The organism is Nostoc sp. 'Peltigera membranacea cyanobiont' 213, assembly GCF_002245975.1.
Lineage (GTDB): Bacteria > Cyanobacteriota > Cyanobacteriia > Cyanobacteriales > Nostocaceae > Nostoc.
Genome location: NZ_NOLI01000033.1, coordinates 1 through 57,671, shown reverse-complemented (window position 1 = coordinate 57,671; position 57,671 = coordinate 1). Strand labels below are relative to the sequence as shown.

The following is a 57,671-nucleotide window of genomic DNA, read 5'->3' as shown; positions in this document are numbered from 1 at the left end:
AGATGGACAGAGAATTCGGGTTAATGGAACGGAAGGCTATGTAGAAATCCTATATTAAAGCGAAAATTACAAAATTGGATTTTAAATATTGAGGATTAATCTTTCTGTTAACGTAGTAGCGTAACAATTCATTCAACCCGACACCGTTTATCGGCGCGGCTTAATTCAACGTGAGTTCGACTGCGAAAGAAAGCCAGAAATCTCACTTCTGAAATTGATTTCAGAAGTGAGATAGGAAAAAATAACTAAGAATTATTGAGAATGGGTAAAAAAGTTAAAAAGATACCCAGACTAAGTTTTTACCTGCCATTAATTTTTGTTAATTACAAATATAGGATTACTATTTGATTTTTGAACGAAATTAGGTCTTGTAGAGGAGCCAGTGCGTTGCGGTGAATCCAGCGCTGTAGGCGACTGGTGAACCCGAAGGGAGGTTCCCTCCGTTGTAGCAACTGGCGTTGTGTTAGAACGGAGTTCGTAACGCACTATTATCATGAGTTTGATGCGTTACGCTGTCGCTAACACATCCTACAGACATCTCCGAAAACAGTCAAAGCCTTTGTGTGGCTAGGCTATACCCCATAAATGCAATCATCTTAAATTAGCTAGTCTGTACGATAAAATAAGACTTTGAGATATTCACTGTTGATAATTAGGCAAAAATATTTAGTTATATGCGGTAATTTCAACCTGATGATATGGCCGATATTTCTGATGGTAATATTAGCGCTCGAATTCGTAACCTTACTAATCCACAAATAGTCAAAATTACTTGCTCATATTTGTGGGGATTTAACCTAAATCTTTCTTGAACAACTCGAAATATTTTGACTGTTCGAATTCGATGTTCAACAAAGATCCGTTTAGATGAAAATATTTTATTTTGTTCTTTCTGTTCAGTTGTTAGTTCTCGATTTCTTGGTTTCTTAATTGGAGTTGTAATTAAATCTTCTCCAATATATGCCTTATCTCCTTTAAATCTTTGTTTGGCATCAAATTCTGACCGATATTCTCTAAACACTGTTATATCGCTTTTTGGCCCAGGTTCACCTGCCACAACATCAACGATATCGCTAGCATCAGGTGAAATAATCATTTGAGTTTTAAATGTATGATTACTCTTCTTGCCTGAAAAATATTTCTTTTGCTCATTATTGTCTCCAGGTCTTTCTCTGACTTGTTCATAGCTATCTACTATTAATTCATATTCTGTGAGTATTTCTTTTACTACTTCATAGTCAGAAGCGTTTTTTTTTACTTGTTCAATCAAGCTGGATGGCATTAATTCTCGTAAGTAAGGCAACCAATAATTAAATGTATCGTTCGCTGTAGACTCACTGACTCCAAACTGGATGCCCAGAAGTTGAAAGGTTGTCAGATGCCGAAGATAAACCAAGGTTAAAATTATTTGTTCTCTGAGAGATAATTTTTGTTTTCGACCTCCACCACCAGCAATGATTCTCACTTTCTGGGATTCTAATAAAGCTCGCTTTTCATAATGCAATTGCTCCGCATTTTGAATTAACTGTTGTAACTGTTCATACTCTAGACCAATTAAGCGCTGTGTTTCTTTAGGATTCTCTTCAATATGCTTCAGTATGTTATTCATATTTCTGTGTCAAAAAAGCTCTTTAATGTTCTTTTAGCACAGAATGTTACTATTCTGGAGATGTCTTACGTATATTTTCAGAAATCAAACCGGATTCCTATATTTAATTGTTGTCAGTTTCGTCCAATAATTACATTTGTAAAAATAATTCAAAATTCATAATTTATATTTTTAAACTAAGAATTTTGAATTATTTGAAAGAGTTAGTCTCAAAAAACTAATTTTTGTGGCTTAAAACTCGATACACTATCCCAATAATTAACCTGGTTAATATTCACCTTAAGCAAAGCAATATCAGGTTCATCCAGTCCTTTAGGAAACCAGGTTTGGAGTTCCGGCTTCCATAACTCTTGCATTTTGTTCTGGTCTTCCACAAGTTGTGCTGTACCTGAAATGGAAACGTATCGCTGCTGTTCGGGTGATGAGAAATTAACATTTACTTGCTCATGCTGTTCAATCTCAGTCACCTTATGGGAACCAGAATAAGTAAAGAACCAGAGCGTGGCTTCAGAGTTAATCTCACCACTTTTCGACATGGGGGAACTATGCAAACTTCCATCATCATCGACTGTGGTAAACATACCATAATCAATATCTTTGATTAGTTCATGCAGTTTTTGAATCTCTTGAGTGCGGTCTGTAGAAGTTGCCATTTTTTGTACTATTTTCTCTATTTGCTACTGGGCTATAATTTTTTATTACAACCATTTGTCAGTATTAACGTTTTTAGTCACAATTACGTGACCCTAGAGGTAGAATTCTCATAAAATTTGCTCTTCTAGTTATATCTATAGAGATATTTTTTGAGTACACAAGACAGAAGCAGCAAAGTTTGAATAGTGAAAATTGCTAAGATATTACGGCAGCGATCGCAGATGAAGTTATTATATTTGCTTGCGATCGCCTTAAAATTAAGGTTATAGAGTATTCTTACCTTTAAGATGATGTAAAATTTATCCCCTCGGAATGAGCCTCTTCAACCTCTAGTAGGAGTGTCATGTTCCATTAAGCGCCTACTATGAAAAACTAGGAAATAAAATTGCAGTATATCTGCCTTTCAAATTATGGACTGGAAGTACAGGTGGAAAAATGGCTATCGACCAAGCCGAGATCAAGCGGCAAAAAACCCTCATTTGTTAGATGAGAGTCAATTCCACAATGAGCAAGACCGAAAGCTAGCTGAAGAATCTGCAAGGAAGCATTTGGGCATACCTGCACCAACTTTAGATGAAGAGAAGTCAATTTTACCTCAAGCAGCTTCGCGTAATGAAGACTTTTAGAAAATAACACCATTTCCAAAGATATTTGCAATAAATTGCCATTGCCAGTAGAGGCGTACAAATGTACGCCTCTACTACAGCAGGAATTTTGTAAAATAATATCAAGCTTGGGCATTTTTTGCCTAGGTACGCTCCACATCATTAAGATTAGAAGTTAGACAAAATGCAGATTTATCAAATTTTCAATCGATTAAACAATAGGAAATTCGCTAAATTGCTCAGTCAAACAGTAGCTTTAGGCTTAGGTGCTATTGTTCTGCTCTCAAGTACTAATGCGAATGCTGCCGAGCAAGTTGTTTTAAAATATGGTACTTTTCAGGGGCAAATATCTGTTCAAGAATTGAGTCAGTTTACAGAAACTGGCAAGACTACCCCGACATTACAAGCTTATTTAGAGGCAGCCAAACAAGATCCAGAAATAGCTCGTAAGGCACTAAAAGCCCCAATAAAAGCCGATCCTGCCTTTTTAAATAACTTACTGTCTAGCTGGGCAGGGCCAATTTTAGTTAACCAAATTGGTGAGGTAGTTCACCCTCCCGCAGGAGAACTAGATCAGCAGGCACTGCGAAGTGCTTTAAGCGCATCTATTCAACAAAATGGTGAAGTTACATTGCTTGGAGCTATTCAGAATTATCCTAATACTTCTGTTGAACTTGAAGGCGATCGCCTCATCTCTGTTTATGAACGCCTAAGCGGTCTTGCAAAACTCTTATGAGGGCTAGTGACTACTGAAAATTTAATACCGATGAGTCTATCTTAGGGTTCTATGCTGTGACTGATAAATTCCCTAACGTAATTGTAGAGTTAGGGAAAAGTTTGTATGACAACTGACATTTCTAGAAATAATAACAAGGATGTTAATGGAGCGCTGATAACTGGTGTTCTCCTGAGTATTGTGGGGGTGATTGCGATCGCAGCGCCTAATTTCACCACCCTATTCGCTGAAACTTGGATTGCAGGGATTTTGATTTTCGCCGGATTTACAAAACTAGTGTATGCCACTCAAACCCGCGATCGCGGAGGTTTCATTTGGAAACTTTTATTAAGCGGACTCTATATTGCAACGGGCATAATGCTATTCGTTTATCCTTATACGGGTGTTCTTACACTGACCCTGTTACTTGGTACTTTTTTGGTAACTGAAGGCACATTCGAGTTAATTCTGGCATTCCAGTTACGCCCGCAACAAAACTGGACATGGATACTAAGTAATGGAATTATTACGCTGGTATTAGGTGCAATGATTTGGTTTCAGTGGCCCTTCAATGCGCCCTGGCTTCTTGGGACACTAGTTGGTATCAGCATTATTTTCAGTGGCATTTCCCGTGTGATGCTATCGTTGAATGGGCGTTCTAACTCAAATCCTCCTGACCAAGCTGCAAATCCTACTTAGTAGATGGGAGTGGGGAGAAAAAACCAATGCCCAATTCCCAATTCCCAATCAAACTTGAGTAGTCAAAGTTTACAATATATTGCAGCAGCGATGCCTACGCCTGGCTATGCCTACGCCAAAAAAATTGTTAAATTAACTAAGGAAATCAAAATCAAGGCCAGCTAGCTGCAATCAACAATGGTATCTATTGCTACTTCCTTCTCGGATATTCAAAACCATTGGGCACGCTTATTTATTACAGCCTTAGCCCAACGTGGTATTGTTAGTGGGTTGCCTAACGGCACTTATCGTCCTGATAACTCTGTTACCCGCGCTGAATTTGCCGCCATCGTCGCCAACGCATTTGGGACAGTTACCAAGAAGCGGCAGTATATCCCCTTTGTTGATGTTCCAACTAGTTATTGGGCAGCAGCCGCCATTCAAACAGCTTACGAAAAAGCATTTGTAAGCGGGTTTCCTGATAAAAGTTTCCGTTCCGCTAACCGAATTACTAGAGTGGAAGTTTTAGTTTCCTTAGTAGCAGGCTTAGAAATTGCCACCAAAATAAAACCTGACCTCCTCTCAGCACTCCCACAAATTTATCAAGATTATATTCAAATTCCTGAGTATGGGAAAAATCAGGTAGCTATTGCCACTAGTGCTGGATTGGTGGTTAGTTTCCCAAATATCAAATTACTCAATCCCAATCTTGCAGCCACCCGTGCAGATGTGGCAGTGATTATTTATCAAGCTTTGGTGTATTTAGGTCAGGCAGAAAAAATAGCTTCTATTTATCTAGTACAGCCGCCAATACCAACGCCGACACCGACACCAATACCAACGCCGACACCAATACCAACGCCAACGCCAATACCGACACCAACACCAGCCGGTAGCGTTAGGTTAAATCATAGTCGGGAATTTCGGGGGGCGTGGGTTGTATCTGTGTGGAATGGTGATTGGCCTTCCAAAGCAGGACTTCCTGTTGCTCAACAAAAAGCTGAACTCACCGAGATTATTACTAAATTACAAGCACTAAACTTTAATGCCCTGATTTTCCAAGTGCGACCAGAGGGAGACGCTTTATATGAATCGCAATTAGAGCCTTGGAGTGCTTGGATTACAGGAACTCAGGGGAAAGCACCAGAACCATTTTACGATCCTTTAGCGTTTGCGATCGCAGAATGTCACAAGCGCAATATTGAACTTCATGCTTGGTTCAACCCCTACCGCGCCAGTACTTCCACCGACCCAGCGAAAACAGTCCGTCCCCACATAGCAGCTACTAATCCAGAAAGCGTTTATTTGTGGAAAACTCAACGCTGGATGGACCCAGGACTAAAAATAGTTCAAGACAGAGCTTACAACGTAATTATCGATGTAGTGAAGCGCTACGATGTTGATGGCATTCACTTAGATGATTATTTCTATCCATATCCCATCGAGGGGCAGTCTTTCCCCGATGAAAAAACATACTCTGCATATAAAGCAAGCGGTGGTACACTCACCCTTAGCGATTGGCGACGGGACAATGTTAACAGAATGGTACAGCGCCTCTACCAGGGGATTAAAACAACCAAACCCGACGTAAAATTTGGTATTAGTCCCTTTGGGATTTATCGCTCCGGACAACCCACTGGGATTACTGGGTTAGATGCTTACAACGTGCTATATGCAGACTCGAAGAAATGGTTAGAACAAGGCTGGATTGATTATATTGCGCCTCAACTTTACTGGCGCACAGACCAACCACAACAAAGTTATTCGGCGTTGCTACAGTGGTGGACACAGGTAAACACAAAGCAAAGACACGTTTACGCTGGTAACAATTTGACAGAACCAAGCAATAAGAGTCGAGAGAGTGATGAGATTGAAAAGCAGGTGAAAATTAGTCGTAGCCAAGCGGGACGTTTGTCACTGGGGAATATCTTCTTTAATCTCGCTGTTTTGACGGAAAATAGTCAGGGCATAGCTGATAAATTCCAAAGTCTGCTTTATAACAAACCTGCGCTACCGCCAACTTTGCCTTGGCAAGATACAACACCACCCCCTCCACCCATTGGATTACAAGTCAATAACCGCAAACTGAGTTGGCAGCCTGGAGATAATCAGCCAGTTCGTTCTTGGACACTTTATCGGCAAACTGGCGATACTTGGACAATTCAGCGAATTTTGTCTGCTGGCACAACTTTCGCTACCGTCCAACAAGCGGGAACTTATGCCGTGTGTGCGGTGGATAGATTGGCAAATGAGAGTGTGGGAACAGTTATTACAGTTAGTTGAACAAAACCCGGATTTCTCACAAGTCATAAAAAATCATATTTACATGACCTGATGTAAGACTTTTTTTGATACATCATCAGATCGCTATACTAAACTACTGCAAGCACAACCAATTGACTTATGCTGTCTCGGTGTCCCCATGTCTTGAAAATCCCAAATAACGACATCTGTATGTAAATATATGGCTTGCGATCGTGAAATAGATTTTTGGGAATAATACACTTAGTCCTTCTCTAAAATGATGTTCTTCATGATGAATATGCCGGAAAATGTATTAGACCAATTCGATCACCTTTACGAACTACAGCCAGGAGTAGCAACAAAGATAAAAAATTTTATTTTAAAAACGTTTAATTATCAGCCCAAAATAGGCATTCTTGGTAAGACAGGTGTAGGAAAATCAAGCCTTTGCAACGCTCTTTTTGGGAAAGACGTTGCACCTGTCAGTCACGTTGAGAGTTGTACACCAGAGGCTCTAGAATATTCATTAGGTGGAGGTTCAGGAAATATCAAACTAGTTGATTTACCAGGTGTAGGTGGGAATCCAGAAGAAGATATTAAATATAAGGATTTATATTCTAAACAGTTACCAGAATTAGACGTAGTTTTGTGGGTTCTAAAAGCAGATGACAAAGCTTTAACTACTGATCTATATTTTTATGAGAATGTCGTTAAGCCTCACTTGGTACAAGGTAAGCCTTTTATCATTGCGATGAACCAGGTTGAGAAGGTTGAACCGATGGGGGAATGGGATTCAAACAACCGTATTCCTGGGTGTGAACAGCAAAAAAATATTGATGCGAAGATAAAAGATGTTGCTAAAAAGTTTGGTCTTGATACCAAAAACGTTATCCCAGTCTCCTGTGGTAAAAAATATAACGTGGTAACACTTGTGGAAACAATTACCTATGCAATCCCTAAAGATAAAAAGTTAACGTTTGTAAATTCTGTACTAAATGAAAACCGTTCAGAGAAAGCTAAGGAGGAAGCGAAAAGTGGTTTTTTTAAAGAATTCGATGAATTTACGAATACTGTACTAAATGAAAATCGTTCAGAGAAAGCTAAGGAGGAAGCGAAAAGTGGTTTTTTTAAAGAATTCGATGAATTTACAAATAAGGAGGAAGCCAAAAGAGGTATTTTTGAGGGATTCGGACGAGATATCGGAAAATCTCTAGCAGGAGAATCAGGTGAAAAGATTGGAGAAACCATTGGTAATTTTGTAGATAAGAATATTGTTGTTAAACTTCTTAACGAGATTGCTAAATTTTGGTTTCCTTGGTGGCCATTCTCATAAAGTGAGGATGGCTTAAAACCATCCTCAGCCCGTCGTATTCAATCTATCGACCCCAATACCCATAATTGTTTTTGTACCTAGCCAGAAGCAGAGTTCAGCCGTTAATTCTATAATCGGAAGCCTGACTAGAAAGACTCTAAAGAGATTGAGCTACAGTCAACTAGCTGTATGATTAACTTATATATTGACTCAGGCAGATCGTCGGCTTTGTGCGGTGAAATTATGGGTATGCCAGCATCACCAAACTTTGTCCATGATAACTGGATGGAAAATTAGGATTCACCTTTAGGTAGATTTAGACAGAATCATCAGAACTGTATATTTGGATGGGGTAACACATAATTTGCCACAAAACCTCATGCTAAATCAGTAATTTCAATATCAACAGATGAAATTTTGATGTAATTCTAGTTAATTTGTTCCTTATCCTCATAAGCCATGACATCCCCTGAGCCTCAAACTGATTATGGAGACAAAACTCCACAAACCTCATTTGAGCCACCTTCTGGAAAACGGCGGTGGCTTTGGTTATTTTTACCTGCACTACTGTTGTTAGGGGGCGGAACAGCCCTAGTTTGGCGTTTGCTCACTCCCCAAAATTCAGCGCCTGCAACTGCTAAGACTCAATCTCAAGGGGTAAGAGTCAAAATATCCACAGTACAAAGCGGCATAATTGAGGAAAGTTCAGATTTTATTGCTAGCCTGAAGTCCCAGCGCTCAATTATCCTCCAGCCGAGGATTCAGGGTCAAGTTACCCAAATATTTGTCAAATCGGGAGATTTAGTCCCCGAAGGAGCGCCAATTATCCAAGTAGATCGTACACCACAAGCTGCGATCGCTACTAATAATGCCGCACCTCAAGCATTTTTATTGCAACTGGAAAATGCCCGCGCTGCACTCAAATCTCTGGAATCCCAACGTTCATCCTTCGTTGCGAATGTGCAATTGTATCAGCAGACCTACGAAAAGTATTCCATCCTAGCTGAACAAGGAGCCGTCTCTCGACAATCTCGCAATCAGCTTGCCGATCGCCTCGCCAATGCTAAGACTAGTCTTGATGCAATTGATTCTAGGATTCAAGCACAACGAGCCAACATATTGCAGGCTGAAAAAACCTTACAGCAAGTTAATGTAAATGCTCAAACACAACAAATCCAGTCTGACAAAATTACTGCTCCTTTTAATGGCACAGTTGGTAACATGGCTGTGAAAGTAGGCGATTTAGTTAATACTTCCACACAATTACTTAATCTCACCCAAAATCGACCTTTAGAAGTCAATATCTCTGTGCCACTACAGCAAGGGCCGCAATTGCGTAAGGGAATGCCAGTGGAAGTGATGAATACACAAGGTCAAAAATTGGGTAGAAGTAGGGTATTTTTCATTGCACCTAGTGCTAATAATGAAACACAAGGGATACTTGTTAAAGCACTTTTTGACAACCCGAACGGTCAGCTACATGCAGATCAATTGGTAAGAGCTAGATTATTTTGGAATCAGCGCCCCGGAATTTTAATCCCCACAACAGCAATGACTCGTGTTGGTGGGGACACTTTTGTTTATGTAGTTGAAACCGAAACATCTCCCCAAGGTGGATCTCAAGAAGTAGCTCGGCAAAAGCGCGTGAAGCTAGGCGAAATCAAAAATAATAATTACCAAGTGATTGAAGGATTACAGCCAGAAGATAAAGTTATTATCTCAGGGTTGCTCAATCTTAGAGATGGTGTGGCGATCGTTCCAGAATCTTAATTCAGGATGAGGGGACAAGGAGAATAACCCTATACATAATGTCCAATGCCCAACATTACAGCGATCGCTAAATTTAACCTTGGTATAGTATTTTAACACTTGGCAGCACAACCAACAAGTAGTGTACCGCAAGCATGTGGGACTCTAGCAGCAACAACAGCAGCGTACGATTTATGGAGTTCGCCGTATATAATCGAACGTTATCACTATACCTTGAAATTAGCTTTTATTAAGAAAGATGTGACTAATGGATAGCTTCAAAAGGGGGTTAGGGGGGATCTAAAAGTGCCTAAAATCACAGTGAAATACTTGTTCATTCAACCTCTAAGCTTATTTGATGTTATCTATAAAAAAATAGATAACTATAGTCGCATCAAATAATCAAAGCCGAAAAACTACATAGTCTGCACTAATGTTAGAGCTACTTATCCCGATTGATTACTTTACTTTCGCCCAATAAATTAAATTTGAGGTAAAAATGAGACACGAAAAACTTTCTCCCGGACTACTTTTGGCATTTCAAGACTATCAAAAGGAAGGAGATAAAGCTTTAATTACACACAAGCGATCGCTTGGCATCATTGCCCACAAAAGCCCAGTCAAGCCTACCAAGAGCGTTGTTTTTATCTACTGCGATCCTGATGCAGACTTAAGTCATTTATCACAATATAATATTGAAGTCAATCAAAACTCTGGAAGTGTGCGGACGGCTTTTTTACCGATAGAGAGTCTAGATGTCTTATCTGAACAAGATATCATCCAACGCATCAAGCCATCACGCAAACTTCATTTGCGAATGGACACTGCAATGGAAGCAGTCAAACTGCCGGAGTTCCAGAAAAAAAGCAAACTGACTGGTAAAGGGGTAATCATCGGCATTATAGACAGTGGTATCGATCCGAAACACCCCGCTTTTGCTGGACGAATTTTACACATTTGGGATCAAACACTGCCAGGTCCAGGAGTAACAGAGGGCGGCTATGGTGCGGAATTTACGGGAGCGCAACTGACAATCTCTCAGGATACAGCCGGTCATGGTACTCACGTTGCTGGAATTGCTGCTGGTGCTGATACTAACTATAGCGGTGTAGCACCAGAAGCAGAATTAGTTATCGTCAGATCGGATTTACAGGATGCCCACATTGCTGATGGTGTGCGTTACATTTTCCGAGTTGCTAGAGAGTTGGGACGCGCAGCCGTGGTAAATCTCAGTGTGGGTGGACACGCTGATGCCCATGATGGTAGTGATTCCCTATCTAAAGTCATTGATGCCGAAACTGGCCCAGGAAGAATTGTTTGCTGTGCTGCCGGTAACGAAGGAAACGCTAACATTCATGGACAAGCGACAATACCCAGTGGACGCACTCGTGGTATGCGCTTTAATGTTCCTTTGAATCAAATAGGCATAGTTTGGTTAAACGCTTGGTATTCCAAAGATAGTGAGTTGGAAGTGTCTGTGCGGAGTCCTAACGGTTTTGTCACCCCTTACCAAAAAATAATTACTGAAGGTAATGCTGCACAAGATTACCAGTTACCAGATGCACGGGTGCAATTAGCAACACCAGGGCCAGATCAAGCCAACGGCGATCGTAATTTCTTTGTACAAATCCGGGGTATTGACCCCTCGCCAGTCATGGGAGGTGTTTGGCAACTGCGAGTCCGCAACACTTCTTCAACTGACACACGTTTAGATGTGTGGACACTAGATGACACTTCCTCAGTGTTTTTTACAGGTAAAAGTGTGAAAGATGTATTAAAAATTGGTTCGCCAGGAGCCGCCAGCAGTGCAATTACAGTTGCAGCCTATACGACTAAAAGTAAGTACACAGATATTGATAACCAAGTGCGAGAAATGGGGTTAGAATTGCATACTATTACGGAATTTAGTAGTGAAGGGCCTCTACGGAATGATGGACAGAAGCCCGATGTAGCAGCACCAGGAGCAATGATTGTTTCCACCCTTTCCGCCGATGCGAGTTTTGACCGCTCATCGATGATTAATTCCAAGTTTGTGGTGATGGCTGGTACGAGTATGGCGACACCGTTCGTCACTGGGTTAGTGGCGCTGCTGTTGCAGCGCGATCCTAAACTCGATCCGGTTGCTGTGAAAGACTTGCTACGTAAAAATAGTGCAATTCCCAGAAAACCCGCAGGCACATTTGATGACAAATGGGGTTATGGAGTGATTAACGCTTTAAATCTGTAATTAGATTGAGAAAGATAGATATTATTTCTGCACAAGGATAGGGGATAAAAACCTATAACTTTGATAGATTTGGGTAGGCAGTAATTGCCTACCCTTTTTGCCAAGGAATTGCTGATGAATTATCAAAAACTAGATGCCGCCCTTGCTACAGCGCTGAGTGATGTTCAAAATTCAGAAGAATCGAGTTTGGGGGTTTTCATCCATACTGAACCAATTTTAAACTCGGCTGCAACTGCTGTTTTAGAAAGTTTAGGTGTCAGTGGTGTTACCAGTGGCAAAGATATTTTCACGGCAACACTGTCACTAAATGCTATTTCCCAGTTGTCAGAGCAATCTTGGGTGAAGTATTTGAAGCGATCGCAGCAATTAGGTTTGGTTAATAGGAAAATAAGTATAGGGAAGTTGGGTGTTTAATGGGCATTGCCTACCCCTAGACTGCGCGGATAATTTTTTGCAGTTACTGTGGATCGGGTTGTTGTTTTTCTGCAAACTTACACTTCACCTCAATTTGCAGATTACTTTCAGCTGAACCTTCGGTAATGTAAGGAATGCCGGCTTTGCCACCCAACTTAATGCCAAATGTAAGTTTTACCTCCTCAATCTCAGCAGTATCAAAGTCTTTAAAAGCACTAAGAGCATAGATAGTATAAGAGCGAATCATTTGCCGAGCTTGTTGCATCCGAGCGATCGCATCTGTTCGCACATCCTTGTATTCTATGCCATCATCATCCTCCTCAATTTCCTGAGTTATTTCGGTAGCTGTGAGGTTAATCTCAATCTGCTCAATCTCCCCATCTGCTTGGAAAAATAGTTGCTGTACTTCTGACATGGGCTACCTCAATTAAGTTTTGTAACGTATCTGAATAAATTTCAGCTTGCTTGCAGAAAAATAACAAATGGTATTGTTTCTAGTAACACAGCCATCATTGTGTCTGTCAAGATTATCCCGCATTTACCAACATAAGGTGTGTTAAATGGCACGATATGCGCTTGTTATTGGCATCGCCGAGTATGTCAGCCCATCATTATCGCGTTTGTCAAAGACTACAAATGATGCTGAAGCGATCGCGCAACTCCTAGAGCAATATGGTGATTTCCAGTCTGTACAAAGACTACCACAGCGTTGGAATAAAGATAAAAACGCCTATGAAATGGCGGCGTCAAAAGTTACTGGCGCTGAAATTGGTGAAAAACTCAGAACATTTCTACTAGAGCAAGCTGCTAATAATGAAGCGCTGATTTATTTTAGCGGACACGGTTTTACTATTTCCGACAATTTGGGACAACAAAAGGGATATTTGGCAAGTTCCGATTGTCAGATTGAATTTAAAGAAAACGAAAATGTTGAACAAAAATATGGCATTCCCCTGGATAGCCTTAACGACTTAATTCGAGCTTCCCAATTGAGTAGTTTAGTGATGCTACTCGATTGCTGTAATAGCGGCTATTTCTTGGAAAGACAATTAATCCAAAAAACTCTTAACGCTTTCAGTTCGCAAAAAGATTATTACTTAATTACAGCTTGTCGGAGCTTTGAACGTGCGGGAGTAATTAAAAGTGAAGAATACAGCATTTTCACAGGTGCAGTTATTAAGGGATTGACGACAGAAAATGTAGGTAGTAGTAGGCGAATTAGTGGCGATCGCTTGTTTGATTTTGTCAGCAACGAATTAAAAAGTTCCGTACAAGAGCCGATTCGCATGGGTTGGGGACGTTCCATTACTCTGGTTACTTACCCTCAATTAGATATTTCTACAGGAGAAGAAATTGCTTTCAATCAGGAAAATCCTTATCGGGGACTTTATGCATTTGAAGCAGAACAAGCCCAATATTTTTGTGGAAGAGAAGAAGCATCTCGTACCCTAATTTCGCGTTTAGCAGAGAGTCGATTTTTGGCTGTAATTGGCTATTCAGGTAGTGGTAAATCTTCCTTAGTAAAAGCGGGTTTGTTACCGCAACTGAAACGCGATCGCCTCCCTGGAAGCAGTCAATGGGCGATTGCATCTTTGACACCAGGAGAACACCCTTTAGGTCAATTAGTTGATATTTTAGCTCGACAACAGCAGCAAAATAAACCGCATCTATTATTTATCGATCAATTTGAAGAAATATTTACCCTTTGTCAAAACGATGATGAACGCCAAGCTTTTATCCGTTTAGTAGCACAAGAAGTAAAAAATAGTGAGGTAGAAACGCGGATAATTTTGACAATTCGCGGTGATTTCTTAAATCGTTGTGCTGACTATTTAGAAATTATTAGTCTCATCAATAGCATTCCTCCTACATCATTCATCGTCACACCAATGTCTTTTATTGAGTTAGAAGAAGCAATAGAAAAACCAGCAAAATTACATGGTGTCACCTTTGAGCGTGGTTTAGTTTCGCAAATTTCCGCCGATGTAGTCAACCGTCCGGGTGCATTACCCATATTGCAATATGCGCTTAAAGAATTGTGGCGAGTTTGCATTGAAGAACCGGAATCGCCAGAACCGCTTTTAACTCGTAAAGGTTATGAAGAAATTGGTGGGGTTAAAGGAGCTTTAGACAAACGAGCGACAATTTTGTATCAAAGTTTAACAACTGTAGATCAAGCCTTTGCGCGTTGCTTATTTATGGAATTGGTGCAGTTAGGTGAAGCTGGAGAAGTGACGCGGCGGCGTGCTAGCTGGGATAGATTAGAAGCAATTTCAGATTCTCCACAACAATTACAACGGGTTGTAGGATTATTGGCAGGTTCCCAACAACGTTTGATTATCACTGATGAAAATACTGTAGAAGTTGCTCATGAAGCACTTTTATCTGAGTGGAAATTATTAAATACTTGGATTGCTGAAAACTTAGAAAATATTCGTCTGGGTCGCTCTTTAGAGGAAGATTGTCAAGATTGGCTACAAAGATTTAGTAAATCGGATGAAGCACTATTGGCGGGTGCAAACTTGGCTGTAATTTCTGAGTGGATAAATAAGACTCAGCCAAGACTTACGCCATTAGAAGCAGAATTTTTGCATAAAAGTTTGGAGAGACGCGACAGAGCAATTCAAGCTCAACTAGAGCAGGAACGTCAATTACGAGAAGCGGCGGAAGCCAGAGCCAACGCGGAAGGGGAAAAAGTTAAACAGGAAAAAGCCAAAATTAAAGCTGAAAGGCAACGAACCCAGGCATTTGCAGTTTTAGCAGTTATATTAATTGCATCAGCAGGGCTGTGGGTTAAATCTGAAAAAAATAATGCAGAAGTCAAAAGAGGAGAATCCAATACATGGATTAAAGTTTCTCAATTATATCTTAATGACGATAAGCAACTTGAAGCATTAATGGCAAGTGTGCAAGCACTACAAGCATTAAAAAAGGTAGATGGAAAACACACTGACCAACTAAAGCAACTGCAATCTATTATCTATGATGTGAAAGAGCATAATCGATTAGAAGGTCATAAAGATAAGGTTTGGGGTGTAAGTTTTAGTCCTGACGGGAAAATTGCCTCTTCTAGTGCCAACAACGAAATCAAGATTTGGGATAAGAATGGCAAGTTTTTACGCGATTTGCCCGGACATGATGGTGGAGTTTGGAGTGTAAGATTTAGCCATAATGGTAAATTTCTCGCCTCTACAAGTCAAGATACAACGTTCAATCTTTGGAATATAGACGCGAAAGAACATAAACCACTAAAAACTTTTAAAGGTCATAATAATACTGTTTATGATGTGAGTTTTAGTCGAGATGATAAATTTATTGCTTCTGGTGGTAAAGATGGAATCATAAAAGTTTGGCACACTGAAATTCAAGAAAACCCACCTCAACCCATTAACACTTTAAATGTCGAAGAAGTACTTAAAAAGGAGGGATATAATGTAAAGGCACAACATCGAGTTAACAGTCTAGATATTGACCCTAATGACAGTTCAAAAATTGCTTACGTCGATGATGATGGTAGTGTCAGAATTTGGGATTGGCAAAAAAAGAATACTTCCTCACGAAACATTGGTATACATGTCCCAGAAATTTTGCAGATAGTTAGATACAGTTTAAAGAGAAAAAATTTGCTGGCTTCTGCCGGTAATAAGGGTAATATATATATTTGGGATACTACAAATAAACAGCAAAAACCGATAGCAATAATCAATCAGGCTCACCAAGATATAATATACGGCTTAGATTTTAGTCCTGATGGTAAAATGCTCGCATCTGGCAGTGTTGATGAAACTGTAAAGGTGTGGAATGTAGATAAAGCTATTAATGGAGAAACTTCTTTAATAGCGACTCTGAAAGGACACACTCAGCAAGTTAATCGGCTAGAGTTTAGTCGTGATGGCAATATAATTGCCTCTTCTAGTAATGATGGAACTGTAAGACTCTGGAAGTGGCAAAGTAATTCTCAAACAGATGTTACCCCCAAAGTAGAAAACTTGTTAAAGTATAGCTGTAATTTTTTAGAAGAATATTTACAAACTAATAAAAATATATCAGATTGGGTGAATTACCAATCTGGTATATGCTCTTTTAAGGAAAAGTGAACAACTTAACTATTTAGAATGCTGTTTTAGTCGTCAATTTTATCCTTGATTCTTCCTTGAAATCTTGATAAGGGGTTGAGGGTCTTTTTCTTGAGTATGTTCATTGGGATCTCCTTGACTATTTCTATCAGGACTTCCGTTGAGGAAAACACCATCCTTAGCTATCAAGCCAAATTGTCTCTCATCAATCCACTCATTCTTCAGTAATGACCACCAGTCAGTAGCTAACCCCTGTAACACATACTCATAGGGTAGCCAACCATAGCCATCTTCACCCCAATCTTCACCCCAGCAATTTCTAATTAGCAAAGCTCCTTGAGTTGGAAAATTTTCGTCGGAATCGTTAATTGACTTATAGTTGGCATGGTCAATTGACTTATTGTCGTCATAACCAACGGCAACAACTGCATGACCACCCAGCATCTTTTCGCCTATACTAGGATAAGGAATTTTTCCTGTTTTTACAGTTTTCTTATTTAAAAGAGAACTATAGGTTGTAAACCCAAACATTGCAGGGATGCCAGCAGCTAAAACATCTTTAATTTTAACTAACGCTTGTTCTTTTGAAAGTTGAGGTAAGTCAAGCCTAAAATACTGAATTGCTTGATAATTTTGGGCATAGGCATAGCAAAAAGCCGGTGGTTCTTCGTCAAAATTCTCAATTTCATAAGGCCAATATTCCTCTGGAGGTATGCCAAAAAGTGCCATTGCTTTCATTGTGAAGCGCGTGGATACTCCACTGTCTCCAGTTAATTTCATCAATTTTCGTGCAACTTTGTAGAGAAAGAGGCTGGAGGCATCTATATATTCGCCCCTTACCTTCCTTTCAAAATATTCTACTAAGGCAACGCCAGCTATTGCTGTGCATGACTTGAGGTTTCCTTGCTCCTCAATTGGAGAACACCATTCTCGCAAATCGACATGAGAGTTGTCTTGAACTTCTGTTTGTAACCTGCGATGAAGTAAAATTTCTTTTTCAAGTCTGATTCTTTCTTTGTTCTTAGAGTTTTCGATTATCTTCTCTGGGGAATAGTCTCTAAAATCTGGACGATCTGGCAACCAACCCATTCTAAAGTTCGGCATATATCTGTACCCTGTTTTAAATATCTTAAGAAGTTGGCTTAATAGCTGGCTTTTAGCTGACTGTAAGTGAATACACTATAAAAACAATCTTTTACGGATTACACATAGAACTTTTTTAGATTTATTTTTATAACGAGGTTTGTTATGGACTACTTACCTCTTCCCCTTGCAAGCTGTCCCTCACAGAGATAATATCCTACGCGAGGGCGGTCTAGTCGAAACTTCGTACACTTTTTTTAGCTCAATTAATACAAGTGTTCTAATTAGTTTTTCTTTAGTAGTGCTATCAATCACTACCAGCATTCTGTAAAATTCATCCTAAAGAATCAGACGATCCCCCTTACCTGTGGTGGCAGACAGTCCTAAACTGAGAATGAGAGTTGAAAGGCAGTCGGGAGAAATTTTGTGAAAAAAGTATTATCAATCATTCTTGGTGGTGGCGCGGGTACTCGGCTTTACCCCTTAACCAAACTCCGCGCGAAACCAGCAGTACCAGTAGCGGGGAAGTACCGCTTAATCGATATCCCCGTTAGTAACTGCATAAATTCCGAAATTTTCAAAATCTACGTCCTGACACAATTCAACTCAGCTTCCCTGAATCGTCACATCGCCCGTACCTACAACTTTACCGGTTTCAATGAAGGTTTTGTGGAAGTGCTAGCAGCACAACAAACACCAGAAAACCCTAACTGGTTCCAAGGTACAGCCGATGCTGTGCGTCAGTATCTGTGGTTAATGGAAGAATGGAATGCAGAGGAATATCTGATCCTCTCAGGAGATCACCTCTACCGGATGGATTATCGCCAGTTTATCCAGCGCCATAGGGAAACAGGGGCTGATATTACTCTCTCAGTCATTCCCATCGATGAGCGCCGCGCCTCAGATTTTGGCTTGATGAAAATTGACGATTCTGGTAGAGTCATCGATTTTAGCGAAAAACCTAAAGGTGAAGCGTTAATCCAAATGCGCGTTGATACAAGCATACTAGGATTATCAAAAGAACAAGCCCAGCAACAGCCTTACATCGCCTCAATGGGGATTTATGTCTTTAAAAAAGAGGTTTTGTTCAAGTTGTTGAGAGAAGGGACAGAAAGGACTGATTTCGGCAAAGAAATTATTCCTGATGCCTCTAAAGATTACAACGTTCAAGCTTACCTTTTTGATGACTACTGGGAAGATATTGGAACAATCGAGGCGTTTTATCATGCCAATTTAGCCCTGACTCAGCAACCCCAACCACCATTTAGTTTCTACGATGAAAAAGCGCCAATTTACACCCGCGCTCGTTACTTACCTCCAAGTAAACTTTTAGATTGCCACATCACAGAATCAATTATCGGCGAAGGTTGTATTTTGAAAAATTGCCGCATTCAACATTCAGTGTTGGGAGTGCGATCGCGAATTGAATCTGGTTGCGTCATCGAAGAATCTTTGCTCATGGGTGCAGATTTTTACCAAGCTTCTGTAGAACGCCAAAGTAATGTAAAACAAGGTGACATTCCTGTAGGTATTGGTACTGACTCAATTATTCGCGGTGCCATTGTTGATAAAAACGCCAGTATCGGTCACGATGTCAAAATTATCAATAAAGATAACGTGCAAGAAGCTGACCGCGAAAGTCAAGGTTTCTATATCCGTAGTGGTATCGTTGTCGTGATGAAAAATGCTGTAATTCCTGATGGAACAATCATTTAGTCATTGGTCATTGGTCATTGGTCATTGGTCATTGGTCATTGGTCATTGGTCATTGGTCATTGGTCATTGGTCATTGGTCATTAGTCATTAGTCATTAGTCATTAGTTATTCAGAAAGGACAAAGGACAAATGACAAAGGACAAATGACAAATGACTAAACTAATATTGCTGATTGGTCTTCCAGGTAGCGGTAAGTCAACTTTTGCAAAACAATTACTGGCAGAATGCCCCCAGATGTCGCTGATTTCTACAGATGCCATCAGGGGGCAATTATTCGGTTCCCAAGCCCTTCAGGGGTCGTGGCTGCTGATTTGGCGGGAAGTAGAACGTCAATTTCAGCAAGCTATTTCTACAGCAAATACAGCTATTTTCGATGCCACTAATGCCCAGCGCCGCCATCGCCGTGAAGTCATTGCTTTAGCCCGTGAATTGGGCTTTACCCAAATTACGGCAATTTGGGTGGATACACCAGTGTGGTTGTGTTTAGCACGTAATAAAAGGCGATCGCGCCAAGTTCCAGAAGAAATTATTTTGCGGATGCACCGTCAACTCCGGGATGCCCCCCCAAGCCTGGAAGAGGGGCTAGACGGGCTGATCCGCTTATCAGAAAAATCGGAGTACGGAAATTGCGATCGCGCGGTGAGCAAGAACCACACTTGATTTTCTATATTCTTTGTTAATTTAAAATCAGATTGTTTTGCTTTGGCACTATACCTAGCAATTAAATATCTTGCGATCTTAAAAAAAAACATAACAGGAATTTCTATAGGAGGCTAGTAGATGGCTGCAACCGACTTCAAAGACTATTACGCAATTTTGGGAGTTAGTAAGACTGCCACTCAGGACGAGATTAAACAAGCCTTTCGTAAACTAGCCCGCAAATATCACCCTGATGTCAACCCAAATAACAAACAAGCAGAGGCACGCTTTAAAGAAGTTAGCGAAGCCTACGAAGTTGTGTCAGATGTAGATAAACGCAAAAAATACGACCAATTCGGTCAATATTGGAAGCAAGCTGGTGAAGGTTTCCCATCCGGCGGCGGTGTTGGTGCCGATATGGGTGGCTTTGACTTTAGTCAATACGGCAATTTTGATGAGTTCATTAATGAGTTGCTAGGGCGCTTTGGCGGTGCTGCCCCTCGCGGTGGCGGTGGGCGACAAAGTTACTCTTCTTACCGCACTACTACAGGAGCGCCAAGTGGTTTTGGCGGCTTTAACGATTATGGATTTCAAGATCCAGGTGCGGGTACTTCCCAAGATAGTGAAGCTATAATCACCCTAAGTTTTGCTGAAGCATTTAACGGCGTACAAAAGCGCTTCAGTTTGGGTAACGAAACAATTGATGTTCGTATCCCATCTGGGGCTAAACCTGGTACTCGTCTGCGCGTGCGGGGCAAAGGTCAAATCAACCCAATGACTCAACAACGAGGGGATTTATACTTAAAAGTCGAACTTCAGCCGCACTCGTTCTTCCAAATGGAAGGTGATAACTTGGTGTGCGAAGTGGCAATTACACCAGATGAAGCGACTCTGGGAGCGTCTATTGATGTACCCACTCCCGATGGTTCAGTTAATGTCAAACTACCAGCCGGAGTGCGTTCTGGTCAATCCCTGCGTTTGCGTGGTAAAGGTTGGCCTCTCGCTAAGGGTGGACGTGGCGATCAGTTGGTGAAGGTGGCGATCGCACCACCAAAAGACCTCAGCCAACAAGAGCGGGAATATTATGAAAAAATCCGGGCTATCCGTACTTATAATCCCCGCAGTCATTTGCAGCAAGTTAAGCTGTGAAAATAGCAGATTGTAGAGACGGTCAATTTACCATCTCTACATTGATTAGGTATGAATTTGCCGCGTATTTCTCGCTATTATAACGGACTTAAACGCTTCCATTGCCTCTGGTGTAGCTTCGGTAGCTTGCCACGATGGACGTACAATTAAGCGATCGTGCCAAGCATTCAGTTTTGGATAATCACTTAAGGAAATACCTACTTCCGGCAGCCATATTACTACAGTTCCAGCCACAATCTCAGCTAGAGTTAGGTTTTCACCACCAAAGTAAGGGCGATCGTCAAGTAAATTCTCAAATAATTTCACCACGGTTAAGATTTTTTGCTTTGCCTGCTCGATTTTTTCGGGACTTTCCCCAGGTAAGCCTAATATCTGAGGTAGAAATGTGGTGGTTGCTGGCAAAAGCTCATTCACAGTTAGCAGTTGTACCATCCGCGCGATCGCTAAATCCTTAGCATCTTTAGGCAACATCGCAGGTGTGGGATATTTTGCCTCTAAGTAGTCCAGAATTGCTAAAGATTCCACTATATTAAAGCCGTCATCCACCAAAGCTGGAATGAGGTGGAAGGGGCTAATTGCCAAAAAATCTGGTTTAAACTGCTCCCCATCCAGTTTTATGTCTACTAATTCAAATTCAAGTCCTTTTTCCAGCAGAGTAATCCAGACGCGGCGAGAGTTAGGAGAAATCGGTGAGTGATAAAGAGTCAGCGCCATAAAACCTCACAGTTTTATCAGTAGGGTGGGCATTGCCAATTTTACACCTTATACTCAATTGAATTGTTCTAATAAAGTCTCAACACTAGAATTGCGATCCAGAAAAGAAAATAAATGCCAGTAGCTGAGTTTTCCTTCTTTATCTAATACAAACTGGGCTGGTAAAGGCGCTCCCAGTGCTTGCCCTACTTGATAATTACGAAATACTCGACAACTAGGATCGCTTAATAACGGCATTTTTAAGCTTAAATCTCTTACAACAATTTGACTCTGCCGTTCATCGGTACTAGTAATCATTAAAACTTCTATACCACTATTTTTAAATTGCTCGTAGTTCTCATTCAAGGCTTTGATATGAGGAAAACAAAATGGGCAATATTGCTTTTCAGTAAAGATGCGAGTAAAGGCAAGTAAAACTGGTTGCTTGCCTTTATAATCAGACAATTTTACTAAAGCCCCGTTGGTAATATCTGGTAATTGAAAATCAGGCGTTCCTACTCCCAACCTAAGCTTATTTGTAGCTGGAACTGGTAAAAAATTGCGGAAGAACCGCTCATTTAATAAGCCACTAAAATCAGTTGAAGTCAACATATTTATTAACCCTGATGATTTAAATCCTATTTTATGAAAAAACCACAGATAGATACAGAGGTTGACACGGTTTCATGTATATCTCTATTTATCTGTGGTTTTCATTGATTTTGCTGGCAACTCCAACAACTTGAATTAGAGTTTGCTCGCTAGCGAAATTTAGACAGCAGAGAAGTATACTTTAGACTTCACTGGATCGGGATTCATTGTCTTGTCACCAGGTTGCCAACCAGCTGGGCAAACTTCATCGGGGTGAGACTGAACATACTGAATTGCTTGTAATGTCCGCAGGGTTTCATCAACGCTGCGACCAAAAGCTAGGTTGTTGATGGTAGCGTGCTGTATGATACCATCTTTATCGATGATGAACAGACCACGCAAGGCAATACCGGCTGCTGGATCGAGAACGTTGTAAGCGGCGCTAATCTCTTTCTTAATGTCTGAGACTAGAGGATAATTCAAGTCGCCGACACCACCAGACTTACGATCTGTTTGAATCCAAGCGAGGTGGGAGAATTCACTGTCAACGGAAGCCCCAAGGACTTCGGTATTGATTTTCTTGAATTCTTCGTAGCGATCGCTAAATGCTGTGATTTCAGTAGGACAAACAAAGGTAAAGTCTAGTGGGTAGAAAAACAGGACGACATACTTACCGCGATAATCGGAAAGTTTGATTGTCTTAAATTCCTGATCTACCACAGCCGTTGCTGTGAAATCGGGAGCTTGTTGGCCAACGCGGATGCTTCCTTCGGTTCCGTAAGTAAGGGACATTAACCTAATTCTCCTTTATCGGTTTATTAGCGCTGGAATTCGGGTCAAGTCAAACTCGCCCATCCACGCTCTCACAGTTTAATTACGATCTGTTACGACTATATCATACTCATAACGATTTTGAGTAACCAATGCCTGATTTAGATACAAGAGAATGGTTGCTTACCAATGGCTTAGGAAGTTTTGCCAGTGGTACAGTTTCTGATGTCCGCACGCGCACCTATCACGGTTGGCTGTTTACCGCTACAAACCCGCCTTCTGGGAGGAATCTGCTGCTTTCGCACTTAGACGCTAGCTTAGAAGTATCCGGGAGCGTTGTGGCTTTAGGGACAAATGTTTGGGGCAACGATCGGATTGAACTGACAGGCTACCAACTGTTGCGGGGTTTTGATATTAACCCAGTTCCAAAATGGACTTGGGGTCAAAATAACTGGCAGTTAACCAGACAATTGGTGATGCCTTATGGGTTGGTAGGGATTGGGGATTGGGGACTGGGGACTAGGGACTGGGGATTAGGAGCGAAGAACGAGGAACTAGAAATAGGAAAGAATGCTTCTCAATACCCAATCCCCATCGCCCCTAATCCCCAGGGGGGGGGCCAAGTTCCCCAATCCCAATTTTGCCATCGAATTTTGATCCAATATCGCTATGACGGAAGTGATACAGCAATTTTACGGCTGCGACTGCTGATAGCAGAACGTGATTTTCACCACCAGCAAACTGCTAGTTCAGGATTACAGTTTTCAGAATTGCTTGGGCAACAGCAAGTCTGTCTGCAAGCAAAAAAATCTGGGAATTTCGGTATACCTTGGCACTTGCGCTGGACACAAGGAAAATATCAACCAGATGCAGTTTGGTATTGGAATTATGGATTGTCTGAAGAGACAAAACGGGGATTAGGTGACAAGGAAGACCTTTACAGTCCTGGTTACTTAATAGTCACACTGCAACCAGGAGATGTGGTCACTTTAGAAGCACGAGTAGGTTTTCCCGACTCAACGGCAGGTGTTCTCACCTCTGAAACCTTTGCAGAAGCCGTGGAAGTAGAGCAAGAGCGGCTCTCCAAGATTTTTGGATGGAGTGAACGAGGGACTAGGCAAGAGTTATTCAACTCCCAATCCCCACTCTGGCAAAAACTACTCAAAGCAAGCGATCGCTTTATCGTCTATCGAGGTTCAATAGCAGGCCCCACAATCATTGCTGGTTATCACTGGTTTAATGAGCGAGGACGCGACATATTAATTGCCTTACCTGGGTTGGTACTAGCTCCACAGCGCTTTGACCTGGCAAAAGCAGTATTACGGACTTTTGGGCATTCCTGTCGCCACGGTTTAATGCCTAATACATTTCCTGATGATGATGGTGAACCACTTTATAACAGCATTGATGCGGCGCTGTGGTGGATTGAAACTTTAGGGCTTTATTTAGAAGCTACCCAAGACTGGGAGTTTTTGGCGGAGCAATTTCCCATAGTTCAACAAATCCACAAAGCCTTTATTGGTGGTACACACTACAATATCCAGGTTGATGCTATTGATGGATTAATTAGTTGGGATGCTCGTGGTGTAGCCCTCACCTGGATGGATGTGGTAATTGGGGCAAACCCCGTCACTCCCCGTCACGGTAAGCCAGTGGAAATCAATGCACTGTGGTATTCAGCGTTATGTTGGCTGAGTCAATGGGCAGAACGCTTGAGCCACTTGAGCCAGCTTAAGTTTGGCGATCCAGCGCGTCTCAACAAGCAAGCAAAGCGCTATGCTTTACAAGCAGAAAAGGTTAAAACCTCGCTGCAAAAGTTCTGGAATCCTCAGCTAGGTTATTTGTACGATACTATTGAGCCAGACGATCGCCGGAATTTTCAAATTCGTCCTAATGCGGTTTTGGCGCTGTCGCTGCACCATTGTGGATTTTCTGAACAACAAGGGTGTCAAGTACTAGATTTGGTAACTGCCAGCTTGCTGACTCCTTATGGTCTTCGCAGTCTCGATCCAGGAGATCCCGAATACAAAGGGAGATATGAGGGGAATCAAGAGCAACGCGATCGCGCCTATCATCAAGGCACTGTTTGGACTTGGCTAATTGGGCCATATATTCGGGCTTGGCAACGTTTTTATCCACAACAATCGTTGCCTTTTGATTGGCAACCCTTGCTAGACCACTTCCTATTTAACGCTTGTCTGGGTTCTATTTCGGAGATTTTTGATGGTGACTCACCTCACACACCCAGAGGTGCGATCGCTCAAGCTTGGTCAGTTGCTGAGGTCATCCGTCACGTACAAAAATAATTCGTCATTCGTAATGATGCTCTCTACGAGACGCTAAAAGCGATCGCGGACTTGCCTTCTCGTGTCGCTAACGTAATTCGTAATTCTTATACAAATTCTGTATGAAGATGCGCCAAACTATATGAGGAACGAACAGCAAAGGACGCAAAGGACACAAAGAAAGAAAGAAAGAAAGAAAGAAAGAAAGAAGAAGCCAAGAAAATTTGGCGCAGCCTCATAAAGAAATGGTATTAGAGGATGTTTTAAAAGTTCCAAGAGTTATGGTTTGTCATTAGCTATGGATGCAGTAAAATATTTTACCGTCTTCATCCACCAATTTTTCGGATTTAATGACTCGAAGAAGGTTATTTTCTGGGTGTTTTTTGTTTAGAAAGCATAGCCCAATATATGTACAATTCTAAAGCGATATCTACGACGAGCTACGCTTAGGCTACCTCTCATACTCTATCATGAGCAACATTCCCCAAGTCGGACAACCAGCGCCAGATTTCTCCACTCCTGACCAAAATGGCAATTCACTCACTCTCGACGACCTCAGCAGCCAGTGGGTTGTCCTCTACTTCTACCCCAAAGATGACACTCCAGGCTGTACCACCGAAGCGACAGATTTCACCGAGTTGTATCAAGACTTCAGCACACTAGGAGCAAAAATCTTAGGCGTAAGTCCAGATTCGGGTAAGTCCCATTGTAAATTTATCAGCAAACATAACTTGTCAATCACCCTGTTGAGTGACCCAGAACATATTTTGATAGAAGCCTACGGCGCTTGGCGCTTAAAAAAATTTATGGGCAAAGAATATATGGGTGTTGCTCGGTCAACTTTTCTCATCTCACCTGATAAAATGATTGCCTATGCTTGGCCGAACGTAAAAGCCAAAGGTCATGCACAAGCAGTTTTAACTAAATTACAGGAATTAGCAGCCACATAAAGTCCCAAGTGAGTCATGCAAACACGATTGGATGCAGGTAGACTCACATTCTACTTGATGTCAGCAAAACTTCAGGAAGTGAGCAACTAGCACTAGAGTTTGCGTGTAAGTTTGCCAAAAAATGGTCTTGTGTTGTCTATAATTCAAGTCAAACAGTCTACTCAGAACAAGAATTGTTAGGGTTATGCCAAACACAACCAGGTTTTGTTTAGGAAAACTTTTAAGTTAATTATTTTTGCTCTTCATCTGTAGGTTAATACTGGAGCAGTGTCATAAAGAATTCTACTAAGTAGAACAGGGTAAATAATTAAAGGTTTGTAGTGAGAACTTTAGTTCTCAAATCAGGACTAAAGTCCTTACTACGAACTGATTTTCGCTAAAATTACATTACTTTACATAGTTTGTTTTTTTCAAGTCGTTCTACTTACATCTTTTCAAGAAATTATGGTTCAATTTATCCAAGCACAAAATGTCGGGCTTGCTTATCTGGAAGAAAGATTTGGTCTACAGTTAGCCGAAGAGGAGGCGTTCTTTATCGAATGGTTTGATAATTTACCGGAAATTACAGATTTAGAAAAGCAAGATTTAGACAGAGTAAAACTTCATTTCCTCCGTTTAGTCAAGCGTCCTCCTTTGTCAGAAGAAACTGTCAAATTAGTAGTTTTATCTCCTTTACTAAATTTAGCTGGATTTTATGATGAGCCTTTTTATATAAGAGGTGAGCAATCAATAGAAATTTCTGCGGAGAATGAAGAAGAAGTTATTAGGGGTAAAATTGATATTTTAGTTATTCAAGAAAAATTATGGTTGTTAGTAATTGAATCTAAAAGGTCTAGTTTTTCTCTTTTAGAAGCCATACCCCAAGCACTGGCTTATATGTTAGCCGATCCTAGTCAAGATAAACCTACTTTTGGATTAGTAACAAATGGCAGTGATTTTATTTTCCTCAAGCTTGCCAAACAAAATCAGCCAAGGTATGCTATGTCTGACCAATTTACACTTTTAAAACGAAAAAATGAATTATATCAAGTTCTAAGTGGATTAAAAAATTTGAGTAAAATTTTGAGTTAATAATTATGTCCAATCGTCCGATATACCTTGATTGTCACGCTACTACACCCGTAGATGAACGAGTGTTAGCAGCAATGATCCCCTACTTTACAGAAAAGTTTGGCAACCCATCTAGTATTGGTCATGTTTATGGGTGGGAAGCAGAAGCTGCTGTCAAACAAACGCGAGAGATTTTAGCAGCAGCAATTAATACCACTCCCGAAGAAATTGTTTTTACAAGTGGGGCAACAGAAGCTAATAATTTAGCTATAAAAGGTGTTGCCGAAGCTTATTTTAAAAAAGGTCAGCATATTATTACTGTTGCAACTGAACATAATGCAGTTATTGACCCTTGTAACTATTTAAAAACTCTCGGTTTTGAAATTACTATTCTCCCAGTTAAAAAAGATGGATTGATAGATTTAACTGAGTTAAACAAAGCTTTTCGTCCTGAGACGATCTTGGTATCGGTGATGGCTGCAAATAACGAAATTGGCGTGTTACAGCCTTTGGCAGAAATTGGGGAACTATGCCATGCTTACAACATCATTTTCCACACCGATGCAGCCCAAGCTATTGGTAAAATTCCCTTAAATGTGCAAGCGATGAAAATTGACTTGATGTCGCTAACAGCACACAAAGTATTTGGGCCAAAGGGCATTGGGGCGCTGTACGTCCGCAGGCGGGAACCCAGAGTACAACTAGCTCCCCAGCAGCACGGCGGCGGACATGAACGGGGGATGCGTTCTGGGACATTGTATACACCGCAAATTGTTGGCTTTGGGAAAGCTGTAGAAATCGCCTTGGCAGAACAAGCAACAGAAACCCAACGCCTCACCCATTTGAGACAAAGTTTATGGGAACAGCTTTCCCAACTTGAAGGAATTCATCTCAATGGACACCCTCAACAGCGATTGGCGGGGAACTTGAATATCAGTGTTGAGGGAGTGGATGGAGCCGCGCTTTTGCTAGGATTGCAGCCAGTAATGGCGGTTTCTTCTGGATCTGCTTGCTCCTCGGCAAATACTGCCCCCTCCAGTGTTCTGACAGCATTGGGAAGTTCCCAACAGCTAGCTTATGCTTCAGTGCGGTTTGGTATTGGACGGTTTAATACCCAAGAGGAGATTGATATTGTCGCGAAACATGCGATCGCAACTATTCAAAGTTTACGCAAAACCTCTTTTATGGATTCTCGCGCAGAAAAGCCCCAATCTGCTCTAGTTCCTGCTGATTGAGGCGAAATTCCCCAGCAGCGATGATTCCTTCCACCTGCTGGGGATTGCGTGCGCCAACGATCGCAGCTGTCACCGCCGGATTATTTAAAGTCCAAGCGATCGCAACTTCACCGGCGGCGCGATCGTATTGCTTGCCAATTTGCTGCAACACCTCCACTAGCTTCAGGTTACGAGATAGACGTGGTTCCTGAAATTCACTACTCTCTTTGCGCCAATCATCATCTGGTAAATTGGCAATCCGCTCAGATGTCATCTTTCCTGTAAGCAAGCCAGATTGCATCGGTGAATAGACAATTACACCAATGTTATTTTCCTTACAAAAAGGCAGAATTTCCTTTTCGACATCAGGCTTAACCAGTGAATAAGGCGGTTGCAATGAAGTAACTGGTGCAATATTCTGGATACGTTTCAACTGTTCAACATTGAAGTTTGAAACGCCGATATAGCGAACCTTCCCTTCATCTTTTAGTTTGGCGAGAGTTGTCCAGCCTTCTTCGATATCTGAGTCTGGGTTAGGCCAGTGGATTTGGTAGAGATCGATGGTTTCAATGTCAAGTCGGCGCAAACTAGCTTCAACTTCCCGCCGTACAGAATCCGCCTTCAGGCTGCGACCAATTTCGCCCTTTTCATCCCAAATCATTGAGCATTTGGTGAAAATGTAGGGGCGACTAGATCGACCTTTGAGCGCCTTAGCAACAACCTCTTCAGAATGTCCCAAACCGTAGATAGCTGCGGTATCAATCCAATTAACGCCGAGATCGAGAGCGCGATTGATGGCTTCAATAGATTCTCGATCGTCCTGCGCTCCCCAACCAAAAGCCCATCCACCTCCACCAATCGCCCAAGCACCAAAGCCGATTGGGGTAATGTGAAGCTCCGAATTACCAAGCTGTTTGGTTTGCATATCTACCTTCTTCCATGATTTTTGAGTCAATTGCTAGTGTAAGCCGCAAATATTTTCTTAACCGCTATCTGAAGTGTGAATCACTACTAGTGGAAACACGACAGCCAATCACGACTTCTGTAAGATTACTAAATCATAAATGTTGTGTTGATACACACTACATATACACTAGACTTGCTCGAAAATAGTAAAAAGTATCAGTGTTTATCAAAATAGAGAGGCTAAGATGTCAGAAGATTTAAAAGGCAAAGTTGCGCTAATTACAGGTGCAAACAAAGGTATCGGCTATGAGATTGCCCGCCAATTAGGTTCTAGAGGTGCTACTGTTCTGGTTGGTGCAAGAGATATAAAACGTGGTGAAGAAGCGGCGAATCAACTTCGTTTAAATGAGATTGATGCTCGATCGGTTCAACTTGATGTCATCGCTCAAAAAACAATCGACTCTACGGCTCAACAAATCGAGAGCGAATTTGGAAAACTTGACATTCTTGTAAACAATGCTGGGATACTAGCTGAAGGCGATCGCCTTCCACCCAGTCAAGTTGAGATTGAAACACTGCGACAAACCTATGAAACCAATGTATTTGGAGTGTTTGCAGTTACAAAAGCCCTGTTGCCACTTTTAAAGAAGTCAACAGCAGGGCGAATAGTTAATTTATCAAGTGGTTTAGGTTCTCTGACTCAGAATTCTGACCCAAATTATGAGTTCGCTAATTTTAAGTTTCTTGCATATAACTCATCAAAAACAGTGGTGAATGCTATCACAGTTCTGTTGGCTGCTGAACTTAAAGATACCTCGATTAAAGTCAATGCTGCTGACCCTGGTTTCACAGCAACTGACATTAATCAATATCAAGGGTATCGCACTGTTGAGCAAGGAGCGATCGCAGCAGTGAAACTTGCTACTCTACCTGATGATGGCTCTAGCGGCGGTTTTTTTGATGAGAATGGTGTAGTTCCCTGGTAAAAAGTAGAGGAGTATTGGGCATTGGGGAGGGGGAGTTAAAACTTAGAAATTGAGCTTCTGAGGGTGAACGTTGAGCTTCTGAGGGTGGACGTTGAGCTTCTGAGGGTGAACGTTGAGCTTCTGAGGGTGAACGTTGAGCTTCTGAAGGTGAAAGTTGAGCTTCTGAAGGTGAAAGTTGAGCTTCTGAAGGTGAAAGTTGAGCTTCTGAAGGTGAAAGTTGAGCTTCTGAGGGTGAACGTTGAGCTTCTGAGGGTGAACGTTGAGCTTCTGAGGGTGAACGTTGAGCTTCTGAGGGTGGAAGTTGAGCTTCTGAGGGTGAACGTTGAGCTTCTGAGGGTGGACGTTGAGCTTCTGAGGGTGGAAATTGAGCTTCTGAAGGTGAAAGTTGAGCTTCTGAGGGTGAAAGTTGAGCTTCTGAGGCTCAACCTTCAAGTTTTAACTCCCAATTCCTCATTCTCCATTCCCAAATCAATAAGGATTTGAATCAATCCGTCCCCTTTTAACACTTCTGAGATAGTACCCAGAGGTTGGTCTGTTTCTTAAGTTAAAGGTGTCGCCACTGCGAACTCTCCAAATTTTGTAATTAGAAAAGGTCAAAGGCGTTCGCGGTTCGCATACTTCTGGCGGATGATTGCCAAGTACAAAGTATGCCGCACCCCTACCCATAACTTTCACCAAACCGTTTTTATCCACAAGAACCGATGTACTTTCACTAACCGCGATGCCTAAAACACTGCTAGATATACCATCCTTAATTTGACGGGCAATGAAAGCCATAATTCGGCCCATTCTTTCCCGCCTATCGAAGTGTGTATCTACGATAGTTCCTTTTAAATTACTCCAATTGAAAAAGTTGTAAGTAAAAGTAATGTCCCGGTAAGGATCTTCGAGTGCATCTCTAGTTTCAATGCCTTTTTCAGAAGAAGCACAAGCATCATAGACACAATCACTTTGGATCATCGCCCCCGCACTAGTACCGCCAACACCGCCTCCCTTAAGATAAACTGACTTAACGGCAGCTTCAAGCTTGGTATCTTTCCAGTTGCGGATGTATTGACATTGGTCGCCGCCAGCAAAGAAAACTACATCAGCTTTTTTGATTTTTTCAAAAATCTCGGCTTTGTTTGCTTCTTCTCTATTGCGAATCAGAAGAGTTTCCACAAAGTTTACACCCTTCATGGCATAAATTAGCCGATTGTAATCGTGATTACCATTCGTGCGGAGAACTACAACATTAACCTTGGTAGCGGAGTTACTACCTCCCCTAACTTGGTTAATCATCCACTGGATAGCATCATCGACATCGGGGCCACCCCCTCCCAAACTCAGGACTGGGCCCGCTAAGGAAGGACGCACATCAAAGGAGGGTGAGGGGGAAGGGCTGACATCAACAGTGTCACCCAAGAAGTAGCGTTTCCAGTTTTCGATAAAACGGGTTATTAGGAAGGTTCCCATGTTCAACAACTTGATTCCTATATTTTTCAAGCGCCTTGCTATGCTTGGGAATGCCTTTGTCATACTAAGCTTCTGGAGCAAACTGCAATTATTGCTAGGCTGTGACACATTTTAATTGCTTATTTATTCGTGAAACTTGTCCTTTGTGAAGAACCAATGACAAATGACAGTCTTAACGAAAAATATGCAATTTAGACGCGCATTAGCTTAACTGTCGCACCTTAGTGGGTAAAATTTCCAGCGTACAGGGCTTGTACTGTTTTTTCACACAAAATAACGCAGAGTAATCATTAATTCTCTGCGCTACTATACAAAAATCTCCACATTGCTTGTGGCGTTTAATTCTGGTCAGATTAAATCTCAAATAGACTAGGTATTACTTGTCACTCTTTAGATTCTTCCGTAGTTGCTGAGAATATTTAAAAATATTCTGAATAACTGGGAATGCCGACAAAGAATCTAATTCTGTTTTCGTTAGGGACTTCCAAATAAAAAAATACCCCACAAGATTAGATAATTTATTTGTTGGAAGTCCATAATGTTATCAAAGTTACACTAATCATATCCCCCAAACATAAACAGCGAAACTTGTTCATCGGTAGCATTCATTAAAGCGTGAAGATTACCACCTTTGAGCATGGCAAAGTGTCCGGCTTGTAGTGTACGGATTTCAAAGCAGCGTTCTCGCTCTGGCATTTTGCACCAATCACCTACTACCATAAAGCCTTGGCCATCCATCATCAGAAAAACTTCCTGGTTATCACGATGGCGATGTAAACCAATCCCACAACTAGCATTGAGAACGTGCAAATCCATGTAATCTACGGCAAAGAATCGTTCAAAACCGTTGCCATGATTCTTAGTACCAAAGGCGTTGAAGTTCCATGAGTTTAACTGGCGGCCCAATTCCGGTTTACTAGAGTAGCGCCCATAATTAGACATTAAATTACGATACTCTAAAAAGCCAATACCACCGTGAGGATTAGGACTGATACCTGTTCCTAAAAAGTGATCCCATCCCCGGACAATCATGTTGAATTCGTACTGGTAGTTTGCCCCATTTTGGGAGTCCCAAATTTTCTCGCTAAAGTCTGCCCAAGCAAGCTCTACATGCAGAGGTAATATAGGATGCATGGTATTTGTGGGGGCGACATCTAGTATATAGCGATCGCTTAATGCTTCCCGGTTGAAGTCTGCTATGCTGCCATGTACTAAATCATTTCTTACCTGGAGTTCGCCGCGATCTAGGGCATTGCGTCCTTTATCGTCTAGTTGATTTCGCAGATCGTTGCCTGGATAACCCCAAAACTCTACTTCATAGCGATCGCTTAAGGGATTATACGGCACCAAAATCAACGCTGGAGTTGCCACACCTGCGACTTTAATCCAGAGTTTAATCTTTTCCCCCAATTTATGGTTAGCAGCAATAGATAGCTTAGTGTCAGGGCCGCCACGGTAAGAAACTCGCAAAAACGGCCCCGTCCAGTCTCCCACAGTCACCAAACCCCGAATTAAAAAGGTATCGGTACTAACAAAATCCTTGACATTTTGCTTTTGGAAATCTGTTTTATTATCCTGCACAGTTGGGTCGAGAATATTCGCATCATTCCCCTGAGGCCCATATAAAACTAGAGACTCATAAGGAAATAGGTATTGCGACTCCCCTGTTAAATAGAATTCACGTTCAGCGGCAAGTTGGGCGCGTTCGAGAAAATTCAGCAACTTCAGCAACGGATTACCCCGATTATAGTCAGGCGGGGTATTGGGATCGACTTTAAAAACACTGTCAGAATGAACAATAAACATAGCAACAGTTGTTCAGAATTAGGTACGAAAATTAAATTGTGTGATATAAGAAAGCAACGAACTTCAGGGGTTTTGTACCAGGGTTACGAATGCCATGCATCCCACCACTTTTGGTAAAAATGATGCTACCTGATTTCACCGGGAGTTCTTTAAATTCGCGGTTCCCCAGTCCCATGACTTGACGTTCGACAGTTGGGTATTTGTCTGTGGCTGGATCGTCGCCGACACGCATATAAGCAATGCCTTCTCCCTCGGTGATGTAGTACAATTCTTCTGTACCAATATGTTGGTGAGTGCCTTCCACTTTGCCGGGAGGAATTGTCACTTCGTGGAAGAAGATGTTGGAACCGCCTAGTTCCCGTTGAACAATCCAGCGCATATCAATAATGTTGTCGTCTGTTCTGTCTGGATTGTCGCCATCCATCATTGCATTCCGATAGCGCACAGGCTGAATGTCTGGTGCTTGTAAGAACCAACCGCGTTGGAAGTTAATTAGGTAGTTTTCATCTTTGATGGTGTTTTGCTGTGAACTGGGTTCTTGAGTCCGGGGTTCTTGGTGCGATCGCGAATAGTCATTATCCCAACACGCATCAGCATCGCTAATTTGGTAGCCAGTGGGTAAATTGCGATCGTTTTCACGAAATGCTAATTCTATCTGCTTTAGTGCTTTGATATCTCGCAAAGCTGGGTTAAATGCCTTAACCCGCGTAATTGGCCCATTGCGCCCCATTTGATCCAAAATCTGAAAATCGTGGTAACTGGTATTAGGAGCTTCTAAGGTTTCCCAAATTTCCACTTCGTAAGCATCAATCCACGGGCAATAGTGCAGCTTTACCCTGCTTTCTCCTTTCTTGCTTTCATCTTCCGGTAACAGCTTCACCCAAGCAATTACACCATTACTGAGTAACCGTTTTTTCTCGCGTACTTGCTCTACTAAACGACTGGATCTATATTCCAGTCGCAGAAAATTACTGATAAACTTTCCATCCAAATATACCTCTCCCTTCAGAGCATTGATCCCCAAGTAGCTGCGAACCTCTCGCACGTTGTAACGGTAACGGGGGCTGCGGGTAGCGTTGAGATATTCGGCATGGTAAATGCGATCGGGAAAAAAGACGACTTTAAAAATCTCGTTCCACGGATTAGTTTGAATGTCGTTAAATGCTGGGTCCATAAAGTTAAAGCCTCTTAAGTAATTCGTCAGCTACCCGAAAAGAATTGGCCTGAATTGTCAACGTAGGGTTTGCGCCTCCCGATGTCGGCATAAATGAGCCATCGGTGACGTAGAGGTTATCAAAGTCCCAAACTTTGCAATTGCGGTCTAGCACCGAGTCTTTGCGGTCAGTACCAAACCTAGCTCCGCCAAGAATATGGTTAGCAATCCGTGCTAAAGCGTTTTCTGCCAGGTACACGCCACCTTGACCTTGAAATTCAAATTTGAATTCGCCTGGAATTGAATTACCACCCAACTTCAAAACCTGGCCGCACATTTCCGCCAAGGTGTCCATGAGATACCTGTCGTGGCTGTGCCATTCTTTGATGATGTGAGCCACAGGACGACCCCACTTATCTTTAATTGTGGGATGGAGTTCAATTCGATTGGTCTTCAGGGGTACTTGATTGGCCATAAAGCTGACGGATAAACCCCTACCCATGTTGTTGTCCAAAAAGTCCGTCAACCCTTGAGCCGCTAAACTGGTATCTTCGATGAAGCCTTTCCAAAGTGTGTCTAAATCCCGACTACCGTGGGTACGTCCCAGAGAAATAGGCAATGCTTGATCGGAAGTATTGTTGTAGATTGCCCCTCCAGCCCAAAGTCCTCTGCTTTTGAGAAAGTCGTCAGTGGCGCAAGCATCGGTTGCCCAATCAGCATCTAAGGCTAAGGTTTTATCGCTGCGAGTGGGCATCAGGGCACTAGCACCTCCAAAACAGTGGGTAAGGAAGTATTTACCTAATAAATCATTTTGGTTGATGCGTTTATTGAATTCGGAACTCAGCTGTCCTGACAGCTTCAGCAACCGAATCGATTCAATGGCAGAACAAGCCACAATTACCAACTTTCCTTGAGCAAACCGGGTTTTGCCGCTCGGATCGCGGTACACGACTCGGCTAACTTTCGATCCCTCACTTTCAAGATGAGTAACTACACAATTTGTCCGAATTTCAAAATTTGGTTGGTTAGCGATCGGGCTAAGTAAAGATACCCAAGTACTTGATTTCACACCCAGAGGACAGCCAAAGCGGTTCACATAACTGGTTTTGATGGTTTCGGGATCTTTAGGAACTTTGCGTCCACTGGGTTGATGATCGCGGGTAATCACCGCTAGCGGTGTGCGGTAGGGCTTAATCGGCTGACCTTTACCCAATTGTTCGCCTAGCTTGTCCATACCAAATTTCGCATAGTTGCTAATTGGGTTAGGTTCTAGGGGCGGTTGATAGCTATCTTTACTAAAAGACTTGAGTTGATTGTCGGCTGTACCGTTAAGACCTACAAGGTATTCGGCTTTCACATAGTACGGTTCTAGCTCGTCGTAACTGACAGGCCAATCACGCGCTTCTCTCTGCACATCCCCATTTGGGTCATTCTTTAAGTCTTTACGTCCAGCATTAAAGCTTTGGAGGCGTAAATCAGTAGGGGTGAACCGTAGGGAAACACCACCATAAAGTTGAGTCCCACCGCCTACTACTTGAGCCGTATAACCTTCAATTGTGGCTCGATCTTGTCCATTGGGATCGCGGTAGATATGCGGCTCATCGTTAATATCTGGTTCAACGTGGCTAGAATAAAAGGCTTCGTTCTGATTAGCAACTCCAGGAACGCGGATACGCTTTTCTGGGCCATCAGCAAACAATTCATCGCGCTTAAAGTCACTTAACCCTTGAGGATTCTGATACTGGGGTCGAAATAGTGGGCCTTTTTCCAGAATCAGCACTGATTTCCCAGCCTTCACTAAAGTGTAGGCAATGGGGGAACCTCCAGCGCCACTACCAATAATCACTACATCAAATTCTGTTTGCATATATCTTCTCCTGGGAAAATCAATTAGCCTCGATAATCGCTGTTAAGTCCAAGGGGTGCTTCTATCGCTCTGCGCCAATCAAATAAGGTTTTGCCGCTCTTATCTGTATACCTTTCTGATAGATAAGCCCAACCTGTTCCTCCCACATTTCCACCATATTTAGGATGAGAAAATGCACCTGTAAATGTGTGGCGGCGCAGTAATTGCAGGAAGAAAAGGGGTTCTTGATATTGCTGATAATTCCAACCGTTAACTTTGTTTGTAGCCATTTCGTTATACAGGTCGATGTACAACTCTTTAGAGACATCTTTTGGCTCAACGTAGGGATTGCGCTGCCGTAATATCCGGCTAATTTGACCTAAGCAAATTTTGTAATCAATTAAATGATGATTCTCTTCCCTAGCTAAAATGTTGTCAATAAAGTTTGCTGCTCCTACTGATTCATCTAGACGATAAGCATAGGCGTATTGCACCTGTTTATCTTGTTTACCCAAAAAATTGTAATAACGGTTCAAAAAGTTTTCCCCTTCCTTAGTTCGGAAAGGCAAAATATGATCTACTAATCGAGCTACAATGTCAAATTCCCAATCTTCAAAGTTCAATGGCTCAGTACATAATTGGGTAAAAAATCGCGACCATAATTGACCGTTGTCAAGCTGGGTACGCTGAGGATTTACTGGGTCTATTATTGCCTGCCCATCGACGATAAATTTGTAGGTGTGAAATTGTCCTTTCGGTACGATAATCGATAAAGCATAATATCCTGTGGGTTCTCCAACGAAGTTGACTGGCTTGAGTGGAATTGGTTCATAAAGGTTGGCAAAGGTTCCAATCACAGCAACATTTTTTGGTGGCGTGGCTCCTGGTTGCTGATATACGAAAGTCACTACATTGGAAGAATAACTCTTAACAAAATCATTACCATCGCTGTAACTATCAATGATCGGAAATCGCCAAGCTTCAGAAATACGAGAGCGAGGATCGTCATCACTCAATTGTCCAAAGTTATGGCGAGGATCTGTATTATCTCTGGCGAGAAATTTAGTGCAGTGGTTTAGTACGTATTGGTCATCTGTTTGCAAGATTTCAATAGCCATTAATTTTTCTCCTGGTAGATAAATATCGACCAAATTCAGTCACAACAAATAGCAGCAGTTAGCATTTGGTAATCAATCCAAATTTGCTTTGCTGGACTACACAAAGAGTTGTGTTTATGGAAACAATAATAACTTTAATCTTTCCGGAAAAATGACTAACAATTTCCGAAAAAATTCTTAAGTTTTATCAAAACAGAATTCAGGAGTCAGAATGAAGAATGTATTCTGTATGGCTGACGGATAGCAAGTCTGCGATAGCGCAGTGTTAGCGAGTATTTTCGAGTCGCGTCTGAATAAATGGGTTCAAGACTCCTAACAAATCTATGATTTGCTGGTCTTTATTCTGAATTCTTCTTCAACCGCGATCTTCTGCTTCAGGCACGAGGATAATTTTACCAAATGCCTGTTTGTCCTCAATTCGCTTGTGGGCAGCACTTGCTTCTTGTAGGGGCAAAACGGAGTCGATCGCAGGTTGAAATATTCCGTCGGCGAAGTGTTGCAATATTTGGTCGAAATCTTGCGGTTGAATCAGATCAAATGAACCTTGAATGCTGGCGTTTTTCATCAGTAGATCCATGACATTAATTTCTGCCACATCACCACTGAGAGTCCCAGCACAAACAATCCGTCCTTTGTTTGCCAGCATATTAATAGACGATCGCAATGTTGTCCGTCCTACTAAGTCCAGCACAAGAGTAGCGCCTTGTCCCTCGGTTATCTCCATCACCTGCTCTACTAAATCAGGAGAGTGGCGATCGAGGACAAAATCCGCTCCTAGTTGGTGTAATCGCTCTGCCTTGTTTTTATCACTGATGGCGATCGCTTGAGCATTCTGCCAACGCGCAATTTGAATCGCAGATGTTCCCACTCCACTGGATGCTGCATGGATCGCAATTCGCTCTGCCTGTTTTAGCACACCATTATAAAATAGGGCAATCCAAGCAGTTGTGAAAGCTAAACCAATGCTGGCAGCGTCAATGTAACTTAGTCCATCGGGAATACGGTGGAGTTGGTTGATTGGGAGGGTGGTATATTCGGCATAAGCACCATTTCTTTCTCTTCCCAAGGCTTCAAAAGTAGCAACTATGCGATCGCCTATTTGCCAATCTTTTACCCCTGTACCCAATTCTACGATTTCCCCTGCTACATCCATACCCAAAATATGGGGCAAATTTTTTTGAATAAAAAACCTTCCTGAGCGGTGAAATATATCTGTGTGATTTACCGTAGCAGCATGAACCTTGACTAAAACCTCATTAGCGATCGGTTTCGGTGTTGGAAAGGTTTCGTAGTGCAGGACTTCTGCATCTCCTCTTTCATGCATGACGATCGCTTTCATGACTGTATTCCTCACAGAACTTATGTAAAACTTTAGCCGGAATCCCTATTCTCAAGTAGGGGCAATTCATCATAGTTCGTAATTCGTAATTCGTAATTCGTAATTCGTAATTACAAATTATGAATTACGAATTGTTTAAGAATTGCCCAGAGCGCATGTAGTTTTGTATAAGTCTTGTTATTGAGAGAGAATCAAGACACTATAAGGGCCAATGCCAACATTGGCACGGAAGGGCATTCCATCAGAGTCATTGCGATCGGCAAAGGTATCATAACCAAGATGGTTGCCAAAATCTGGGCTGTAGCCGTTCCAGTCGCTGTTAAATCTTACCTTCCAAGTTCCGCCACGAGGAAAGCCCAGACTATAGCTATCGTAGGAGCGATCGCCCATATTCACAACAACAACTACATCATCCCCTGCCCCGCCGTTGTCCCAACGATGAAAGGCAATAACTTTGTCGTTATTGTTGACATGATGTACATTTACATGCTGTCCCTGCAAACCTCTAGTATTGTTATTCCAGTTACGGCGGAGGCGAATTAACGACTGATAAAGATTCCAAATACCACTAAATTTATCTTTCTTACTCCAATCTAAAGTGCCAGAGTCTTTCCAACTTCCCCATTCCAGAAATTCCTGACCTTGAAAAATCATCGGAATTCCAGGAGATGTAAACACGAGAGATGCTGCTAAGGTAGAGCGTTTGCGGGCAAACCAGCTATCTGCATTACCACGCCAAATTGCTTCTGGGAGGCGAACTTTGTGGTTAAGATCCGCTACTTCGTCATGGTTTTCGCTGTAGATAACTCGCTTCCAAGCATCAGTTTCAAACCTTTGCAAAATTGCGTCCCGAACGCTGTACATATTACGGGCGCTATCACTTGGAGCCACCACCGCTTCAAAAATCGGATAATAAAACGAACTACCCCACTGAGAATCAAATCCTGCTCCCCCGGCTCCTGTACTACGGTTAATCCATTCGTTATTTTGCAAGTCTTCGGCAATGGTAATCTTCCACGGCATCTTGCTATCGATTTCATTGTTGATCCGTTGCATCAAACTCCAGCCTTCTGGAATATCATTTGCAGGCTCGTTGTTTTTGCCGTAAATATTACGAATGTTCACAGTAGAATCAAACCGTAAACCATCTATATGATATTCTTCCAGCCACATCAGAGCATTATCACGGATATATTGCCGCACTTCGCCCCGTCCGTAGTCTGGGCGAGGGCCAAACTTGGTTTTGACGCGTTCATCGTTGTAGAAATAGATTCCATCCCCATTATTTTGATTCCAACCATCAAACCGCCGTAGAGAATAATCTAGTTCTCCACTACCAAAATGGTTATAAACTACATCGAGAATGACGGCTATGCCAACTTTATGGGCTTCTTTGACAAAGTTTTTAAATTGACTAGGATCGCCATAATTACTTTCTATATCAAAGGGGAAAGCAGGGTTATAACCTAGAGAGTATTCTCCTGGGAAACCAAAAATCGGCATCAGTTCAATGGCATTGATGCCTAAGTCTTTTAATATTCCTAGTTTCTTGATAATTGAACCGAAATCTCCGGGCTTTTTCTCGGTTCTATTAAAAGAAGCTACATGCAACTCATAAATTACCAATTGATTCCAGGGTGGCATATTGAAGGTATCACTTCCCCAGTCAAACTTATCTGCGACAATTACACCATCCGCGCCGTCATTATCGAGGACATGTTTGCAGTAGGGATCGGTACGCCACCATACAGAATCAGCCGGAATGAAATCACCTTGAATCACATAGCGGTACTTTTGACCTTCTTTAGCTTCAGGAACATCCACAGACCAGTGTCCATTATTTTCCGAGGCGAGGAGATTTGCTGTTGTAGACCATTGATTAAAATCTCCAGCCACGTAAACTGCTGAAGCAAATGGCGCCCAAACCCGAAAGGCTGTTCCTCCTTTGTAGGGAATAGCCCCCATTCCAGTATGGGTAGAGGCTTTGATCGCAGACGTACCTGAGTTAACACTTAGTTCGGTTGAGATCGCCATAAATTAGATTTCTTTCTAGGAGATGACTGAATAGGAAAGTTTGGCGTTGCTGATTCAGTTTGATTTCAAAACCTTTGTAGAGGTGTGAACTATCCCGTCTCTATTCTTTGGATTGATACATACTGCTATTAAGCAACGCCAAAACCAGATTAGATTTGCACTGCTGAAGAAATTACAGCAGTGCCTATTGTGGATTTATCAAAAGTTCATTAGGATTTTATGCAACTTTAAACAAAGTTTACATTTATCCACTGGTCAAGGACAGCTAAATGAAGCTGTCCCTAATGTCATACATAGAACAGTATACTTGATTGATTACCAGGTAATTTGCGATCGCTCCTGCACAACTCGCTGATATACTTCTTCAGTTTCCCTAGCTAATTTTGGCCAGCTAAAGCGGCGCTCTAAATCCTCATAAGCGTTATCTACCAGCCATTGCCGATAACCTGGATTTTTCAAGACTTCCAAAATTCCCCAAGCTAAAGAATCGGGATTGTTCGTCCAAGTCACAATACCTGTTTTGGTATGTTGCACTACTTCGGGAAAACCACCAGTATCAGAAACCACTACGGGAACACGGGAAGCAAAGCTTTCTAAAGCGACAATTCCAAAGGGTTCGTAAAGGCTGGGAAACACAGCACAATTAGCGACAGTTTGGAATTTATCCAAGTAATCATCGGAGAGAAAACCGGTAAAATAGCAATGATGCCAAATTCCTAAATTCCAGGCTTGACGCTTGAGATGGTCAGTATTGCCGCCACCGACGATGACAAATTTAACATTACCTCCCATTTCTGAAAGGATCTTGGGTGCAGCATTGAGTAATATCGGTACACCCTTTTCGTAAGTCATACGACCAAGGTAATAAACGATTTTCTCATTGTCTGTGGCAAATTGGCGGCGAAAATCCAGCGCATGAAAATCTACGTGATGCTGCTTCTTTTCGGCTCGGATACCGTTATAAATGACATCGATTTTGTCCCAAGGACTGTGTAATGCTCGTTCTACTTCTTGGCGCATATAATCACTACAAACGATAATCCGCCAGGCGTTGAAAGCCAGCAAGTTTTCTTTGCCATTTATATAGCCTTGGATATCTGTGTGAATACCGTTGTAGCGTCCGTATTCTGTAGCATGAATTGTGGCAACTAGTGGTATTTTAAAACTATGCTTGAGAGCGATCGCTGCATCTCCCACTAACCAATCATGGGCATGAATTAAATCAAACGGCCCTTCTTCCAAAATCAACTTACCACCATGATGTCCCATACTCAGGTTGAGATTGACTACCCAGTGGAAAAAGTCGTTACTATACGCCACAGGCACGCGATGTACCTTTACTCCCTCAACCACCTCATACATTGATGCCTGACCAAACTCGGCCGTAATCAGGTGGATTTCATGCCCTAGCTTTACCAGTTCTGGGTACAACTCCGCTACGTGCCGCGCAATTCCCCCAACAATCCTGGGCGGAAACTCCCAACTCAGTACCAGTATCTTCATCTGCTAGACTCCCCAACACTTTACAAATACCTAAAAAACTACATTTACCTAAAAATACAAGGGTGGCAAATGTAGTGAGTATGTTTACTAAAATTGTTAGATTTTTTAACTGTTATTTTGTTAAAGCTTATCAAATATCCAAATAAACAAACCACTCTAGACACAGAGAACACAAAGACAAGAGGTTAAAGCGCCAAGTTCGGAGAGTTCTAACTCTACATTACAGGGCTATATCCCGCTTGCTAGAGTGTGAGCCATTCACGTAGAATATAATGCCATTGTTGCAGCAGTTCTCATGACTTCATCTGCGTCATTTGACACATTAGAGTCTTTACAGGCGGATATCGCTGAATTAATCGCTCGTTTACCGACTTTAAAAAATCGGCAACTTATTCAGCAAGCACTTGCTACCATTGTTCGTCTAGCTGATACCGAGATTGAGCGTCTTGACTGGAAAATCTTGTCGGCTGCATTAGCAGATATGGAACGCGGTTTCCAGTTGTTTTATGATTACCGACACGTTCGCAAAGTCACCATCTTCGGTTCTGCTCGGCTAGCACCAGATACACCAGAGTACCAAATGGCCCTTGAGTTTGCTCGTACTATTTCTCAATTAGGATTTATGGTGATGACCGGCGGCGGCGGTGGAATCATGCAGGCGGGTAACGAAGGCGCTGGGCGAGAAAATTCCTTTGGATTAAACATTCAGTTACCCTTTGAACAGGAAGCAAACCCTTTTATAGAAGGCGATCCCAAGCTAATTAACTTTAAATATTTCTTTACCCGCAAGCTTTTTCTCCTTAAAGAAAGTGATGCTATAGCCTTATTTCCGGGAGGCTTTGGCACTCAAGACGAAGCTTTTGAATGTATGACATTAACCCAGAATGGTAAATTTGGCCCAGTCCCTCTGGTTTTAATCGATCGCCCTGGTGGTGATTATTGGCGATCTTGGAGCAAATATATTGATAAGCAATTAGTGGAAAATGGTCTTGTCAGTCCTGAAGACCCCAGCCTTTACACGGTGACAGATAATCTGGATGTCGCTTGTGATGCCATTACTCGTTTTTACCAGGTTTATCACTCCTGTCGTTATGTCAGCGATCAATTAGTCATTCGCTTGAAGACAGATATATCAGAGGTTCTTGTAAAGCAACTCAATGCTGATTTTGGTGACATTCTTGTTAAAGGACGGATTGAAAAAAGTCAGGCATTACCTCAAGAAGCACAAGATGAAACTGCTGAACTGCCCCGCCTCATTTTGTACTTCAATCAACGCGATTTAGGGCGATTATATCAGATGATTGCCACAATTAATCAGATGGGTAATCCTTCACCAGAGGATGCAGCGCATCCAGAAAGGAAGTAGCTTTTAAGGAAAGGGAGAGAATTGGGAATTACTTTCCCTTTCCTAATTTTCAGGTTATAAAATGTCAGAGTTAAAAACTCATAATTCCCAAGGCTTCACTTTTTTATTTACCAATTTTGCATTTCTACTAATTCCATACACAAGTCATTAATTTGCTCCAAATCAGGTTTGTGAGGTAGGGCAGACTGTTCGTAAACAACTTCCATTTCTGCAACTAAATCTTCTGCCATTTTCATCACCTGCTCATAAGAATACTCACCCTTTAAAATAGCTTTTAAATCCTCAACATCACCAGCTATTCTTCTATCTACAATCACTTCACCTTGTCGCAATATTTCTACTCCACTGCGTAACAATCTAATGCAGTGCATCCCATGTTTAAGGTCAAAACCTGATTTTCTTTCCATTTCTGCCCTAGCCGGATTTCTATTTTCTTGCCAAGATAAGTAAGCTTTCCATTCTCTTAAAGCTATTTGATAACTTTGGCTTTTTTGAAGCAGACGGATAAAATCTTTACGGCTATTGGTTAAATGTTGAGTATATTCTAAAGTCTCATCGGGCAAAGTATATTGTTTTAAGACACCTTTAAAATCAATATCTGCTGTTAACAATTGGTATAATTGCTCCGCTTCTTCCAAAAACTCAATCCGTCCTCTGATTAAGTTATAAAGATACTCCAGAAAAGCATTTAGCTCATCTTTACTGAGGGGTGCTTCGTCTTCTATGGCAAAGTCAGATGGGATTGGTTTTTTTTGCGGTGGCTTTAATAACCATTTACGATGAGTTTCCATCTTTTTGATTTGAGCAAAGGCATAACCAGTGTAAGTATGTTTTACCTTCTTACTCAAAAATAGCTGCTTATGATTAATTAAATGCTGTCCAACTGTGTTGACGAAAGGATAGTTATTTAACCAGAGCAATTCTAAAACATTTGGATTTGCACCCGCTAATAACTGGAGGATTTTTCTTAATTCATATATAACTGTGTCTTTGTTACCATCAACAAATGGAAATATTCCTGGTTCATCCCAACCAGTATCTTTTTGTTCGATGCGATCGAATCCCAAGTAGTACCTTTTGGGTGCGATAAATATTCCCCGATAATCAAAGTCTGAATCAGGACGATTTAAGCCATAGCCGTGACTACCCGCCAAACCAATTAAAATGGTTCTTTGCTCAACTTCTATTCTTTCCATATCACCTGATTAAAATATAGTCATCCTAACTCATTAGTTAAGCAGGTGGCGAGATCGGAAGCAGAGTTGCTTAGTTTAATATAAATGCTCCTCAAGGAGATGATGCAACGGTATCCCTTGAGGAGCAAAACTTGTTAATTCAGTTGTTCCTATACTTTCAGTTTCTTAGAATAGAAATTATCTAGGATTAAGGTGTCGTCTAGTTCCCCATCCTGGATTGACAATAGCGGCTAAATCTTCTTCAGATAACTTGTTGATTTCATTTTCCAGTTCATCAGCCGTGAAATCATAGCCACGCTCTTTGGCAATCTTAACGAAGGCTTCTGGATCCGCTGTTGCCTTGAGTCTTTGCTGTAATGCTTGATCTTGTTTTACTGCTTGAAAAAGTCGGGTAGCATTTTGCTGTGTCATGACAATCCATCTCCTGTTTTGAATATCAGGTTTGAATGTAAAAATTTGATTTTGTCAATTCCCTAAATTCTGTAAAGAACTATTAGATTAAGCCTGTAAATTTAATCTTAAAACAAAGCATAAAAATATGTGGATATTGACAAGAAACTATAAGTTTGAGTCTAAAATATTTCTACTAGTTTATAAAAGTCAGCCCTAAGATGGAAGCATTATTGAACTAATAAGCATGAATTCTGATTTTTGGGTAAGCGATCGCCACCACGAATTTTGGCAAATAAAAGCTTGACTTACCACCTGTGAATAAAATAGGATATTAGATTGTCTGTCTAATTCCTGCTCGGATCAGGTAGACATATTACAAAGGCTGGCAAAAGCCTCTCTACAAGAGATCAAAACCAGCTACCTGTACGGCAACCTCAAGGACAATTTAATGACCTACGCAATTATTGAAACTGGCGGCAAACAAATACGAGTAGAGCCAGGGCGGTTTTATGATATTGAACTGCTTCCGATCGAACCAGATGAAAAAGTTACAATAGACTACGTATTACTCGTTCAGCACGATGGCGAAGTCAGCATTGGACAGCCACTAGTGACAGGTGCGACTGTAGAAGGGACTGTAATGCGACATTACAGAGGTCGTAAAGTCTTGGTATACAAGATGAAGCCGAAAAAGAAAACCCGCAAAAAACGGGGGCATCGTCAAGAAGTTACCAGACTTATGATTGACTCCATCACCCTTAACGGTGAAGTGTTTGTTGCCCAAGGAGAAGCGGAGAAGGAAAGCCCCGTTTTAGATGAGACTCCTGCTGAAGAAGTTGAAGTTGCTGCTGAATAATAAAAAGAAGTAGATACAAAAGAGGAAATCATGGCTCATAAGAAAGGAACAGGTAGTACACGTAACGGTCGTGATTCTAACGCCCAACGTCTGGGTGTCAAGCGTTATGGCGGTCAAGTTGTGCGTGCAGGAAACATTCTCGTGCGTCAGCGCGGGACTAAATTTCACCCTGGTAACAATGTCGGTATTGGTAGCGATGACACTCTGTTTGCCTTAATCGACGGTGTTGTAATGTTTGAGAGAAAGGGCAAAACCCGGAAAAAAGTTAGTGTTTATCTACCCATAACTGCTGTTCAGGCAGCCCCTGCTGAAGCTGTAGCAGGTTAGAGTGTGAGGGTGGGTAACATTGCCCACCCTAATCGCTAATTAGCGCTGGCATAATGGTCAGATTTATATAGATTTCTAAAATTTTCTAAGAGGATGTCTGAGATAAAATATTTATTGATCCCCCCTAACCCCCCTTAAAAAAGGGGGAATAAGAGTGTTAAAGTCCCCCTTTTTAAGGGGGATTTAGGGGGATCTCTAAGCATTCGGTGTATACAAAAAACTTTTTAGACATCCTCTAAAAGTCGCTTTGTTCCTCTGTTGCTCATAGATTAGTATTAGGATCGTCAAAGCGCAGATATTCTTCACTAACAAAATATTACACAAGAAAATTGGGTTGCGTAGCTTGCTGCCGTAGACATTTTATATCAAGTCTTAAGCACCAATTTTTGCATCTTCTAAAGTTCAGATAGCTCATGCACTTTAGCATGAGGTTTGCTGAGATAATACATACCTAAATTAGGTTCTGCTTTGAACTACCATGAATACCTGAGAAAATGCTGAGAATTAACTGAATTTTCTCAAGGGATAAATTTATGAAAATCATGGCTTAGTTTCAATAAGCTCTCAGTCCTCATAGAGATACTTTGGATGTTGGGGATAAATCAAATGTCAGTAGCAAAAGTTTGATGAAATCCTCTATAAAAAAGGCATCTTTTTTACCTCAATAGCCTTTAAGAATGTGCTATAGCTTAATTTCCCTGAGTCAATCAATACAAAAAGAACTATCCAAAGGACGAAAAATAAATATGAACTGGAAAATACTTTGTTTAATTGCTGGTTTAAGTTTAACCGTCAGTCTCACTGCTTGCTCTAGCAGTCCTGCAAGCAACAATCAAATTGCCCCTGAAGCCTCTCCTGCGATGAGCAAAGATAAAGCTGGCGATGCAATGGGCAAAGATAAAGCTGGCGGTGCAATGGGTAAAGATGCGATGGGCAAAGATAAAGCTGGCGGTGCAATGGGTAAAGATGCGATGGGTAAAGATAAAGCTGGCGGTGCAATGGGTAAAGATGCGATGGGTAAAGATGCAATGGGCAAAGATAAAGCTGGCGGTGCAATGGGTAAAGATACAATGGGCAAAGACAAAGCTGGCGATGCTATGAAGCAATCCCCGGCTTCCACCAAGCCCTAGCCTTGCGTCTCGCTTTTCTTGTACTAAGATTAGGGGCTGCTTACCAGGAAAATTTTGAGCCAATCCCTATACTTTGGCGCTTTTACCTCAACAGGAGAAATTCTGATGAATCACAACCTGCTCCACCGCCGTCAGTTACTTTTTTATCTTGGCTTAGGGGTTGTCGGAATCGGTGCAGCTACAACATTTTCTAACTTTAGAAAAGTGAATGCCCCTTCTATTTCTCCTGCAAAAAGTAACAATATGCAAGACTCGGAAACTATTGTTAAAACTCCGGCAGGTAAGAGTTTACCAGAGTTTCAGGGTATCAGTCAGTGGCTTAATTCTAGCCCTTTAGCGATCGCTAATCTCAAAGGCAGCGTTATTCTGATCCAGTTTTGGACTTTTGCTTGTATTAACTGTCAGCGTACCCTGCCCTACATTACTAAATGGCATCGGCAGTATGAGGCGCAGGGACTCAAGGTGATTGGTATCCACACACCAGAGTTTGCTTTTGAGCGAGATCCGAATAATATAAAAAAGGCGTTACAAAAACACCAAATTACTTATCCGGTTCCAGTTGATAACGAGTATAAAACCTGGAACGCCTACGAAAATCAGTATTGGCCCCATACGTTTTTAGCCGATCGCCAAGGTTTACTACAATATGACCATATTGGTGAAGGGGCATACGAAAAAACAGAGCAAACTATCCGCCAGCTATTGGGGTAGAAGCAATTATGACGACTTCTACTTTATCAATCAGTCTGGCTTTGTTCGGAGGAGTTTTGAATGTCCTTTCACCCTGTGTTTTACCGATTTTGCCTGTGCTATTAGGCCGCTCGCTCCAATCCCATACTTACGGCCCAGTCGCGCTGGTGGGGGGATTAATCGCTGGTTTTGCACTGGCAGGTAGTTTAATCGGTGTAACATCAGCCTGGTTTACGGGTTTGGCTAATTTATTAAGGAGTGGCGCGATCGCATTCCTTTTATTTTTAGGATTATTGGCAATTTTTCCCACCTGGAGTTACAGAATATTTACTTATATTCCCATTGCTAATTGGGCTAAGAAACCCCCACGAATCGGACTTATGGGAGAATTCTGGTTAGGGACTCAGTTAGGGCTTTTATGGACTCCCTGTGCTGGGCCAGTTTTGGGAGGAATTTTAGTCTTAGCGGCAGTTAATCATCAAGTCGCAGGTGCATTTTGGCTGCTGGTTGTTTATGGAATCGGAGCAGGTTTACCTCTGTTAGCGATCGCTTACGGTGGGCGATTATTCAGCCAACGAATGCTCAATCTCCGCCCCCACAGTGCAGCGTTGCAGCGCGTTGGTGGTGTAGCGATCGCAGCCACAGCAATTGCTATTCTTCTCGGTTGGGATGTTCAGATACAACTTTGGTTGGCTCCCTTCTTTCCTACTCAACCTCTGTGAGACAGCCTTAAGCGTGCCAATTTTGGATTAGAAAACCCAATCCAAAGGTCTGAGTGGGAACAATCTAAAAATCTAAGATCCAAAATTCAAAATTGGTATGATCTCATCTAAACGTAAATCCCGCTCAACACCAAGTCAGACTTTCCTCTCAAAGACCTTTCACTGGATTAACATCATCAGTCTCATCTTGATGATTGGTAGCGGATTGCAAATATATAATGCTAATCCAGTATTTGGCGGGCGTGCAGGTTGGCAATTTCCTGACTTTATCTTGCTGGGAGGTTGGCTAGGCGGTGGCAGAAACTGGCATTTTACTGCTATGTGGCTATTTTCGCTAAACTTACTTTGGTATGGAATCTATATCTTTGTAACTCGTCGTTGGCAGCGTCGCTTTGCCGATGGCGGTGATTTAAAAGCATTGCAAGTCAGCCAGAACCCAAAGCGCAAAAATTACGCATGGCATCGGCTAGTTTATACTGCTATCATTCCCGTGTTGCTGCTGGCAATTTTGAGTGGTCTGGCGATGTACAAACCTGCCCAATTGCATTGGCTTTCGGGGCTGTTTGGTAGTTGGCAAACTCTCCGCACTGTTCACTTTATTACTGTTCCTACAGTCATACTGTTTACAATTGCTCATTCCTTACTTGCCCTGAAGGTAGGAAGCATCCGTCTAGTTAAGTCTATGTTCCTGTAGAGGTCTTATGAGTCTGATTCTTCCCAAACGCACCCTATCCCGTCGTCGATTACTCCAAGTATCTGGACTTTCAGGGGTAGGCTTTCTTTTAGGTGGCTGTGGGACAAATTTGTTCTCAGATAATCTGCGGCAAATATCTGAGCCGCTAAACCAACGTCTAGAAGCACTCCTGTTAAGTCAGAAACCAGTTCCAGAATTTGCTGTAAGTGCCATAGAAGCGGACAAATTGCTGGTTAATACCTTTGATTTCACGCCGCAAATCGATCCGGCACAATTTCGCCTGAAGATTGATGGCGAGGTTAGCAACCCGATGCAATTAAGTATGGGGGATATTGAAAAACTTCCCTTAACTTCAATGGTAATTCGCCATGTCTGTGTTGAAGGCTGGGCTGCGATCGTTCAATGGGGAGGTGTGCGATTGCGAGACTTGGTAGCGCTGGTACAGCCTAAGTCAAATGTCCGTTATGTCTACTTTAAATCTGCTGATGGCTATTATGAAAGTTGGGATCTTGCTTCTGCTGTCCATCCGCAAACGCTGATGGCTTATCAAAAGAATGGACAACCTTTATCAGTTGATAATGGTGCGCCTATGCGTCTAGCATCCCCAGTTAAACTGGGCTACAAACAAAGCAAGTGGGTAACTCAAATTACATTTGTCAGCAATTTGTTACCTCTTAAAGGTTATTGGGAGGATCAAGGATATGAGTGGTTTGCAGGGCTATGAGGGAGCAGGGGGGCAGAAAATTTTACAATCGATTTTTAGTTGGGATTACAATCATTGAGAAATAGGGTACTTTATCTGGATCGACTTCATCCAGGGGTATAATTCGTTGCTGTGACGTTGATGCCCGCTCAATATATCTTGCTCGTGATGCTAGCCCTAATTTATGCAGAATATCCCGGACTTTGGTAAAGTGACGACCTAGCTTCATAATTGCTGCTGCATCAGTTATCAACAGATGTGTAGTTAGTTCTTCTGCTGGCAATGGGGCGGGTAAGACTGTGAGAATATCGGTGTAGTAAGTGAAAGGTACGCCCAAAGCTACCGGACAAGCCATCAGCGAGGAAACTCCGGGGACAACTTCTGTTTGGTACTGGTCAGATAATCGTGTGAATAGGTACATGAACGAGCCATAGAAAAATGGATCGCCCTCGCACAACACCACCACATCTCGACCTGCTGCTAAATGTTCGGCGATTGGTTCAATTTCTTTATCGTAAATAGACTTGGCCTTTTCTGGCTCCAAAGCGCGGGGGAGATGATATAACACCTCGATTTGATTGCCAGGAAGATATTGCGCCACGATCGCTCTAGCGATACTCTCTTTACCTGTGGCTGATTGATAAGCTACCACAGGAGCCGCACGTAATAGCCGCAGCGCTTTCAAAGTCAATAGTTCTGGATCGCCTGGGCCAACACCAATTCCATAGAGACGACCTTTGGTTTTCATATTCATTCTTCCTCCGTTGCCAGGGCGTTAACTGCTGCTGCTGCGATCGCACTTCCACCGCGCCGACCATGTAAGGTTAAAAATGGTACATTTCTGCTATCTGCCGCCAATGCTGCTTTCGATTCGGCTGCACCGACAAATCCAACTGGGAAGCCTAAAATAATTGCAGGTTTAGTAGCTCCTTCATCAAGCATTTCTAACAGTCTAAATAGGGCTGTGGGCGCATTCCCAATTGCGATTACCGATCCTTCCAGGTGCGATCGCCATAATTCCAAAGCTGCTGCCGACCTTGTAGTACCCATCTTTTTAGCAATTTCTGGTACTTCCGGCTCGTTGAGGGTACAGATAACTTGATTGTTTGCAGATAACCGTCGTCTGGTAACGCCATCGGCAACCATCCGGCAATCGCATAGAATTGGCGCTCCCTCTGCTAAGGCTGCCCTTGCAGATTGTACTGCTGTTGGTGAATATCCCAAGTCAGTAACAATATCCGTCATCCCACAGGCATGAATGAGACGCACGGCAACTTTTGCTACATCTGGTGGCAGGACATCTAAATTCGCTTCTGACCGGATGATTGCAAAAGAATTACGGTAAATTTCGTTGGCATCTCGGATGTAGTCGGGCATTCGATTTGGGATTTTAGATTTTGGATTGACTTGAGAAGGGAACCTAAGTGTTTATTGAATCAGAGTTGTAATTGAGCGATCGCACATCGATTGCTAAATTCCCCAAAAGATTCATTGGGATTTAAGCGTTGAATTTTATATACATATAGCATCCGCTCTATTAATGCAGGTAGTTCGGTAAAAGTCACATATTGATATATTTCCCGTCCAAATTTCTGCTTGCTATCACCAACATAAACGTGATAGCCTTCTACAATTCCACCGTCAGCCTCAAAGTTGACACCGAGCAGAGTAATATCACTCTTGCTATGCTGGGCGCAGGATTTTTCGCAGCCACTGAAGTGGATATTAACTGGGCAATCCAGAGTAAGGCGAGTTTCCAGATATTCAGCTAATGCCAACGCATGACTTTTAGTGTCTGTGGCAGAAGAAGCACAACCCTTGTTTCCCGAACAGGCAACTAATGCACTCTTAATGTTAGTTGCAGAGAAATCTAATCCTAAAAAAGCGATTTCACTTTGGACATCATCAACCCATTGCTGAGGAATGTCTGCAATCAGCAAATTTTGCCAGGGAGTTAACCGAAGAGTGCCGCTACCATATTTTGCTGCTAAATTTGCTAAACCCTTCATCTGTGTACTTTCCAATCGTCCCAGAGGTAATACGATACCAATATAAAATAAGCCTCGCTGACGTTGGGGATGGATACCAATATGCTGATACTTGCCCTCTCCTGGCAAAATAGTAGAGAATTCCTTTAGGGGTTGGGGGGTTAGGTATTTTCCCGTTTCACCGTCCAAAAGCGGGAAAGGTAAACGTTGCTGAACTTCTTGGAGATAATTTTCACAACCCAAAGTGTTCAATAACTCTAAGAGACGTAGCCGCCGCTTATTTGTAGTATTAGTATGAGCTAGATAGACCTCTGTCAAAGCTGCCAAGACAGGTAAACATTGCTTTGGTGTTAACAAAATCCCCATATCGCTAGGCGGTTGGCCCTTTGCGCCGACACTGAGATAAAGGCGGAAGTAAACATCAGCATTGACTAAGACAGCAGCAAATAGGATATCATTCAAGCGATCGCACACGTGAATTATTCCACCGCCATCAAAGCAAACGCTAAATTTTGCCGATAGTCCTGAAAGCGCCGGATGTGCGGCAATATAATTATCCCAATCTTCGACAAAAGGGCGAGTGTCGATTAATTCTTGCGGATCGATACCAGCAGTTGGGCTGGTCATAATATTACGGATATGGTCTACAACAGAATTGTGAGAACCCAATCCCATAAGCTGTAAATGCTTCAAAACCTCAGCATTTATCCCCGTGCGGATCTCGCGGACTTGTAGGTTAGCTCGATTAGTCACATCCACATAGCCGCCACCATACTGCTCTGCTATGTCTGCGATCGCATGGCACTGCTGAGTGCTAATAATTCCACCTGGTATTCTAATGCGAGATAATATCCCATCGGCGGCGGGTGTAGTATAAAACAAGCCAGGACAAGTGGCAAATCCAGAAAGCAAATTTAGAACTCCTTCCCCGTGCGACGCAGGGAGTAGACGGTGATTGTGTCTTGATGACATCTTGAAAGTTGGCATTCTGACTTGGGCTATCCCATTACAGCTGCGGCACAGTCCCGGAATTTCACCGGAGTTTCCCAACTCCAAGCTTTAATAATTTAGCACGAGAAGGTAGTTAGAAAATTTAACACTTCCGAATTAGGACTAGTATTTGATTTTTGAAATATGTGTAGTGGCGCGGCAAGGGTAAAATGTTGCAATAGATTTTAGAGAAAATTGAGATAAATCAATATTTTCTGCTTTACAACTTTATGCCACGTAGGGTGCGTTAGCATAGCGTAACGCACCATCAGCTTGGGATGGTGCGTTACGACGTTCCGTCTAACGCACCCTACAGATACTTTCAAAAATCTTAAGTATATGAAGTGAATCGTATTACTTTAGTGAGGCAAGAGCGATCGCTACGGTTTTCTAAGCTAGAATACCAAAGTTGTGTTTAGACAGATCCGACAAGTCAATTGCCAAAAAGCTGTTATTTCCATGAACTACTACGTAATCTACGACGGAAATTGTAATCTCTGCGTTACTTTAGTGCAATTGCTAGAAACCTTAGACAAGGGAAAGTTATTTCGCTACGCTCCCATGCAAGATGAACAGACACTTTTACAGTGGGGAATTACAGCCCAAGATTGCGAACAGGGAGTAATTTTAATTGATGGCAATGAACCTCAAAGACGTTGGCAAGGCAGTAACGCCGCAGAAGAAATTGGGCGGTTATTGCCAGTAGGAAGTATATTTGTAGATGCTTATCGAGCCTTACCGGGGATGAAATGGGCAGGCGATCGCTTTTACGAACAAATCCGCGATAATCGTTACACCATATTTGGTAAGCGTTCTAGTACTTATGAATCGGCATACTGTGCTGATGGAAACTGCAAGGAATCCAAGCGTTAGGGATTTCCAAGTAAAAAAATATTCCGTCGCAGAGGGACAAGGGGGACAAGGAAGACAAGGGAGACAAGGGAGACAAGGAAGAAAGAAGTCTAGTTGAGTAGACAAATTGAATAATTTATTTTTTGGAGTTCCCTTAATTATTAAACACGATCGCAATGCTTCTATAAAACAGTTGCTTGCAACTCAAATCGCGCCTAAGCGTTTGGCGATCGCCTTTTTAACTGATTAATTAACCACAGACACTTCTGACAATTTGTAGAAACTCCCGTAAAACAGGTGTCATATCCTCTTGTCGCCACACTACAGCCGTTTCTACTAATGGTGTTTTTTCTTCTAAAGTGCGATAAACTACACCAGCCCTTTGAAGATTTTGCAAAGAAGACGGTACGATCGCAATCCCCATTCCTGCTGACACTAGCCCGATAATTGTCTGCATTTGGATTGCTTCTTGAGTCACTTTTGGGCTAAAATTCCCTTGCTGACAAAGACTCAGGATTTGATCGTAAAGTCCGGGGCCCAAATAGCGGGGGAACATAATAAAATTTTCGTTCAAGAGCGATCGCACTGAAATATTTTCTTGTCTAGCTAACAAATGAGTTTCTAGGAAAGCCACAATTAGTCCTTCCTGCTGAATACATTCTTGATTAAAAGTGTTGTCTTCTAAAGGTGGATGGGCAAAACCTACATGGATGCGGCGATTGAATAGCGCTTGTTCTTGCTGAGTTGTCGTCAATTCTTGTAATACTAACTCCACTTCTGGAAACTGTTCTCGAAACCGTCGCAAAATCACAGGTAGCAAATCGTAAGTTACCAAGCTGGTGAAACCTACTCGGAGTTGTCCTTTCTCACCCCTACCTGTCCGTTGAGTCAGATCGATTGCCTTCGATAGTTGAGCGAACAATTGATAAGCTTCTTGCAAAAATACTTGTCCGGCTTCCGTTAGCTGCACCTGTCGTTTAGTTTTGCGTTGAAAAAGTTCTACTCCTAGTTCTGCTTCTAGCTGCTGAATTTGCTGGCTTAAGGGCGGTTGAGCGATGTGAAGTCGCTCTGCGGCTTTACTAAAGTGCAGTTCCTCAGCTACAGCAATAAAGTAGCGCAGGTGTCGCAGTTCCATAGTTTTGATATTTTATAAGTCTCAAATACTTATAAATATATATTGGACATCTCAAAAATTGCTATCTATGATACTCATACATGGAAGTCAGAGGATGATGTAACGATGTCGGAGAATTTAAGAAGCCAAATTGTGACGCAAGGGGTGCAGCGATCGCCAAATCGAGCTATGCTGCGTGCAGTTGGTTTTAAAGATGAAGATTTCAACAAAGCCATTGTCGGTATAGCCAACGGTTACAGCACCATCACGCCCTGCAATATGGGGATAAATAAACTAGCACTCATAGCAGAAGCAGGGATTAAATCTGCCGGAGCGATGCCACAAATCTTTGGCACGATTACCATTAGCGATGGGATTTCAATGGGAACCGAAGGGATGAAATATTCCCTAGTGTCGCGCGAAGTTATAGCCGATTCCATTGAAACCGCCTGTACCGGACAAAGCATGGATGGAGTACTAGCCATTGGCGGTTGTGATAAAAATATGCCAGGGGCAATGATTGCAATGGCCCGCATGAATATCCCTGCAATATTCGTTTACGGTGGGACAATTAAACCCGGTCACTACAACGGACGTGATTTAACCGTTGTCAGTTCATTTGAAGCTGTTGGTCAATACAGTGCTGGAAGAATTGACGACAAGGAATTATTAGAAGTCGAAACTCGCGCTTGTCCTGGGGCTGGTTCCTGTGGGGGAATGTTCACGGCTAACACCATGTCTTCAGCATTTGAAGCGATGGGGATGAGTTTACCCTATTCTTCGACAATGGCAGCCGAAGATGCCGAAAAAGCCGACAGCACCGAAAAATCAGCTTATGTATTAGTCGAAGCCATCAAGAAGCAAATCTTACCTCGCCAAATTATCACCCGCAAATCTATAGAGAATGCCATTTCTGTAATTATGGCAGTGGGTGGTTCGACCAATGCAGTGTTGCATTTTTTAGCGATCGCCCGCGCCGCTAATGTAGAGTTAACTATAGACGACTTTGAAACAATCCGTGGTCGTGTTCCCGTTTTATGTGATTTAAAACCAAGCGGGAAATATGTCGCTACAGATTTGCACAAAGCTGGTGGCATTCCGCAAGTAATGAAGATGTTACTTGTGCATGATTTATTACACGGTGATTGCCTCACCATTAGCGGTCAAACCATTGCAGAGATATTAGCAGACATCCCCGCAGAGCCATCCGCCAATCAAGATGTGATTCGGACTTGGAATAACCCAATGTATCCCCAAGGACATTTAGCCGTTCTCAGAGGTAATTTGGCAACAGAAGGGGCTATCGCCAAAATTACCGGGGTGAAAAAACCAGTGATTACCGGGCCTGCACGAGTATTTGAATCGGAAGAAGCCTCTTTAGATGCAATTTTGGCGGGTAAAATTCAAGCTGGTGATATTTTGGTTATCCGCTACGAAGGCCCCAAGGGTGGCCCTGGAATGCGAGAAATGTTGGCTCCCACTTCGGCAATTATCGGCGCTGGTTTGGGTGATGCGGTGGGATTAATTACCGACGGACGCTTTTCTGGCGGTACTTACGGCATGGTAGTTGGTCATGTTGCACCAGAAGCAGCAGTTGGTGGTGCGATCGCGCTTGTAGAAGAAGGCGATAGTATTACGATTGATGCACCGGCTCGTTTATTGCAGTTGAATATATCCGAAGAAGAATTAGCCCGTCGTCGTGCTAATTGGCAACCTCCGGCTCCGCGTTACACTAAAGGCGTGTTGGCGAAATATGCCAAATTGGTATCTTCTAGCAGTCTTGGGGCTGTGACAGATTTAGATTTGTTCAATAACTAGTTATTAACAGTAAACCAAAAACTTTTTGGTTTACTGGTTAACAATTCTTTCCCATTTTTGCAATTATTCTTCTACAATTCATCAACACATTAGGGACTTACAAATAAAAAAATATCCCAACTTTTCTTGTGGGACGGGCAAGATGCCCATCCCACAAATGAATAATTTATTTCTTTCTTGGAAAGAACAAAACGCTGGATTAATTAACAGATGGAAGTTGTTCCAAACAGGTAGAAAATGGCGTATATGACGTATACAGCCC

At 42.1% G+C, this 57,671-nt stretch carries 52 protein-coding genes, 1 pseudogene and 1 riboswitch (1 of these 54 running past the window's edge); of the genes and pseudogenes, 31 read left to right on the top strand and 22 right to left on the bottom strand.

Translation table 11 applies throughout. The features are described 5' to 3' along the window. A protein-coding gene (ppsA, locus tag CDG77_RS12090; RefSeq protein ID WP_094329616.1) for a phosphoenolpyruvate synthase crosses the window boundary here: on the top strand, positions 1–58 show its 3' portion. It extends 2,561 nt beyond the left edge of the window; 58 of the gene's 2,619 nt are visible here — the last part of the coding sequence; the start codon falls outside the window, past its left edge; its stop codon occupies positions 56–58. Between the two features lie 627 nt (positions 59–685). Here ppsA and CDG77_RS12085 read toward each other — a convergent pair. Continuing rightward, entirely contained in the window at positions 686–1,609 is a 924-nt protein-coding gene (locus CDG77_RS12085) for a transposase family protein (RefSeq protein ID WP_094329615.1), read from the bottom strand. Positions 1,610–1,818: 209 nt separating this feature from the next. Continuing rightward, positions 1,819–2,262 (bottom strand): pyridoxamine 5'-phosphate oxidase family protein, encoded by a 444-nt coding sequence (locus CDG77_RS12080; protein ID WP_094329614.1) that lies wholly within the window; start codon positions 2,260–2,262, stop codon positions 1,819–1,821. A gap of 411 nt (positions 2,263–2,673) precedes the next feature. Between CDG77_RS12080 and CDG77_RS12075 the strand changes: the two genes are divergently transcribed. The 9 genes and pseudogenes from CDG77_RS12075 to CDG77_RS12035 all read left to right on the top strand — a co-directional run bounded on the left by CDG77_RS12075 (position 2,674) and on the right by CDG77_RS12035 (position 12,207). After that, positions 2,674–2,889 (top strand): bromodomain-containing protein, encoded by a 216-nt coding sequence (locus tag CDG77_RS12075; protein WP_094329613.1) that lies wholly within the window; start codon positions 2,674–2,676, stop codon positions 2,887–2,889. A gap of 214 nt (positions 2,890–3,103) precedes the next feature. Next, positions 3,104–3,604, top strand: a complete 501-nt coding sequence (locus CDG77_RS12070) for an alpha/beta hydrolase (protein WP_442946416.1) — start codon at positions 3,104–3,106, stop codon at positions 3,602–3,604. A gap of 105 nt (positions 3,605–3,709) precedes the next feature. Continuing rightward, a complete protein-coding gene (locus CDG77_RS12065; RefSeq protein ID WP_094329611.1) occupies positions 3,710–4,282 on the top strand; it encodes an HdeD family acid-resistance protein in 573 nt (190 codons plus the stop codon). 177 nt (positions 4,283–4,459) lie between these two features. Further along, positions 4,460–6,544: a glycoside hydrolase family 10 protein gene (locus CDG77_RS12060; RefSeq protein WP_094329610.1), complete on the top strand. Its 2,085-nt coding sequence runs from the start codon at positions 4,460–4,462 to the stop codon at positions 6,542–6,544. A gap of 250 nt (positions 6,545–6,794) precedes the next feature. Continuing rightward, a complete protein-coding gene (locus CDG77_RS12055) occupies positions 6,795–7,838 on the top strand; it encodes a GTPase family protein (RefSeq protein ID WP_190233962.1) in 1,044 nt (347 codons plus the stop codon). A gap of 438 nt (positions 7,839–8,276) precedes the next feature. Continuing rightward, on the top strand, positions 8,277–9,587 hold the full coding sequence (locus tag CDG77_RS12050; RefSeq protein WP_094329608.1) for an efflux RND transporter periplasmic adaptor subunit: 1,311 nt from the start codon (positions 8,277–8,279) through the stop codon (positions 9,585–9,587). Between the two features lie 96 nt (positions 9,588–9,683). Then, a pseudogene (locus CDG77_RS35375) lies at positions 9,684–9,776 on the top strand (transposase DNA-binding-containing protein); the annotation flags it as partial. A 289-nt stretch (positions 9,777–10,065) separates the two neighbouring features. After that, entirely contained in the window at positions 10,066–11,793 is a 1,728-nt protein-coding gene (locus CDG77_RS12040; RefSeq protein WP_094329606.1) for a S8 family peptidase, read from the top strand. 114 nt (positions 11,794–11,907) lie between these two features. Then, positions 11,908–12,207: a hypothetical protein gene (locus CDG77_RS12035; protein WP_094329605.1), complete on the top strand. Its 300-nt coding sequence runs from the start codon at positions 11,908–11,910 to the stop codon at positions 12,205–12,207. Between the two features lie 43 nt (positions 12,208–12,250). Here CDG77_RS12035 and CDG77_RS12030 read toward each other — a convergent pair whose 3' ends face one another. Further along, entirely contained in the window at positions 12,251–12,622 is a 372-nt protein-coding gene (locus CDG77_RS12030) for a CU044_2847 family protein (protein WP_094329604.1), read from the bottom strand. A gap of 145 nt (positions 12,623–12,767) precedes the next feature. On the opposite strand from CDG77_RS12030, the gene CDG77_RS12025 reads away from it, so the two are divergent. Further along, a complete protein-coding gene (locus CDG77_RS12025; protein WP_094329603.1) occupies positions 12,768–16,304 on the top strand; it encodes an nSTAND1 domain-containing NTPase in 3,537 nt (1,178 codons plus the stop codon). Between the two features lie 39 nt (positions 16,305–16,343). Here the strand turns inward: CDG77_RS12025 and CDG77_RS12020 are convergent, their stop codons facing one another. Then, on the bottom strand, positions 16,344–17,387 hold the full coding sequence (locus CDG77_RS12020; protein ID WP_094329602.1) for a C1 family peptidase: 1,044 nt from the start codon (positions 17,385–17,387) through the stop codon (positions 16,344–16,346). A gap of 405 nt (positions 17,388–17,792) precedes the next feature. Between CDG77_RS12020 and CDG77_RS12015 the strand changes: the two genes are divergently transcribed. The 3 genes from CDG77_RS12015 to CDG77_RS12005 all read left to right on the top strand — a co-directional run bounded on the left by CDG77_RS12015 (position 17,793) and on the right by CDG77_RS12005 (position 20,870). Then, positions 17,793–19,082 (top strand): glucose-1-phosphate adenylyltransferase, encoded by a 1,290-nt coding sequence (locus tag CDG77_RS12015; RefSeq protein WP_094329601.1) that lies wholly within the window; start codon positions 17,793–17,795, stop codon positions 19,080–19,082. A 150-nt stretch (positions 19,083–19,232) separates the two neighbouring features. Then, positions 19,233–19,742: an AAA family ATPase gene (locus CDG77_RS12010; RefSeq protein ID WP_094329600.1), complete on the top strand. Its 510-nt coding sequence runs from the start codon at positions 19,233–19,235 to the stop codon at positions 19,740–19,742. 120 nt (positions 19,743–19,862) lie between these two features. Further along, a complete protein-coding gene (locus CDG77_RS12005) occupies positions 19,863–20,870 on the top strand; it encodes a DnaJ C-terminal domain-containing protein (protein ID WP_094329599.1) in 1,008 nt (335 codons plus the stop codon). A 45-nt stretch (positions 20,871–20,915) separates the two neighbouring features. Here the strand turns inward: CDG77_RS12005 and CDG77_RS12000 are convergent, their stop codons facing one another. The 3 genes from CDG77_RS12000 to CDG77_RS11990 all read right to left on the bottom strand — a co-directional run bounded on the left by CDG77_RS12000 (position 20,916) and on the right by CDG77_RS11990 (position 22,946). Beyond that, a complete protein-coding gene (locus CDG77_RS12000) occupies positions 20,916–21,584 on the bottom strand; it encodes a glutathione S-transferase family protein (RefSeq protein ID WP_094329598.1) in 669 nt (222 codons plus the stop codon). Positions 21,585–21,638: 54 nt separating this feature from the next. Further along, positions 21,639–22,175 (bottom strand): peroxiredoxin family protein, encoded by a 537-nt coding sequence (locus tag CDG77_RS11995; protein WP_094329597.1) that lies wholly within the window; start codon positions 22,173–22,175, stop codon positions 21,639–21,641. Positions 22,176–22,334: 159 nt separating this feature from the next. Continuing rightward, positions 22,335–22,946, bottom strand: a complete 612-nt coding sequence (locus tag CDG77_RS11990) for a peroxiredoxin (protein WP_094329596.1) — start codon at positions 22,944–22,946, stop codon at positions 22,335–22,337. 131 nt (positions 22,947–23,077) lie between these two features. On the opposite strand from CDG77_RS11990, the gene CDG77_RS11985 reads away from it, so the two are divergent. The 4 genes from CDG77_RS11985 (at position 23,078) to CDG77_RS11970 (ending at position 28,445) form a co-directional block, all read left to right on the top strand. Beyond that, positions 23,078–25,231, top strand: coding sequence for an amylo-alpha-1,6-glucosidase (locus tag CDG77_RS11985; RefSeq protein WP_094329595.1), 2,154 nt, complete (start codon positions 23,078–23,080; stop codon positions 25,229–25,231). Between the two features lie 449 nt (positions 25,232–25,680). Beyond that, a complete protein-coding gene (gene bcp, locus CDG77_RS11980; RefSeq protein WP_094329594.1) occupies positions 25,681–26,160 on the top strand; it encodes a thioredoxin-dependent thiol peroxidase in 480 nt (159 codons plus the stop codon). A 444-nt stretch (positions 26,161–26,604) separates the two neighbouring features. Then, positions 26,605–27,231: a type I restriction endonuclease gene (locus CDG77_RS11975; RefSeq protein WP_094329593.1), complete on the top strand. Its 627-nt coding sequence runs from the start codon at positions 26,605–26,607 to the stop codon at positions 27,229–27,231. Positions 27,232–27,236: 5 nt separating this feature from the next. Further along, the gene (locus CDG77_RS11970; protein ID WP_094329592.1) at positions 27,237–28,445 is read left to right on the top strand and encodes a cysteine desulfurase family protein; all 1,209 of its coding nucleotides are present in this window, start codon (positions 27,237–27,239) and stop codon (positions 28,443–28,445) included. Here CDG77_RS11970 and CDG77_RS11965 read toward each other — a convergent pair. Continuing rightward, the gene (locus tag CDG77_RS11965; RefSeq protein ID WP_094329591.1) at positions 28,393–29,349 is read right to left on the bottom strand and encodes an aldo/keto reductase; all 957 of its coding nucleotides are present in this window, start codon (positions 29,347–29,349) and stop codon (positions 28,393–28,395) included. The genes CDG77_RS11970 and CDG77_RS11965 overlap by 53 nt on opposite strands. Positions 29,350–29,575: 226 nt before the next feature. Here CDG77_RS11965 and CDG77_RS11960 point away from each other — a divergent pair, with 226 nt between their 5' ends. Both CDG77_RS11960 and CDG77_RS11955 read left to right on the top strand, forming a co-directional pair. Then, a complete protein-coding gene (locus CDG77_RS11960) occupies positions 29,576–30,316 on the top strand; it encodes an SDR family oxidoreductase (RefSeq protein WP_094329590.1) in 741 nt (246 codons plus the stop codon). Positions 30,317–30,379: 63 nt separating this feature from the next. After that, on the top strand, positions 30,380–30,799 hold the full coding sequence (locus CDG77_RS11955; RefSeq protein WP_094329589.1) for a hypothetical protein: 420 nt from the start codon (positions 30,380–30,382) through the stop codon (positions 30,797–30,799). Here CDG77_RS11955 and CDG77_RS11950 read toward each other — a convergent pair. From CDG77_RS11950 to CDG77_RS11915, 8 genes are all read right to left on the bottom strand, one after another. Continuing rightward, positions 30,785–31,834 carry a cyanophycinase gene (locus CDG77_RS11950; RefSeq protein ID WP_094329588.1) on the bottom strand — a complete coding sequence of 350 codons (1,050 nt, stop codon included), beginning with the start codon at positions 31,832–31,834 and terminating at the stop codon, positions 30,785–30,787. The two genes, CDG77_RS11955 and CDG77_RS11950, sit on opposite strands and share 15 nt — an antisense overlap. 492 nt (positions 31,835–32,326) lie before the next feature. Beyond that, positions 32,327–33,577: a cupin domain-containing protein gene (locus CDG77_RS11945; protein ID WP_094329587.1), complete on the bottom strand. Its 1,251-nt coding sequence runs from the start codon at positions 33,575–33,577 to the stop codon at positions 32,327–32,329. A gap of 31 nt (positions 33,578–33,608) precedes the next feature. Further along, a complete protein-coding gene (locus CDG77_RS11940; RefSeq protein ID WP_094329586.1) occupies positions 33,609–34,751 on the bottom strand; it encodes a cupin domain-containing protein in 1,143 nt (380 codons plus the stop codon). 4 nt (positions 34,752–34,755) lie between these two features. After that, entirely contained in the window at positions 34,756–36,597 is a 1,842-nt protein-coding gene (locus CDG77_RS11935; RefSeq protein ID WP_094329585.1) for a GMC family oxidoreductase, read from the bottom strand. Between the two features lie 23 nt (positions 36,598–36,620). After that, positions 36,621–37,694, bottom strand: coding sequence for a gluconate 2-dehydrogenase subunit 3 family protein (locus CDG77_RS11930; RefSeq protein WP_094329584.1), 1,074 nt, complete (start codon positions 37,692–37,694; stop codon positions 36,621–36,623). 355 nt (positions 37,695–38,049) lie between these two features. Continuing rightward, positions 38,050–39,048 (bottom strand): quinone oxidoreductase family protein, encoded by a 999-nt coding sequence (locus CDG77_RS11925; RefSeq protein ID WP_143857010.1) that lies wholly within the window; start codon positions 39,046–39,048, stop codon positions 38,050–38,052. 162 nt (positions 39,049–39,210) lie between these two features. Continuing rightward, positions 39,211–41,067 (bottom strand): alpha-amylase family glycosyl hydrolase, encoded by a 1,857-nt coding sequence (locus CDG77_RS11920; protein ID WP_094329582.1) that lies wholly within the window; start codon positions 41,065–41,067, stop codon positions 39,211–39,213. Between the two features lie 315 nt (positions 41,068–41,382). Next, complete coding sequence (locus CDG77_RS11915; RefSeq protein WP_094329581.1) at positions 41,383–42,570, bottom strand: glycosyltransferase family 4 protein; 1,188 nt, start codon at positions 42,568–42,570, stop codon at positions 41,383–41,385. A 295-nt stretch (positions 42,571–42,865) separates the two neighbouring features. On the opposite strand from CDG77_RS11915, the gene CDG77_RS11910 reads away from it, so the two are divergent. After that, positions 42,866–43,936: an LOG family protein gene (locus tag CDG77_RS11910; protein ID WP_094329580.1), complete on the top strand. Its 1,071-nt coding sequence runs from the start codon at positions 42,866–42,868 to the stop codon at positions 43,934–43,936. A 107-nt stretch (positions 43,937–44,043) separates the two neighbouring features. Here the strand turns inward: CDG77_RS11910 and CDG77_RS11905 are convergent, their stop codons facing one another. After that, complete coding sequence (locus CDG77_RS11905) at positions 44,044–45,132, bottom strand: nucleotidyltransferase domain-containing protein (RefSeq protein WP_094329579.1); 1,089 nt, start codon at positions 45,130–45,132, stop codon at positions 44,044–44,046. 177 nt (positions 45,133–45,309) lie between these two features. Further along, positions 45,310–45,543, bottom strand: a complete 234-nt coding sequence (locus tag CDG77_RS11900) for a Nif11-like leader peptide family natural product precursor (RefSeq protein ID WP_094329578.1) — start codon at positions 45,541–45,543, stop codon at positions 45,310–45,312. 430 nt (positions 45,544–45,973) lie between these two features. Between CDG77_RS11900 and rplU the strand changes: the two genes are divergently transcribed. The 7 genes from rplU to CDG77_RS11865 all read left to right on the top strand — a co-directional run bounded on the left by rplU (position 45,974) and on the right by CDG77_RS11865 (position 50,668). Continuing rightward, a complete protein-coding gene (rplU, locus tag CDG77_RS11895; RefSeq protein WP_094329577.1) occupies positions 45,974–46,381 on the top strand; it encodes a 50S ribosomal protein L21 in 408 nt (135 codons plus the stop codon). Between the two features lie 30 nt (positions 46,382–46,411). Beyond that, entirely contained in the window at positions 46,412–46,708 is a 297-nt protein-coding gene (gene rpmA, locus CDG77_RS11890; RefSeq protein ID WP_094329576.1) for a 50S ribosomal protein L27, read from the top strand. A gap of 746 nt (positions 46,709–47,454) precedes the next feature. Beyond that, positions 47,455–47,838 (top strand): hypothetical protein, encoded by a 384-nt coding sequence (locus tag CDG77_RS11885; protein ID WP_094329575.1) that lies wholly within the window; start codon positions 47,455–47,457, stop codon positions 47,836–47,838. A 105-nt stretch (positions 47,839–47,943) separates the two neighbouring features. Next, positions 47,944–48,549 carry a thioredoxin family protein gene (locus tag CDG77_RS11880; protein ID WP_094329574.1) on the top strand — a complete coding sequence of 202 codons (606 nt, stop codon included), beginning with the start codon at positions 47,944–47,946 and terminating at the stop codon, positions 48,547–48,549. Positions 48,550–48,557: 8 nt separating this feature from the next. Next, positions 48,558–49,250, top strand: a complete 693-nt coding sequence (locus CDG77_RS11875) for a cytochrome c biogenesis CcdA family protein (RefSeq protein WP_094329573.1) — start codon at positions 48,558–48,560, stop codon at positions 49,248–49,250. A gap of 97 nt (positions 49,251–49,347) precedes the next feature. Further along, the gene (locus tag CDG77_RS11870; protein WP_094329572.1) at positions 49,348–49,944 is read left to right on the top strand and encodes a cytochrome b/b6 domain-containing protein; all 597 of its coding nucleotides are present in this window, start codon (positions 49,348–49,350) and stop codon (positions 49,942–49,944) included. Positions 49,945–49,951: 7 nt separating this feature from the next. After that, on the top strand, positions 49,952–50,668 hold the full coding sequence (locus CDG77_RS11865; RefSeq protein WP_094329571.1) for a molybdopterin-dependent oxidoreductase: 717 nt from the start codon (positions 49,952–49,954) through the stop codon (positions 50,666–50,668). A gap of 22 nt (positions 50,669–50,690) precedes the next feature. On the opposite strand, the gene CDG77_RS11860 is transcribed toward CDG77_RS11865, so the two are convergent. Genes CDG77_RS11860 through cobG form a run of 3 tightly spaced genes read right to left on the bottom strand, consistent with a single transcriptional unit; the run spans position 50,691 to position 53,607 of the window. Then, a complete protein-coding gene (locus CDG77_RS11860) occupies positions 50,691–51,395 on the bottom strand; it encodes a precorrin-2 C(20)-methyltransferase (RefSeq protein WP_094329570.1) in 705 nt (234 codons plus the stop codon). Between the two features lie 2 nt (positions 51,396–51,397). Continuing rightward, positions 51,398–52,024, bottom strand: a complete 627-nt coding sequence (locus CDG77_RS11855) for a precorrin-8X methylmutase (RefSeq protein WP_094329569.1) — start codon at positions 52,022–52,024, stop codon at positions 51,398–51,400. A gap of 59 nt (positions 52,025–52,083) precedes the next feature. Next, positions 52,084–53,607, bottom strand: coding sequence for a precorrin-3B synthase (gene cobG / locus CDG77_RS11850; RefSeq protein WP_094329568.1), 1,524 nt, complete (start codon positions 53,605–53,607; stop codon positions 52,084–52,086). 1 nt (position 53,608) lies between these two features. Continuing rightward, positions 53,609–53,699: riboswitch (adenosylcobalamin-variant (AdoCbl-variant) riboswitch) on the bottom strand. Positions 53,700–54,084: 385 nt separating this feature from the next. Here cobG and CDG77_RS11845 point away from each other — a divergent pair. Both CDG77_RS11845 and CDG77_RS38500 read left to right on the top strand, forming a co-directional pair. Next, the gene (locus CDG77_RS11845) at positions 54,085–54,498 is read left to right on the top strand and encodes a thiol-disulfide oxidoreductase DCC family protein (protein ID WP_094329567.1); all 414 of its coding nucleotides are present in this window, start codon (positions 54,085–54,087) and stop codon (positions 54,496–54,498) included. Between the two features lie 106 nt (positions 54,499–54,604). Then, a complete protein-coding gene (locus tag CDG77_RS38500) occupies positions 54,605–54,727 on the top strand; it encodes a hypothetical protein (RefSeq protein ID WP_262985151.1) in 123 nt (40 codons plus the stop codon). Here CDG77_RS38500 and CDG77_RS11840 read toward each other — a convergent pair whose 3' ends face one another. Further along, positions 54,728–55,612, bottom strand: coding sequence for a LysR family transcriptional regulator (locus CDG77_RS11840; protein ID WP_094329566.1), 885 nt, complete (start codon positions 55,610–55,612; stop codon positions 54,728–54,730). Between the two features lie 105 nt (positions 55,613–55,717). On the opposite strand from CDG77_RS11840, the gene ilvD reads away from it, so the two are divergent. Beyond that, positions 55,718–57,409: a dihydroxy-acid dehydratase gene (ilvD, locus tag CDG77_RS11835; RefSeq protein WP_094329565.1), complete on the top strand. Its 1,692-nt coding sequence runs from the start codon at positions 55,718–55,720 to the stop codon at positions 57,407–57,409. The last annotated feature ends 262 nt before the right edge of the window (positions 57,410–57,671 follow it).

Coding starts and splice junctions, on each gene's coding strand:
- CDG77_RS12020 (WP_094329602.1), bottom strand. CDS start 17,387: ATGCCGAACTTTAGAATGGGTTGGTTGCCAGATCGTCCAGATTTTAGA.
- CDG77_RS11995 (WP_094329597.1), bottom strand. CDS start 22,175: ATGTTGACTTCAACTGATTTTAGTGGCTTATTAAATGAGCGGTTCTTC.
- CDG77_RS12030 (WP_094329604.1), bottom strand. CDS start 12,622: ATGTCAGAAGTACAGCAACTATTTTTCCAAGCAGATGGGGAGATTGAG.
- CDG77_RS11935 (WP_094329585.1), bottom strand. CDS start 36,597: ATGCAAACAGAATTTGATGTAGTGATTATTGGTAGTGGCGCTGGAGGT.
- CDG77_RS11930 (WP_094329584.1), bottom strand. CDS start 37,694: ATGGCTATTGAAATCTTGCAAACAGATGACCAATACGTACTAAACCAC.
- ilvD (WP_094329565.1), top strand. CDS start 55,718: ATGTCGGAGAATTTAAGAAGCCAAATTGTGACGCAAGGGGTGCAGCGA.
- CDG77_RS11905 (WP_094329579.1), bottom strand. CDS start 45,132: ATGGAAAGAATAGAAGTTGAGCAAAGAACCATTTTAATTGGTTTGGCG.
- CDG77_RS11845 (WP_094329567.1), top strand. CDS start 54,085: ATGAACTACTACGTAATCTACGACGGAAATTGTAATCTCTGCGTTACT.
- CDG77_RS12005 (WP_094329599.1), top strand. CDS start 19,863: ATGGCTGCAACCGACTTCAAAGACTATTACGCAATTTTGGGAGTTAGT.
- CDG77_RS11975 (WP_094329593.1), top strand. CDS start 26,605: ATGGTTCAATTTATCCAAGCACAAAATGTCGGGCTTGCTTATCTGGAA.
- CDG77_RS12035 (WP_094329605.1), top strand. CDS start 11,908: ATGAATTATCAAAAACTAGATGCCGCCCTTGCTACAGCGCTGAGTGAT.
- CDG77_RS12065 (WP_094329611.1), top strand. CDS start 3,710: ATGACAACTGACATTTCTAGAAATAATAACAAGGATGTTAATGGAGCG.
- CDG77_RS12075 (WP_094329613.1), top strand. CDS start 2,674: ATGGACTGGAAGTACAGGTGGAAAAATGGCTATCGACCAAGCCGAGAT.
- CDG77_RS11910 (WP_094329580.1), top strand. CDS start 42,866: ATGACTTCATCTGCGTCATTTGACACATTAGAGTCTTTACAGGCGGAT.
- CDG77_RS11965 (WP_094329591.1), bottom strand. CDS start 29,349: ATGCAAACCAAACAGCTTGGTAATTCGGAGCTTCACATTACCCCAATC.
- bcp (WP_094329594.1), top strand. CDS start 25,681: ATGAGCAACATTCCCCAAGTCGGACAACCAGCGCCAGATTTCTCCACT.
- CDG77_RS11875 (WP_094329573.1), top strand. CDS start 48,558: ATGACGACTTCTACTTTATCAATCAGTCTGGCTTTGTTCGGAGGAGTT.
- CDG77_RS12055 (WP_190233962.1), top strand. CDS start 6,795: ATGATGAATATGCCGGAAAATGTATTAGACCAATTCGATCACCTTTAC.
- CDG77_RS11990 (WP_094329596.1), bottom strand. CDS start 22,946: ATGTCCCTTACTTACGGAACCGAAGGAAGCATCCGCGTTGGCCAACAA.
- CDG77_RS12085 (WP_094329615.1), bottom strand. CDS start 1,609: ATGAATAACATACTGAAGCATATTGAAGAGAATCCTAAAGAAACACAG.
- CDG77_RS11950 (WP_094329588.1), bottom strand. CDS start 31,834: ATGACAAAGGCATTCCCAAGCATAGCAAGGCGCTTGAAAAATATAGGA.
- rpmA (WP_094329576.1), top strand. CDS start 46,412: ATGGCTCATAAGAAAGGAACAGGTAGTACACGTAACGGTCGTGATTCT.
- CDG77_RS11960 (WP_094329590.1), top strand. CDS start 29,576: ATGTCAGAAGATTTAAAAGGCAAAGTTGCGCTAATTACAGGTGCAAAC.
- CDG77_RS12010 (WP_094329600.1), top strand. CDS start 19,233: ATGACTAAACTAATATTGCTGATTGGTCTTCCAGGTAGCGGTAAGTCA.
- rplU (WP_094329577.1), top strand. CDS start 45,974: ATGACCTACGCAATTATTGAAACTGGCGGCAAACAAATACGAGTAGAG.
- CDG77_RS11865 (WP_094329571.1), top strand. CDS start 49,952: ATGAGTCTGATTCTTCCCAAACGCACCCTATCCCGTCGTCGATTACTC.
- CDG77_RS12000 (WP_094329598.1), bottom strand. CDS start 21,584: ATGGCGCTGACTCTTTATCACTCACCGATTTCTCCTAACTCTCGCCGC.
- CDG77_RS11860 (WP_094329570.1), bottom strand. CDS start 51,395: ATGAAAACCAAAGGTCGTCTCTATGGAATTGGTGTTGGCCCAGGCGAT.
- CDG77_RS11985 (WP_094329595.1), top strand. CDS start 23,078: ATGCCTGATTTAGATACAAGAGAATGGTTGCTTACCAATGGCTTAGGA.
- CDG77_RS11840 (WP_094329566.1), bottom strand. CDS start 55,612: ATGGAACTGCGACACCTGCGCTACTTTATTGCTGTAGCTGAGGAACTG.
- CDG77_RS12040 (WP_094329606.1), top strand. CDS start 10,066: ATGAGACACGAAAAACTTTCTCCCGGACTACTTTTGGCATTTCAAGAC.
- CDG77_RS11945 (WP_094329587.1), bottom strand. CDS start 33,577: ATGTTTATTGTTCATTCTGACAGTGTTTTTAAAGTCGATCCCAATACC.
- CDG77_RS11900 (WP_094329578.1), bottom strand. CDS start 45,543: ATGACACAGCAAAATGCTACCCGACTTTTTCAAGCAGTAAAACAAGAT.
- CDG77_RS11970 (WP_094329592.1), top strand. CDS start 27,237: ATGTCCAATCGTCCGATATACCTTGATTGTCACGCTACTACACCCGTA.
- CDG77_RS11915 (WP_094329581.1), bottom strand. CDS start 42,570: ATGAAGATACTGGTACTGAGTTGGGAGTTTCCGCCCAGGATTGTTGGG.
- CDG77_RS11885 (WP_094329575.1), top strand. CDS start 47,455: ATGAACTGGAAAATACTTTGTTTAATTGCTGGTTTAAGTTTAACCGTC.
- CDG77_RS11920 (WP_094329582.1), bottom strand. CDS start 41,067: ATGGCGATCTCAACCGAACTAAGTGTTAACTCAGGTACGTCTGCGATC.
- CDG77_RS12050 (WP_094329608.1), top strand. CDS start 8,277: ATGACATCCCCTGAGCCTCAAACTGATTATGGAGACAAAACTCCACAA.
- CDG77_RS12080 (WP_094329614.1), bottom strand. CDS start 2,262: ATGGCAACTTCTACAGACCGCACTCAAGAGATTCAAAAACTGCATGAA.
- CDG77_RS11880 (WP_094329574.1), top strand. CDS start 47,944: ATGAATCACAACCTGCTCCACCGCCGTCAGTTACTTTTTTATCTTGGC.
- CDG77_RS11855 (WP_094329569.1), bottom strand. CDS start 52,024: ATGCCCGACTACATCCGAGATGCCAACGAAATTTACCGTAATTCTTTT.
- cobG (WP_094329568.1), bottom strand. CDS start 53,607: ATGTCATCAAGACACAATCACCGTCTACTCCCTGCGTCGCACGGGGAA.
- CDG77_RS11940 (WP_094329586.1), bottom strand. CDS start 34,751: ATGGACCCAGCATTTAACGACATTCAAACTAATCCGTGGAACGAGATT.
- CDG77_RS12060 (WP_094329610.1), top strand. CDS start 4,460: ATGGTATCTATTGCTACTTCCTTCTCGGATATTCAAAACCATTGGGCA.
- CDG77_RS11870 (WP_094329572.1), top strand. CDS start 49,348: ATGATCTCATCTAAACGTAAATCCCGCTCAACACCAAGTCAGACTTTC.
- CDG77_RS12025 (WP_094329603.1), top strand. CDS start 12,768: ATGGCACGATATGCGCTTGTTATTGGCATCGCCGAGTATGTCAGCCCA.